Source organism: Paenibacillus sp. MSJ-34, from assembly GCF_018918005.1.
Taxonomy (GTDB): Bacteria; Bacillota; Bacilli; order Paenibacillales; family Paenibacillaceae; genus MSJ-34.
The window spans coordinates 1-43,273 of the sequence record NZ_JAHLPR010000051.1 but is presented as its reverse complement, the minus strand read 5'-3'; the positions used below and the strand labels follow the sequence as shown (position 1 = coordinate 43,273).

General features: G+C 46.4%; 20 protein-coding genes and 8 pseudogenes. 9 read left to right on the top strand and 19 right to left on the bottom strand.

Annotated features, from left to right (window positions below; translation table 11 throughout):
- Window positions 1-200 precede the first annotated feature (200 nt).
- Window positions 201-886 (top strand): annotated as a pseudogene (locus KQI79_RS28380) (acyl-CoA thioesterase/BAAT N-terminal domain-containing protein).
- Window positions 808-1,464, top strand: coding sequence for an acyl-CoA thioester hydrolase/BAAT C-terminal domain-containing protein (locus KQI79_RS22540; RefSeq protein WP_367398229.1), 657 nt, complete (start codon window positions 808-810; stop codon window positions 1,462-1,464). The pseudogene KQI79_RS28380 and the gene KQI79_RS22540 overlap by 79 nt, the downstream one beginning before the upstream one ends.
- 67 nt (window positions 1,465-1,531) lie before the next feature.
- On the opposite strand, the gene KQI79_RS22535 is transcribed toward KQI79_RS22540, so the two are convergent.
- From KQI79_RS22535 to KQI79_RS22520, 4 genes are read right to left on the bottom strand one after another with little or no spacing between them, the layout of a single operon-like run.
- Window positions 1,532-2,572 carry a hypothetical protein gene (locus tag KQI79_RS22535; RefSeq protein WP_216540561.1) on the bottom strand — a complete coding sequence of 347 codons (1,041 nt, stop codon included), beginning with the start codon at window positions 2,570-2,572 and terminating at the stop codon, window positions 1,532-1,534.
- Complete coding sequence (locus tag KQI79_RS22530; protein ID WP_216540560.1) at window positions 2,554-3,417, bottom strand: hypothetical protein; 864 nt, start codon at window positions 3,415-3,417, stop codon at window positions 2,554-2,556. Before KQI79_RS22530 ends, KQI79_RS22535 begins: the two co-directional genes overlap by 19 nt.
- A 37-nt stretch (window positions 3,418-3,454) precedes the next feature.
- Complete coding sequence (locus KQI79_RS22525; protein WP_216540559.1) at window positions 3,455-3,886, bottom strand: helix-turn-helix domain-containing protein; 432 nt, start codon at window positions 3,884-3,886, stop codon at window positions 3,455-3,457.
- Window positions 3,883-4,383, bottom strand: coding sequence for a hypothetical protein (locus KQI79_RS22520; RefSeq protein ID WP_216540558.1), 501 nt, complete (start codon window positions 4,381-4,383; stop codon window positions 3,883-3,885). The genes KQI79_RS22525 and KQI79_RS22520 overlap by 4 nt, the downstream gene beginning before the upstream one ends.
- A 252-nt stretch (window positions 4,384-4,635) precedes the next feature.
- Between KQI79_RS22520 and KQI79_RS22515 the strand changes: the two genes are divergently transcribed.
- Complete coding sequence (locus tag KQI79_RS22515; RefSeq protein WP_216540557.1) at window positions 4,636-5,532, top strand: restriction endonuclease; 897 nt, start codon at window positions 4,636-4,638, stop codon at window positions 5,530-5,532.
- Window positions 5,533-5,959: 427 nt separating this feature from the next.
- Here KQI79_RS22515 and KQI79_RS22510 read toward each other — a convergent pair whose 3' ends face one another.
- Window positions 5,960-13,612, bottom strand: a complete 7,653-nt coding sequence (locus KQI79_RS22510) for a fibronectin type III domain-containing protein (protein ID WP_216540556.1) — start codon at window positions 13,610-13,612, stop codon at window positions 5,960-5,962.
- 328 nt (window positions 13,613-13,940) lie between these two features.
- Between KQI79_RS22510 and KQI79_RS22505 the strand changes: the two genes are divergently transcribed.
- Genes KQI79_RS22505 through KQI79_RS27800 form a run of 3 tightly spaced genes read left to right on the top strand, consistent with a single transcriptional unit; the run spans window position 13,941 to window position 16,463 of the window.
- Window positions 13,941-14,849, top strand: coding sequence for a winged helix-turn-helix domain-containing protein (locus KQI79_RS22505; protein WP_216540555.1), 909 nt, complete (start codon window positions 13,941-13,943; stop codon window positions 14,847-14,849).
- 15 nt (window positions 14,850-14,864) lie between these two features.
- On the top strand, window positions 14,865-16,154 hold the full coding sequence (locus KQI79_RS22500) for a hypothetical protein (protein ID WP_216540554.1): 1,290 nt from the start codon (window positions 14,865-14,867) through the stop codon (window positions 16,152-16,154).
- 18 nt (window positions 16,155-16,172) lie between these two features.
- Entirely contained in the window at window positions 16,173-16,463 is a 291-nt protein-coding gene (locus KQI79_RS27800; protein ID WP_216540553.1) for a response regulator transcription factor, read from the top strand.
- A 227-nt stretch (window positions 16,464-16,690) separates the two neighbouring features.
- On the opposite strand, the pseudogene KQI79_RS22490 reads toward KQI79_RS27800, so the two are convergent.
- Window positions 16,691-17,173 (bottom strand): annotated as a pseudogene (locus tag KQI79_RS22490) (GyrI-like domain-containing protein); the annotation flags it as partial.
- A 389-nt stretch (window positions 17,174-17,562) separates the two neighbouring features.
- Between KQI79_RS22490 and KQI79_RS22485 the strand changes: the two are divergent.
- A pseudogene (locus tag KQI79_RS22485) lies at window positions 17,563-18,799 on the top strand (IS110 family RNA-guided transposase).
- A gap of 167 nt (window positions 18,800-18,966) precedes the next feature.
- Here the strand turns inward: KQI79_RS22485 and KQI79_RS22480 are convergent.
- From KQI79_RS22480 to KQI79_RS22450, 8 genes and pseudogenes are all read right to left on the bottom strand, one after another.
- Window positions 18,967-19,335: pseudogene (locus KQI79_RS22480) on the bottom strand (helix-turn-helix transcriptional regulator); the annotation flags it as partial.
- A gap of 1,484 nt (window positions 19,336-20,819) precedes the next feature.
- Window positions 20,820-21,077, bottom strand: a pseudogene (locus KQI79_RS28495) (IS110 family transposase); the annotation flags it as partial.
- 227 nt (window positions 21,078-21,304) lie between these two features.
- The gene (locus tag KQI79_RS22475; protein WP_216540552.1) at window positions 21,305-23,044 is read right to left on the bottom strand and encodes a methyl-accepting chemotaxis protein; all 1,740 of its coding nucleotides are present in this window, start codon (window positions 23,042-23,044) and stop codon (window positions 21,305-21,307) included.
- A gap of 297 nt (window positions 23,045-23,341) precedes the next feature.
- Window positions 23,342-24,274: pseudogene (locus KQI79_RS22470) on the bottom strand (ISLre2 family transposase); the annotation flags it as partial.
- Window positions 24,275-24,342: 68 nt separating this feature from the next.
- Window positions 24,343-24,935 (bottom strand): annotated as a pseudogene (locus tag KQI79_RS28490) (ATP-binding protein).
- Window positions 24,936-24,988: 53 nt separating this feature from the next.
- The gene (locus KQI79_RS22460; protein WP_216540551.1) at window positions 24,989-28,348 is read right to left on the bottom strand and encodes a leucine-rich repeat protein; all 3,360 of its coding nucleotides are present in this window, start codon (window positions 28,346-28,348) and stop codon (window positions 24,989-24,991) included.
- 53 nt (window positions 28,349-28,401) lie between these two features.
- Window positions 28,402-28,983, bottom strand: a complete 582-nt coding sequence (locus KQI79_RS22455; RefSeq protein ID WP_216540550.1) for a TetR/AcrR family transcriptional regulator — start codon at window positions 28,981-28,983, stop codon at window positions 28,402-28,404.
- Window positions 28,984-29,563: 580 nt separating this feature from the next.
- Complete coding sequence (locus tag KQI79_RS22450) at window positions 29,564-30,121, bottom strand: methyl-accepting chemotaxis protein (RefSeq protein WP_367398228.1); 558 nt, start codon at window positions 30,119-30,121, stop codon at window positions 29,564-29,566.
- 371 nt (window positions 30,122-30,492) lie between these two features.
- Between KQI79_RS22450 and KQI79_RS22445 the strand changes: the two genes are divergently transcribed.
- A complete protein-coding gene (locus KQI79_RS22445) occupies window positions 30,493-31,755 on the top strand; it encodes an IS4 family transposase (RefSeq protein ID WP_216540549.1) in 1,263 nt (420 codons plus the stop codon).
- A 550-nt stretch (window positions 31,756-32,305) separates the two neighbouring features.
- Here KQI79_RS22445 and KQI79_RS28070 read toward each other — a convergent pair.
- Window positions 32,306-36,637, bottom strand: a complete 4,332-nt coding sequence (locus KQI79_RS28070) for a fibronectin type III domain-containing protein (RefSeq protein ID WP_216540548.1) — start codon at window positions 36,635-36,637, stop codon at window positions 32,306-32,308.
- Window positions 36,638-37,105: 468 nt separating this feature from the next.
- Here KQI79_RS28070 and KQI79_RS28370 point away from each other — a divergent pair, with 468 nt between their 5' ends.
- On the top strand, window positions 37,106-39,643 hold the full coding sequence (locus KQI79_RS28370; protein WP_216540547.1) for a winged helix-turn-helix domain-containing protein: 2,538 nt from the start codon (window positions 37,106-37,108) through the stop codon (window positions 39,641-39,643).
- Window positions 39,644-39,973: 330 nt separating this feature from the next.
- Here the strand turns inward: KQI79_RS28370 and KQI79_RS22430 are convergent, their stop codons facing one another.
- From KQI79_RS22430 to KQI79_RS22420, 4 genes and pseudogenes are all read right to left on the bottom strand, one after another.
- Window positions 39,974-40,756, bottom strand: a complete 783-nt coding sequence (locus KQI79_RS22430; RefSeq protein ID WP_253298340.1) for a MalT transcriptional regulator family protein — start codon at window positions 40,754-40,756, stop codon at window positions 39,974-39,976.
- A 419-nt stretch (window positions 40,757-41,175) separates the two neighbouring features.
- Window positions 41,176-41,358 (bottom strand): annotated as a pseudogene (locus KQI79_RS28065) (transposase); the annotation flags it as partial.
- Window positions 41,359-41,466: 108 nt separating this feature from the next.
- Window positions 41,467-41,928 (bottom strand): hypothetical protein, encoded by a 462-nt coding sequence (locus tag KQI79_RS22425; RefSeq protein ID WP_216540546.1) that lies wholly within the window; start codon window positions 41,926-41,928, stop codon window positions 41,467-41,469.
- Window positions 41,929-42,017: 89 nt separating this feature from the next.
- Window positions 42,018-43,109, bottom strand: coding sequence for a C39 family peptidase (locus KQI79_RS22420; protein ID WP_216540545.1), 1,092 nt, complete (start codon window positions 43,107-43,109; stop codon window positions 42,018-42,020).
- Window positions 43,110-43,273 lie beyond the last annotated feature (164 nt).

Genomic DNA, 43,273 nt, shown 5'->3' with positions numbered 1-43,273 from the left:
TTCATGAAAATCACCCAATTCATTAGAAATAAAAAAAGCCTTCTCGGCGATTATTGGGGTGATTTTGAAAAGTCAAGAGGAATGTTTGTTCGCACCCCATGTTTGGGGGTGAAACAATAGAAGACCCTAGCTAGGAAGCTAGAGTCTGCAACGGAATGTGAATTCCGAGAAGCTTAATACTATATGAGGAGGTATCTTGGATGACAAATCAAATAGGAGTCAAGCCCCCCTTCTTCTCCGTTCCCGAAAGGGTAAGGATCGATCAATCCTTCCATATTCAATTGTCCGGGCTCCAACGAGAGCAAGGAGTAACCATTTGTGCTGCAACGGCGGATGGAGAGCTGAATAAGTTTGAATCGTATGCCGTATTTATGGCGGATTCGGAAGGAAGAGTAGATACTGGAACTCACAACCCCTCCGAGGTTCTTACAATGAGACGGATGCAATGGGATTGTTATGGTCGATGAAGGATGCGAGCAAACATAAGCAATCATTTTTCATCAAAACGAAATCAACACCGCTTATCGTCTCGCTCACTGCTGAAATCGAGGGTGAGACAGTCGCCGAAACGAAGGTCGTACGGTACTATGTATCGCCTGACGTCGTCAGAATGCAAGTGGAAGAGCATAATTGGATCGGTTCGTTATATTATCCGCAAGATTCATCTCCGGTTCCCGGCATTCTGATTTTATCCGGCTCGGATGGAAGTTCGCGCGAGGATGCGGTCGCTTTGCTAGCCGCACATGGATATGCCGCTTTGGCTTTGCCTTATTTCGGTACGGAGGATGTTCCCAAGGATCTCAAGCGATCGGCTGGCTGCAAAACCAGTCTTCGATTTGCAGCGGACAGATTGGTGTCATCGGGTTATCCCGAGGAGGGGAATTAGCCTTGCAATTAGGAGCAACCTATCTGAAAATATCGGCCGTTATTGCCGCCTCCCCGAGCGCATACCGTTACGCGGGCGTCCGCAATAATATGCCCCTCCCACTTCCTGCATGGACGTTGAACAATGAGGCTTTGCCTTATTTGAAACCAAAGTTTGACGCAAGCGGTACATTTCAATTCTTCTGGAACTGGATCACACGCCGACCAAACGGTAATAAGGCCGGCTTTATCAAGACGTTAAAAGACTCAGCCAAAACCGCGGCTGTCCGTATTCCTGTTGAGCGAATACAAGAACCGATCATGCTCGTTTCGGGTGGCGACGACCAGTTATTGCCTTCATTCAGGTTTGCTGAGATCGTGATGAAACGGTTAACCTGTCATCACCATCCCTATAACATCCATCTTCATTACAAGGATGCAGGCCACTTCCCCTGTTTCCCTTACACGCTGCCTTATATGCCGCCGAATGTGATGCTGTCTCCCGGCGGAGGCATGACAATTACATTCGGCGGCAACGATAAGGCCAATACCCGCGCCGCTCTCGACTCCTGGCCCAAAATGCTTGACTTTTTGAAATAAAATCTAGGTTGATAATGTTCGATAATATCGTTTACAGGAAATTCCGGTTGAACTTTTTGGGAATTTCCTACCATTTCAACTCATAACCGTTTCTGCATTTCGAATCCCAGCATACGAGAGAAAATTGCTCATTTCGGTATTGCAGCCTCAGCGAGCCTTTGCATTTCGGACACTTACACTTCGAAGCAGGCCATCCCATTAGCTGAAGGTATTCGAAAATCGCCTGCCCCAGTTTGGAATAAAATCCTTTCATCGCCTCTCTAGGCGACACATTTAGCTGATTGACACTAAAGTGATGGTCAATAACTCTCTCTTGAAGGGAATGATCTGCCGGAAGCCAAGCCTGATCATGTGCCGTGTAAAGTTGCATAATCGCTGTGATGATACCCTTGGATTCATCTTCAACGTTACAATGGAATCCGAGAAACAAATCCCATCGAGGGTGCCTTAGAGGAATACGGAAGAGAAATGGATCAAATGCAGCTAATGTTCTCTTGAGTTTTGTTTCTTTAACAGCTCCTCGATCTGCTCTCTCGATGTCTTGTTTTCGCTTATCCAATGACTGCTTCCATTTATCCCACTGAAGTTTCTTCTCGTTATTTAGTCGAAGTGTTCCTTCTTTTGCTTTTAGTCCCTGATCGATTTCCTGAATTTGTTGTTGGATGCGATCTCGTTCATCTTCAAGTGCTCCCAAAGTTTTTCTGTTAAAACCGAGTCTGGATGATAACTTCGCACCTTCACTCCGAAGCGCCGCGGCGGCTTGCTGCAGCTTCAATTGCAATTGTTCAACCTGTTTTTTATCGTTTGAAATTTGCGAATGCAACTTGTTCCAGCTCGTCATAAACTTATCAAAGCCGGGGTGCTTTGCTTCTTCTTTCGCCAAATTTGCCTTGTGTTGTGCCGCTATTGCTTGTCCATGTATGGTTAATAAATCTTTGATCGTTTGATCGGCGAGCCGCTCCGCTCCCCAGAATTTTGATGTGAAACCTGAGCATTCTTGTAGCGCGTAATCAATCGGGTCGTCAGGCTCTTCAATCGAGCCGACTCTTTTCCGATCCGGAGGATTTTCGAAAAAATAGATTTGATGCTCTATGGAATACAGCTCCATTTGATAAACCGTGCCATGTGCGAGTATTTTCTTTTCCGCAAAACCATAGCAAGCAATCTTCTGATTTTCCAGAAGCGCAACGTCGCCAACTTTCGTTGCATAATCATGATGCACATAGAGTCGAAAAGTTTTGAATTTCGTCTTTTTTCCTCTCGACTGGTGGAAAAATCAATTATAATGTAACCTTTATGAGTAACATTCCTTACGGTACCTACGACGACAGCCAAGCAACTCGAACCGAGTTTGTCGATTCTGTTGATGATATCGTCCTGCATTCCGAATATATCGGCAAATTTAACTTTTTCCCCGCTTTCTGTTAGGACACCAAACGCAGAAACGTTATTCTTGAAGGTATTAATCTCATAATCTTTCAGCAGACTGGATAAGAAAAAATAAAACTTCTGGTGAGCCGGCTGGGTAAAGAATTTGGCATACGCTCGTCTTGAATACCCCAATGGATCCCCAATTTTTCTGACCAACTTGGCGCTCGTTAATATTCTGATCACCTTTGCTCGTTCATCGACAGACATTCCGTTTGATTCTGCCAGCGAAATGACTTTTGAATCTGAACTCCGGAAACGGCACCCTTCGTAATGTTGCTGCAACTTGCCTTTTCGAAAAAAGGGATATTCATCGTCAGCGACATGTTCAAGAACCGTTGGTTCTTTGTCCTTTTCGTTCGCTGCTATGAGGTGTTTGGGAAGTTCGTTACATCCTAAACAGACATAACGATTTGGCTCTTTCAAGTGCTGTTGATTATGAACCTCCCTTGCCGATCTTATTTTATTTGTCTTCCGGTCAATCGCCCAGTTCATGCTTAAATCTGAAGATTTAGGATGAGACATGCTTCCATCATTCCTTTATCGTTTCCACTCGTTTTTGTTAGGGGGAACCACCGATATAAATCAAGTGCCCCCAAGCAACCTGGATGTCATGATAAGAGACACCCCTGATCTCAGATTGTTTAGCATAATCCATGATCACTTCAGGATGTTTCTGCATCATCAGGATCAATTTTAGTGCGAATCCAATCGGTGTTTTTTCGACGACATTGGTAGTTTTGACACAGTAAGCTCCTGCATGACCTATTCTCTCAACTGCACCGAATCTGATTAATGTTCTCAGTTTTTTTGATACATTACTTTGAGATACTTGTAGAATTTCGGCCATTTTTGTTTGTGGTATCCGACTTATTCCTTCCTTATCTCGATACTCCAGAAGAAGATCGATTACTTTCTGGGAAGACTCGATAGATACTTCAAATTTTCGAGCTCCTGTCTTTCTGTAAGCATATTTCTTCTGTCCTGTTATCAATGCCTTTTTGCATGTGCTATCTCTGCGCCAAAATCACGCTTTATCATTTGGGTGAAGCTCTGGAATTCTTCCGAACTGGTCAAAACCTCTGTCATGTACCGATTAAAAACCGTTTCAATATTGTCGGCCAGTTGCCGAGGATTAACAATCATAAATTGATTCTCAGCGGTAATCATTCCACCAAAAATATAGGAGAACTGCCCCCCATCTTTAATACCTCCTTCGTGTACCAAACCGTTTCTGAAATGTTTGTAAAATACATCGGCCAATATCTGTTTTTTACCTGGCAGACGCTGAGCGAACTCCGGGATTTCCGTGGCTAACCAATGAACATACCTTTTGCGTACTTCTTCGCTATTTGATTTCAGTCTTGATAGCACATCCATTGTTGTTATACAGAGCAAACCAGCCGCAAATGTGTCATTATCATTATTCAGTTTCTTTATTGGCCCTAGGTAGAAAACATTTATTCTATCTCTGAATGCTTGGATAAGCATTCCTGGATCATCCAAATCGACATCACGAATATTTTAGAGCGGGTGAAAAGTAAATCCCGTCTTCGATTCGCGCGTAATCAACTTCCTCAAAGGTTTTTGGAAATAAAACATTTCCTTGAACAATTCGACAAATGCCTATAATTCCCCTTTCAAATCAGTCATAGACCCTCACATCGTTGAAAATATCAATTTTGTACAGTAACATGAAAGTAGTATTTGGATTGAATCCAATCAAAGAAGGTGTAATCGACCGTGCCTACTCTACAATCCATGGATTTTCCCAAACCTCAGGACTGGCAAGAATTTGAGCGCATGGTACATGGCTTTAGCATGCTCAAATGGCCAGATCATTCGATATCTCCAAATGGCAATAACGGAGACGCTCAACATGGGGTAGATCTCTATATTAAAAATAAAAACGGAGAGTATATCGGTATTCAATGTAAACTTGCCCTTAAAGATTCCCCTCTCCCGTTTAAAATTATAGAAAAGGAACTTGAAAGAGCTGCTCATTTCAAGCCTTCTTTAAAACGATTTATCATTGCAACTACTGCAAAAAGAAATGCTCAACTTCAAGAAAAAGTCAACCTTTTAAGCCATCGCCGATCAACGAATGGATTGTTTGATATAGGTCTTTTATTTTGGGAAGATATTATTGATATGCTAAAAAGCGATCCAAAGGTCTTAAGAAAATATTATCCCGAACTTCCGATAGGACCGATTTGTGAAGACCGTGTTACCCTCAACGTGAGTCAGAACTCCCGAACGGTCGTTTGCCATTTGCATATTTACCAACAAGGCAGTAGAACCAGGAAGGGATCCGCAAAAAGAATCATTGAAGGTACAATCGGAAGCAATACATACCAGCTTAATTATATTCGCCACCTCATTGATCGTTACCTGGAATATAAAGCAAAAGACTTTCAGGATGACAAAAAGTCAATGAATTACGCTATTATATACAAATCAATTCAACGAGAGATGGGATTCAAATGGGATGAAATGCCCGTTGAGAAATTCGATGGTTTTTGTCTTTATCTTCAAAAGAAAATCGATCATACGAAATTTGGAAGGTTAAACAAAGCTAAAGGAACAAAAAACTATAGCAGTTATTCAGAATACATAAAAAAACATCTGAAAGAAGAATGAAAGTAATTACGATTAAACAGTTCTTCGTGGTCGATCATTCTATCGGAACACATTGAAAATAAAAAACGAATCATGTTTCCAAGGTGTTAGCATTGTATTTTGATTGAATACTGATTTCAACTGCAACAACAGTGAAAACAAGGATATCGATGCTCCTCGCCTCTAAGTAAACGTAAACAGTCCACAACATCCCGTTGAAATGATCCAAAACTAAATAAAATTGATGCGGCTACGACCCGAGAGGGAGAAGACCCACTTACAAGTTTCTGACAAAACCAAGTGTTTAAGTGGAACTGAGGTGATCTGTTTCCATCCCACATTTTATCCTAACTATCCTAACTAAAAAACTATCTCTCTACCTGTAAGATCCACAAAAATAACAAGTGCGATAGGCCCGGATGAACTGCCCTCGCACTTGTTGGATTGCTTATTTACCTCTTTCGATCATACGCAGTAATATCACCGCCGCTTCGGCACGAGTTGCCTTTTCGTTCGGCACGAAGCGATTCCCGCCACGACCATCGACGATGCCAATCCCACGAATCGCTTCCACAGCGCCTTTCGCCCACTGGGGGATCGCTTCGTCATCAGCAAAACCAGTTGCGGTTTCGGCCTTAAGCTGCAGTTTGAGTGCTCGGGCAATCATGACCGCTATTTCTACTCGGGTAATCTGCGCATTTGGACGGAAGCTTCCGTCTTCATATCCATTGATTAACCCCGCTTGTACCGCCTGGGCGACCGCTTGTTTCGCCCATGTGCCGATTTGATCTTGATCGATGAATGTTTGTGTTGCGCCTTCTTCCTCCAACTGCAAGGCACTAGTCAACATCACCGTAAACTCTGCCCGGGTGACGAAATGGTTCGGTTTGAACGTTCCATCCGGGTAACCACTTATCATGTCTTTCGCCGCGGCACGTTTGATGTTGGTCTCTGCCCAGTGCCCGGCAATGTCGATAAAATGGACTTCTGGTTCGTATGGCTTAGGTGTTTCTCGGTAAATGGTCAGCGTGTATTTCTTCTTCGTTCCATTCTCCGCCTGTACCGTTAACACAAAAGTATTGTCGCCTTCCTCCAGATGTTCTTTCGTTCTGTCCCTGATCTCTTTTTCTTTCAGCATCACCTTCGCCGCAAAGTGCGCCGGTTTTACCATAATTTCGACTTGTTCGGCTTGTGTTCGGGCTGTATAGCTTGTCGTACCGGCAGCAAACGATGGGCTTGGCTCCAATTTTTTATCCTTATCCCATACCTGCAATTCTTGCAAATCGGCGTTACTGGATAACACCCTGTCTCCTCTGGAACCGCTACCCCCGGTACCGCCGCCTCCACTCGAAGATCGGGCTGTCGTTGCTTGCTTGCTGAGCGACGCACTCTCGTTACCCACAGTGTCATAAGCAGTAACTTTGAACATATAACTCGTTTCTGCCATCAGACCAGTAAAGATGATTGCATTTTCGTTCCCGCCTACCGTTTTGTACTCTACTTCATCCACATAAATCCGGTAGCCCGTCACTCCTACGTTATCCGTCGCACTTGGCCATGTGAGTTTCAAGCTCGTCTGCATGACTTCCGACACAGTAAGTTCACTTCCATCCGGCCATCTCGGCGCTTCAGTGTCCGGCTCCGTTGGCTGTGGCAACGTCTTAGCCGATGCGGTCAGCGTCGGGCTTTCGTTCCCTGCTTCGTCGTAAGCTGTAACTTTGAACGCATAGCTCGTCCCTGCTGTCAGACCAGTGACGATGATTGCACTTTCGCTGACTCCTACCGTTTTGTACTCGACGTTATCCACATAAATCCGGTAGCCCGCCACTCCCACGTTATCTGTCGCTGACGACCAGGACAGCTTCACGCTCGTTTGCGTCACATCCGAAACCGTCAGTTCACTGTCATCCGGCCATTGCGGCGCTTCAGTATCTGTCCCGGACTGCTGCGGTAATGTCTTGGCCGATGCGGTCAGCGCTGGGCCTTCGTTCCCTGCTTCGTCGTAAGCCGTAACTTTGAACGCATAGCTCGTCCCTGCTGTCAGACCAGTGACGATGATTGCACTTTCGCTGACTCCTACCGTTTTGTACTCGACGTTATCCACATAAATCCGGTAGCCCGCCACTCCTACGTTATCTGTCGCTGACGACCAGGACAGCTTCACGCTCGTTTGCGTCACATCCGAAACCGTCAGTTCACTGTCATCCGGCCATTGCGGCGCTTCAGTATCTGTCCCGGACTGCTGCGGTAATGTCTTGGCCGATGCGGTCAGCGCTGGGCCTTCGTTCCCTGCTTCGTCGTAAGCCGTAACTTTGAACGCATAGCTCGTCCCTGCTGTCAGACCAGTGACGATGATTGCACTTTCGCTGACTCCTACCGTTTTGTACTCGACGTTATCCACATAAATCCGGTAGCCCGCCACTCCCACGTTATCCGTCGCGCTCGGCCAGGACAGCCTTACGCTCGTCTGCGTAATGTCCGAAACGATCATCTCGCTTTCATCCGGCCATTTCGGCACTTCGGTGTCCAGGTCAGGCGACTGCGGCGACGTCTTGGTCGATGCAATTAGTGCCGCGCTTTCGTTACCCTCTGCATCGAACGCTGTGACTTGGAACGTGTAATTCGTATCTGCCGTCAAACCGGCAATTGGGGCCGCATAGACGTTCCCGCTGACCGTTGTGCGTTCCCTTCCATCCACGTAAATCCGGTAGCCCGCCACTCCCACGTTATCCGTCGCGTTTGGCCAGGAGAGTTTCACACTCGTCTGCGTAATGTCCGATACAGTCAGCTCACTGCCATCCGGCCATTGCGGCGCTTCGGTGTCCGGGTCGGGTGGCTGCGCTAATGTCTTGGCCGATGCAGCCAATGCCTCGCTTTCGTTCCCTGCCTCGTCGAAAGCCGTAACTTTGAACGTGTATGTCGTATCTACCGCGAGTCCGCCGATGGTGGTTCCATTTACACCGCCGCCTACCGTTCCATGTTCGGTTCCGTTAACATAGATGCGGTAGCCGGTCACTCTCACATTATCCGTCGCGCTTGGCCATGACAGCTTCACGCTCGTCTGCGTGATGTCCGAAACCGCCAGCTCGCTTCCATCCGGCCATTGGGGCGCTTCGGTGTCCCGATGCTGATCGCTTATCGCATACAACTTCCCGTTATTGCCGCCAATATATACCGTTCCATCCTTCGCAATAGCCGGTGAGGATGAAGACCTTCCAACCGAAAAAGTCCATTTTACGGTCCCCTCCCGATTAAAGGCATACAGTTTGCCGCTATTGCTTCCGACGTAGATCGTGCCGTCTGCCGCGATGATTGGTGTAGATACGACTGGGAAATTATCCGTTGCATGCTCCCATATGATTGAGCCATCCGGATCAAAAGCATAAAATTTATTTTCTGACGATGTGTTTGAAAAGCTGCCAACATAGAGAGTCCCGTCCGACGCGATAGCCGGGGAGGCGAAAAAGGCAAAACCGCTGTCCGGGCTCGTATACTTCCAATTCAATGCCCCATCCGGTTTAATGGCGAAAAATGTTTTGCATATGTCGCACCCGACGTAAACCGTTCCATCTGCTCCAATAATCGGATTGCCTATTATCCATCCTTGAGTTGCATACTCCCACTTTTTCTCTCCATCCGGCTTTATTGCATAGAGATTTCCGTCGGTGCTTCCTACATAAATCGTACCGTCTTCGGCAATTGCCGGCGACGAGAAAATTTCTCCCCTGGTTGAGAAGATCCATTTGATTTTACCATCTGTCGGATCGATCGCATATAAGTTTTTGTTCGTGCTTCCAATATAAATTGTACCGTCGGCGGCAATTGCAGGTGAGGAGACAAGTGCTTCACCAATAGGGCTCGCCCATTTTAAAACTCCGTTCGGGGCAACCGCATACAGCTTGCCATCATCGCTTCCCGCGTATACCGTTCCATCCGCTGCGATGACAGGAGATGATTCTACCCAGTCATCCGTTTCCACAAACCATTTGGTTGTTCCGTCCGGACGAACGGCATATAATCTGTTGTCATTGCTTCCTACATATATTGTTCCATCCTCCGCTATTGCCGGAGAAGATACGATTTTACTTCCCGTAGTGAACTGCCATAGTTGGACGGGGGTTCTTATTCCGGGATAAGCGGATTGTCTGGTCCAGTTAAATGCTGTCGGCTGCTGGGCATTGACATCGTATAACCCTCGCTGATAACCGCCTTTGCCTTGGTTTTGATCGAAGCCTTGCTTTGTCGGCACCGCTGCCGTCGCTGCCGAAAAGTCGCTGGCGCCTCCTGCATTAATGGCTTTTACCGCAAACACATAACTCGTGCCGTTCGTCAAATCGCTGACGGTGTAGGCGGTTGCCGTGACATTCCCTTCTACGAGAATCCATTCGTCTGCATTCGTCGGAGCGGATGGCCCTTCGTATTTGTACACTGCGTAGCTATCCGCAGCAGCCACTTTGCTCCAGTTTAGCGTTACCTGTCTATTCCCCGCGGAGCTTGTCACGTTTTCCGGTGCGGAAGGTGCCGTCAACTGAACCGTATAATGCTCCTCCATCACGTCGCTTTCGATCATACCTGCCTTTACCGCAATCGCCCTAATGGTCATATTTTTCGTTACAAAAACCGGCTCGCCATACAGCGTGCCGCTGCTTGGTGTTGGCGTACTGCCATCCGACGTATAATAAATCGTCGCGCCTTCGGTCGCCGTACTTAATGTCACTTTTGTACCCGACGGAACGATTCCGCCAGAAGGATCGGCAACCGGCTTGACGACTTGCTCAGGCTGCTCTGCTTTCGGCGTTACCGGATTCGATGGTGCTGATGGAATCGAGTCTCCTTTCGCATTCGTCGCCACAATCGTAAACGTATATGTCGTATCGTTCGTCAAGCCGGTGATGATAATCGGACTAGAATCGCTGCTCTTTGTAATCCCGGTTGCTGTTCCGTTTACCCAGGCAGTGACAGTGTAGCTTAGGATAGGGCTGCCTCCGTCATTCTCCGGCGCGTGAAAGCTGACCTTCGCTTGACCGTCTCCCGCCTCCGCCACTACGTTGAGGGGGGCACCAGGCACTGAAGAAGCGGGTTCTGGAGCAGGACTTGCGAATACTGCATCTGAGAAATCACTTGCCCCTTTAGAATTGAAGGCTTTCACCGCTAAGGCATACCTCATGTAATTCATCAAACCTGTAACGGTGTATGTATTCCCTGTTATATTCTCTTGCACCAATACCCAATCACCCGAATTTGCCGGCGATAAACCTCCTTCGTATTTGTACACCGCATAGCTGTCAGCATTTGCTACGGCGCTCCAACTCAGGGTGATTTTCCGATCACCAGCGGTGCTCGTCAGCCTTTCCGGCACGGAAGGAACGGAAGGTGCTGCGGTCGGAATCGTATACGTTGCCATCATGACGTCACTATCCGCTATGCCTGCCTTTACGGCGATCGCTTTCACCGTCATATTTCGCGTTACAGGGATCGGTCCGTAATACAGCAAGCCGCTGCCTGGAGTTGGCATACTGCCATCCGTCGTGTAATAAATCGACGCTCCAGCCGTTGTCGTAGCCAACACAACTGTCGTTCCTGACTCCACCTCTCCGCTTGGCTTGCTGGCAGTCGGTGCGGCAGCTTGCGAAGAGACATAAAAAGAATATGCGCCTCCAACTCCCGATCCTATTTTCGTTTCTTGCCCATCTGTTGCCATTGCGAACAGCACATGCATGCCTGGAGTCAAACCATCAAGCGAGCCTTCCCAGTCCTCCCGGTCTCGAGGTGTCGCCTTCTTCCATGCGCCTTGCATAGAATCAAGCTGGTAGTAGACGTCTAGTATCTTTCCTTGAATTGGAGCGTAGTTGTTTTTCGGAGTGAAACGAACGGAAGCTGTCCAATCGGTTAATCTGTTGTTCGGGAAAGCATGAATCTGCACAGGCAACGGGTTGGCAGTCTGCCTTTGATGAATGGTCATCAATTGATCGGTCGTCGCCGTAGCGTAAACCTGATTGGTCGCAGGATTGACCGCTATATCCGTGGCATTGACGGCACTCGCCAGTTGTGTCAAGGTGTTCCTCACACCATCTATGACTATAATCGAATTCAATGTAGCAACATAAATTTTATTGTTCCCCTCGTCCACTGCCAACTTCAAAGGATAGTCATCATATGTTGTAGGCAAATGTGTGAGCGATAAGGATGCGCCGTCTATAACAGTAACGGACCTGCCCAAAAAGTTGGAGACATACACTTTATTCGTTTTTTTGTTTACGGCAATCGCATAGGGCTGGCCTTCGGCAGGAACGGTACTCGTGGCGTTCGACGCCCCATCAATAATCGTAACGTTATTGCTTCCGCTATTGGCTACATAGATTTGGTTCGTTTTCTCGTTAACAGCCGCCATTTTCGGGTTTTTCCCTACCTGTACGGTAGCGGTAACCTTTTTCGTCGCGCCATCGATCACTGAGACAGTGCCATCCTGGGAATTGGTAACATACACTTTGTTGGTCAACGGATGGACAGCCACATGAACCGGACCCGAGCCGACTGGCACGGTGCCTTTGTTGTTCGATGCCCCGTCAATCACAGTCACACTGCCGCTTTGATTGTTAGCGACATAAATTTGGTTCGTAATCGGATTGACAGCAATGGCGGAAGGGGAGCCACCCACAGGAACCGTTGCGACGATCGTATCGTTATCTCCATCGATCACCGTAACAAAGCTGGGAGCCGAATCATGCACGACATAAATTCGGTTCGTCAGCGGGTTTGCGGCTGCCGCGATTGGTCTTTCTCCCACAAGCAATGTCTTTACTACCTTTAATTCTTTCGATTTCAAATCGATAATGGTCATGTCACGACTACCCGCATTGGCCACATACGCCTTATGGGTAAAGGGATTGATCGCCACGGACCTAGGATTGTTCCCCGTCCCAATCCTGCTTATATCCGTACTCGTTCCGTCAATTACGAATACTTTCTCTTTACTCATAGATCCGGCGTAAATTTTGTTGGTGACCGGATTGACGACCAGTGGCACATCTCCTTCTCCAATATTTACTGCCAATGTACCCAACGAATTGTTCGTATCGCCGTCAATCACCGTGACGCCGTCAATGGAGGTTACATAAATTTTATTTGTGACAGGGTTTACGACTACGTTTTTTGGTTTTGACTGCACCGACACCGTATTTACAATTGCTTCCCTCTCGCCGTCTATAATCAATACAAGTCGGCTTGACAAACCGGTTGCATAAATTTTGTGTGTAATCGGATTCACCGCAATTCCCGCAAAGTAGTCATTATATGGGATCGTAGACTTGATAGCATCGGAATCGCCGTTGATTACCAAAACGCCTTCAGAAGTAGCGATATAAACCCGGTTCGCGGCATGATCGATGGCGATCGCTTCCGAATAATTCCCAACCGAAACCGACTTACGTAGATTTCCCGTTTCTCCATTTATAATCTTTACAACATTTCCCGAGCAGGTTACATAGACTTTGTTCGTCTGCAGGTTGACGGCGAGCGCACGAGGTATGCATCCCAAATCAACGGTACTCGTCACTTCATTCGTTTCACCGTCAATGACGGACAGACTATTGCCTTCTTTACTGGTTACGTAGATTTTATTCAAAACTGGATTTACGGCAACCGCTGCGGGGTATTTTTCCGTCCAAATGCTGCTCGTCTGTTGATTATTTCGATCAATGACCATGACGATGTCTTGATTTGAAATACTGCCAAGAGAACTGGTGACATAGATTTTATTCGTTTTCGGATTTACGGCGACATCCAAAGGCCAGCCGGATAGTTGCGTAATGAATGTAGCTTGATTCGTCACACCATCAATAATCTTGAAGGTTTCATTCCCCGTATTACTAATGACATAGATTTCGTTCGTAATTGGATTCACGGCTGCTGCGCGTGGCTCACGCTTGTCTATTTCCGCCACCACGGAATCTGCTGACACTATCTGCGGCGCATGAACAAGCCCAGCGACAAGCATAACCGCAATTAACCCGATCTTGGCTAATGCAGCAAACCATTGTCTGTCGAACATATTTTTTCGCGTTACTTTCAACCATACTAGTTTAAGCGATCCTTTTCCCATTCCTATTATCCTCTCCAACTTTTCATTCTTTAGCTTCGCAATTCCGCTACGCTATATAGGTCCTTCGATAGAACTCACTGCAATATAAGACATTCATCTCTATTGTATTTTTAAAAGCGGTGCACATCTATTCCCCTCGGGGGCAGATAGGGGGTATTCGGGAGGGTAAAATTTTGGATTGATGGATTGACAGCGTTTTACTGCAATCAATTTAAGAATAATTCGAAAAAGGAAAAGGACTTACTCCATGTACCCATGATCCGAATTTCCGCCGCTTTCACACCTTCTGCAAACCAAACTGCATCCCCCTGGCACCGGGTCGCTAATTGTGGAACGACCATCTTTACGACGTCTTCTCGATCAGGGACTTACCGCCAAGTTGACGTTGGTTATGGCTCCGGCAGGCTTCGGCAAATCGACGCTGATTGCGGAGTGGATTCATAAGCAGCCGCATTCATACGGATGGATTTCGTTAGACGAGCGGGATAACGATCTGGTCCGCTTTATGGAATATTTGATCGCCGCCTTACGTACGATACAGCCCGGTCTCTGTGATTCCGTTTTGCAGTACATTCAAGAAACGAGGGACTTCTCCGCCGAGACCGCTATGACCCTCTTAATGAACGAGGTTCAGGCGCAGAGCCGAGAAATCGTTGTCGTTCTTGACGATTATCATGCGATTTGTGAACCGTCCATTCATCATGGGCTGGCTTTTTTATTGGCGTACCTGCCTCGGAATATGCATGTGGTCATTGCGAGCCGTTCTGAACCTCCGCTGCCTTTGTCGGCAATGCTTGCCAGACGGCAGCTTATTCGCATCTCAGCGAATGATTTGCGGTTTACGATTCAAGAAATTCGTGAGCTATTTAGGTTAACGATTGACGAACCTTTAACGGAGGAAGAACTGAGCCGTTTAGGGCACAGAACGGAAGGCTGGATTGCGGGGTTTTCATGCAGAAAGAAAAACGTTCGTGCGAAGGAAAACGATATCGTAGCCTATCCGTTTACACAGCAAAGGCCGGAGCAGTTGGAAGGCGATATCGTCGATTATTTAACCGAAGAAGTGCTGTCCCGACCAACGCCCGACGTGCAACAATTTTTACTCAAGACAGCTGTGCTAGAACGGATGAACGAATCTTTATGCAACCATATCATTCAAAAGGAAAGTGGCAAAACGCTTCATGAAGCAGTACAGTCTGGTTTGTTCCTGATCCCGTTGGACCGGGACCGCATGTGATATAGATATCACCATATGTTTGGGCGTTTGCTGTACCATCGGTTAATCCATCAATATGCCGAACTCGTTCCTGAACTGCACAGACGAGCAAGCGAATGGTTCCGGATCAATGGCTATACCGTAGAAGCGGTCGAACATGCGTTGGCCGCAGCCGATTTTGACGCAGCTTCCGCGCTGATTCAGCAAGATGCTTCGGAATTGTTGCGCAGTGAAATGCATATGCTGTTGCACTGGTTCGGAAAATTTCCCGAAAGCCTGCTCACACATACCCCCGCACTCGCCGTTCTGCATGCTTGGACGCTAGCCACGTTCGAGCGTCTTGAGGAAGCGGAGGACGTTCTCGATCGCACGGAACCGTATCTCGATACGGAGCAAGATACGCGGCAATCGCTTAACGGCGAGGACATGCGTGGATATTTCTCGGGCATGCGTTGCCTGATTTGTCTAATCCGTGGAGAGACGGAAAAAGGGCTGATTTATTCCAAAGAACATGCAGAAAGGCTTGGAGGAGTCGGCAAAATTTCCGCTAGATATATTGTCAACTATAACCATAACGGAGAATCGCTCTTAAGAGGACGGTTTGGATTTTTCGGAGGACTGAAACAAACGTTAGCGATCTATCCCCCCCTTACCGCGGGTTGGCAATCGCCACTTGATCATTTTTACGGCTACTTGCTTACGGCTGTTGGAGAGTGCTATTGCGAACGGGATGACTTGGAACAAGCGGAGAAATACATAAACATTGGTGCTTCTGTCGGATTGCAATGCGAGAATGCCGGTATCTTTGTACCCGCCCTGCTCACAAAGGCTCGCATTAGTCTGGCCCAGGGCGAACAGGAAGCAGCCTTTGCCCTTGTGCAGGAGGCACGCAACCTGGCATTGCAGACCAAGGCTCTTTCGTTTATTCCGGTTATCGAAGCTTTTGAGGCCAGAGTTTTCATCCGAATGGGTCAATACGAGTATGCCGCAAAATGGGCCGAAAACTGTCGTCTTCAAACAGACGGATGGATCGATCCTTCCCGCGAGTTTGAGCAAATTACATGGTTGCGTGTGCAAGTCGCCTTGGACGATATAGAAAGTGCATACCGTTATGCGGAACGTCTCGCGCAAGGATACGCGCTGAAAAACCGAAAAGCGGCTGTAACCGAGATTCGAATTATTCAGGCACTCTTGTTGGATCGGCAAAAAAATATGTCCGCCGCGGTTAAAAAGCTGGATCAAGCCTTAAAAATTGCTTACTCCGAAGGCTTTATCCGATTGTTTGCGGATGAGGGAGCAAAGCTTTATCGTCTCTTAATCATATGAGTAAGGCAAAGAAACAGTGTGTTAAAAAGAGCGAAAGACCCATCTTTTCAACGTTACACCAATACGCTGTTTTCCGCTTTTCAAAATGAGGATGATGCCTCTCCGCAGCATCTGCTTTCCAGGCTTACGAGACAGGAAATGAACGTATTGAAGTTGTTGTCACAAGGACTCGCAAACAAAGAGATCGCCGAAACACTAAACACATCTACGGAAACAGTGAAACGTCACTGTAAAAATATCTACAAGAAGCTTGCCGTGTCAGGTCGCAATGAAGCTGTTTCATTAATGAGCGATCACCTAACCATCTAAAACATTGTCACCAAAAACAGATACAACCTAGCAACCATCGTTTCTATCGTTGTATCTGTTCAATTTCAGATTACTCGCACCTGAAGCTACATGACCGCCCGGCTACTGGCAATGCCCAACATGCTACCAGCACTACCGTTTCTGCATTCTGGGCAAACCTTCATTATATAGAGAAATTGGACTTTTCGTTACTCTATAAACAATCCTTCTATTATTGAATATGTAAGTTACTTTGGGATAACAGGGACCCAGAGTTCGTGTCTTGGGTTATGCTTCGGACCGTAATAACATTCTATACACGGTAAATTTGCAAGTTCATACTCGGAGGTAGGGACCCACTCGGAATATAAACGTTTCCACGCATCTACTATGTTCGGAAAAACTGCCCATGTACTTGCGGGAATAATAAGCGTCTCCATATTTGCCGGGGATTCCCCATCGTATCTTACGCCCATGAAATAGGAAAACTCTTCATCTGTTATGGCAGCTTCTTTTCCACAAACCCCCAGAAGACCTTCTAACGTGCATTTTGGATTTTCCCATGACATCTCTTTTAGTTTTTGCATAAATCCATCTTTTTTGGCGGTGTTCCAAAGTGTAGGAATTATTTTAAATGCTCTACTTGTTTTTACTGGCTTACTTTTTCCTACAATTCTTAATTTAAAATCAAGGTTTTCAATTCTGTAATCCATCACGGTATCTCCTCGTATAGTATTTCTTGAAAGCAGTTTTGAGTTAATTTCCAGCCCCGGTGGGGCTGGAGGCCCGCCTTCGGAAATTCCAGCTTGTTCTTTGAAAATTGAATTTGGGACTGGACTTTCCGGCATGTCTCTGGACAATGGATCTTAGGGTCCATTCGGGGAAATTCTTTCATCTCCTGTAGTCCGTCTACATTTAAAGTCTGTTTCTCCGGTACTCGTCTGAGCTTCTTACCCGCTGGCTGTTCCCTTCGGCACCCCATGCCCGACTGTAGCAGTGTCGGGGCAGCTCATGGCCCGAAGTGTGTCCTCATATGCGAGGGTGATTGATCTGCGAGTGCGCCGGAGGCATCCCGGAGAGTCTTATTCCCTGAATCCCTTATAGAAAGGAGGAATCTCAATTGAAGCTTTTTGTCGGTATTGACGTCAGTTCACAAGAACTGGAAGCGTGTTTCATGAATTCGGACGGCGACAAGGTTGAGGCGCTGAAGGTGAAGAACGATTTGCATGGCGCTTCCCACCTGCGCGACCGCATTGTTGCCGTGGCGGACAAGCTATCATCTTCCGAAATCCATATCGGGCTTGAAGCGACCTCGGTCTACAGCTGGCATCCTGCGATGTATATGCACGAGGACGCGGCGCTCAAGGGCCAAAGTGTTTACCATCAACGCGAAGCTGGTCAGCAAGTTCAGAGAAGCATATCCGGATATGGACAAGACCGATCGCCTCGACGCCTGGATCATTGCAGACCGTCTGCGCTTCGGCAGACTGACGACGACCATCGTGATGCAGGAACAATACGTTGCCTTGCAGCGACTTACCCGTATGCGATTTCATATGGTCCACAGCCTGACACGTGAGAAGCAGTACTTCCTGCAGAACCTGTTCTACAAGTGCAATGCCTTTACGTCCGAAGTCGAAAGTTCCGTATTCGGGCATGCCATTCTGGAGATGCTCTCAGACCAATATAGCCTGGACGACATTGCGACCATGGATGTCGCGGAGTTGGCTGACTATCTCAGAGACAAGGGGCGCAATCGCTTCCCTGACGCTGAGAACGTCGCTCGCTGCATTCAGAAGGCCGCCAGAGCCTCTTATCGGCTGTCCAAGGTTGTTGAGGATTCCATTGACCTTGTGCTGGGCACATCCATTCAGACCATTCGAAGCATTCAGTCTCAGCTCAAGGATCTGGACAAGGCAATCGCGCGGATTCTGGAAGGTATTCCAGGTGCTCAATGCCTGAAATCCATACCCGGCATCGGCAAGGTCTACGCCGCCGGCATTCTCGCTGAACTAGGCGACATTGAACGCTTCAGCGACCAAGCCGCCGTGGCCAAGTACGCTGGCCTGGTGTGGCGCAAGCATCAGTCCGGCCCATTCGAAGCCGAGGATACCAAACGCATTCGATCCGGCAACTGATTCCTTCGCTACTACCTAGTTGAAGCTGCCAACTCGGTGAAAAACCGCGATGAAGAATTCGGCGATTACTACCGGAAGAAATATAAGGAAGTTCCCAAGCACCAACACAAACGCGCCCTCGTCTTAACGGCAAGAAAACTTGTGCGTCTGGTCGATGTGCTGCTACGCAACGGCCAACTCTACACGCCTCGAAGAAAGGTGATGACTGCGAAGGATTAACGCCTCCTTTGCCAAAGTCCTTCACGGATTCCCAGTAATAATCTGGTAATTACCTGGATTTTTCACTGGGCTTGGTTTGATGTGCCCATTTTTCCTGGCACATGTGCTTACCGCCAAGAAAATTTCCAATTCTTACGAATTAGGGGCTTGACATCATACCGCTGGACTTTAATAGAAATTTGGAAGGAAATCCTAGGAAAGGCTTTTAACTGTACCCCTCTATTACGAGCATTGGATGGGGATACTCCATGCATTTTTTGAAAAGCACGCGAGAAAGTATCAGAAGAAACATAACCATATTTGATTGCCAGATCTATGATCCGAATATCGCTCTTTTGAATTTCAAATGCTGCAAGCGTTAATCGTCTTCGTCTAATATATTCTGATAGCGATACACCTGAGATTGAAGAGAACATTCTTGAAAAATGAAACTCAGAACAGTTAGCTGCTTTTGCAATCTCTTTGTAGTCTATTTCTTCATCCAGACTATTTTCAATGTAGTTTAACGCATTGTTCATTCTTTCTAGCCAATCCATAGGTTTACTCCCTTTCAATACTTACTTTAAAACAAAATAGATAATAATTGCCGACATTCCATGCCTAAAAATGTTGGTACAAAAACTATACCTTTTGATTGAATATGGAAAAACTTCATAATAACCTCCATTCTTCATTTACTTTTCATCGCACGAAGCAATTGGCTTACACGACCTTGTGTAATGCCGAGTGTTCGCACACACTCGCTTTGAGACGCCTTCGGGTTGGTGCACATCACCTCGACCAACCTATTTAACGACTCTCCGTGCTGTCTTTTTTTGTTTTGGGGGATAATTCGAAGAAGCTTCCCTTGCATCCCTATTTCCTCCTTATATGCCGCGACGCTTTCCAAATCTCCGATTTGCCGGTCGGGAACCAGTTCTCCCAAACAGGAAGGACAAATAAACCACTCTCGGAAGTAGGACAACCTCTCCGTTGAATTACAAAATAAGCACTCCTGCGTTCGATACTTGCGTAGGATAATCTGCTGGGCCACATCGTCTACAAAAACCTCAACCGGGTCTTTTTTCTTCCAACCCCATCAAGCGCCTCAACTCTATAGGCAATACGATTCGACCAAGTTCATCGACCTGCCGGACGATACCGGTATTTTTCATAGGCTTTTCTTCCCCTTTGTTGCGACTTGAAAAACCGAACAGTTGATATTCCAGAGTCTAAAAACGTTCAGCTTTTTATTCTAAATCCTCCTACAGCCGCGGCGATAAAAGGTCGTTCTGGTCATTCCGACGGATTTCATGGCTGCTGTTGCCGTCAAATGCCATTCCTTCCAAGCATGATAGGCGCTCACGAACTTTTCATCGATTTCGCGCTTCGGCCAGCCGAAGGAAACACCTTCAGCCTATGGTAACTCAAAGAAAAGCGAGGTGATTAGTATGGCCCGCTTAAGAACAGATGTAGTAAGATTCGAGTTTAGACGCAGAACAGGAACTAGAATCAGAATTATCACAGCCGTCCGTATAACGGGTAGTGCTAGACCGTGTAACCGATTCTTTTTGATTGGTAGACGCGTGTTGCCTGCTGAACGCTGTCTTCTTGCCAATGGTTTCCGTCTTGTTCCTTCCAGACGAAATGTTCTCATTTTTGAACGTAGGGTCTAATGGCACGGCTCTAATGTTTAATCCCCTCCGCGCCGCACTTCCACGCTCGTCCCCAAGGAAATTATGTATTTATTCAGGTATCAAGTATGAGGATGAGTACCGGTATCCAGATTCTACGGTAGTGCCTTTCTTTGCCCAATGATAGGATTTGGTCCGGTAGTAGTAACCGGACCAAACCGATATATCTCGAATCGAAGAATACGCATAGGCCGTATTGCTATCTTCGACGCTCGCTCCAAAATAGACATTGATCCATTCCGAGCCTGTCCAACGCTGCAAGGTGAGCTGAACGCCAATTTTATCCACACGGAAAGTTCCATAATTCTCGCCCCATATGTTGATTTTTTGTTTCCCTTGATCAGTTGCAGAAATTCGGCCAGTGGAAACCAGTGGTGTCCGGTTTGCTCGATGCCCAAGATAAAGTCTGTCTTGGCGTATTGCCGCTGAAGCTCCTTCATCCACGAAACGAGTTTCGTCAGACCAGAATGGTCATTGCTGAACACGCAGTCCTTGCCAAGCTCGATTCCGCGGAAATCGACAGCTCTGACAACATGCGATTTTTCTCAATATGCGGTTATTTGTTGAATCCGTTGATTCTGTTTTTTCGATTGCTTATACTTCATAGTGGAGAACCTCCTGTACGGGTAATTGTTCTTTGGGTGGAACGTTTCCCAGAATACTAGAGGCGCTTTTTTCATTCAAAGTTTAAATTACTTCATTACAGTAATGGCTCCTTTTTGTTCTCAAATAAAAATCCCACAGTTCGTGGGAATGAATCAAGATTCAATATTGAGGGGTAATGAAATTCTCCCTCACATAAATATTTGGAATCGTCAACTTATTATCCGCTTCATTTTTTGGAGAGGTCGACTTCTATTTTTGATAAAAGATGAATCACCTTATCTGAAGCTTGTTCAAGTAGTTCTAATGATTGTTCTGCACCAAGCAGATTTCCTTTCTCATAGTGTTCTACTGCTATTTTTGCGTAGTAGTGTACTTCCTTGTGAGGCTCCTCTAGTTCTTTATAAGCATCGCTATTCTTTACAAAGAGAGGCAAATCACCATAATACCATTTGCCTAATCTGCAAGACTCATGGGATGTTACTTGATTCGAATCTATTTTTGATATTCCTAATACCATGTTATAAATCTTCCATTTCCAAAGAAGATGATCCGTTTTGGCTACTCGAACTAAATCATTGGAATTGAGCTTCACATTAATTCCAAAGAATGAATTTCGATATTCGTCCATTTTAATACTTAAATCATAGATAATTCTTGCAGTTTCTTCCGCAACCTTTTGAGTAGATGAACTATGATCATGGATAATGGAATTGCGTTCCGTAATTTCTGTAACCACAGCGGACTGTTCTTCGGTCATTGCGGCAATATGCGAAGTGGAATTGCTTGTATCTTTCATCATCGACACGATTTGTGTAATCACTTCCCGGGCATATTGCGCCCCGGTCACAGTCTTTTCAACAAGATCACCTGTTTGCTTAATCTGTCGAATAACCTGGGCTGACACTTTGCTCAAAGAGTCCATATTTGATGTAATCCGTGCGATTTCTTCTTTTGTATGTTCAGCTAATTTCCGTACCTCCGAGGCAACAACAGAAAAACCTTTTCCCTGTTCACCGGCACGAGCCGCTTCGATGCTTGCATTCAAAGCAAGCAAATTGGTTTGATCTGCGATTTCTCGTATGATCTTGACAACTGCTTGGGTTTGTCCAATTTCGCGGTCGAGCTGATTGACTTGTTCGATGACCTGATGATAGACATGGCCAATCTTACTAATATCATCCAATGCATCATTGATCACTACTTTACTTTGATCTGCCGATTGCACTGCTTGATCGGTTCCTTCAGCCACTCTTACTGCATGGTTGGCAACTTCATGAATGGATGCGCTCATCTCTTCCGTTGCCGCCGTTACACTATAACTTTCCTCTATCTGCCTATCCATCGATACAATCAATTGTTTTGTTGTGTCTAATTGTGTTGTGTGATTGAGTAAATCCGAAACACCAAACAAAAAAGACTTGAATGTTTCTTCCATATACACTTCAACAATAAGTTGTTGATCATAGGCGGCTAACTTTTGTACGGCAAGAACCATCTGTATCATTTGATGTGGCTTATCATGAACCTTTTCCATCAAAATTGATGTCATTAATTGGGTTAACAAATGATGAGCCGAGATAAAGTGTTCTGCTGTCAAGTGTATGCGGCTATGGACTTGACCAATGAGAATTCTTGACATAATATAATCATTATTAATTTCTCCATGAAGAAACTGGTCTAAGTACCGCTCCATCGTTTGTCGCAGTCGATCTATTGTGGAATGTTCAAGGATAATTTTCTTTAAATGATCGATGGATTGAAGATTTTCATAAAAATGATTAACGAGTTTAGCTTTATATGGTAACAGAATATGGGCAGCTTCTCTTACATGATTTAGTGTATCTTGATTAATACCTAGAAACACCAGTCTTTCTTTGGCTCGGTCACCTACCTGAGATATATCTGTCGAACGTGAAAAATTAATATAGTCATTCCAGGATTTTGTTTTTTGCGTGAAGATCCTCATGTGATCCCCCTATGTTCATGCCGTGTTTGATTTAGTATTTTTTTATTTTCTGTGTATTTTTCGGTGGATAAAAACTTACTTTTGAAATTGTAAAGTCGAAGTAGGCAATATTGCCCAAAATTATATAGACTTTACTTGTTAAGTCAATATACTAAAATTCTTTTTCAGTGTCAAGCTAGCGGGGGCAGTAGTCAGTGTCAAGTCTGTGTGGGCAATTCATTAAGGGAACAAAACGAACTTTATAAAGAATCTTTGCCCCTGTAAGCGCTTTTCCTTGATCGTTCTCCAAAGAGATATTTACCTAAATTTGCAAGCTTGCCATTGAAGCCCTTTAAGAGCCATTCCCGTTGTGCTGCTTTGCTTCGGTCCTTGCAATATGCGAATCATTCCAGCGATACAACCCTTGACCAGTTGCGTCACGTTCTTGAGCAATTGCCGCATGTTTATCGGCTGCTGCGACGTTGCCTGCTTACTCGCTTGTCCTACAAACGTTCTTACCACCCTGCCGTCTTCTTGAATCCTCATCATCGTCCTCAGCATCGCCCTGACGCCTTGATCACTCCAACTGTACCCGCCACTCTTCGTACGCTTGGCGAATATACGCATTTGCGATTCTGCGCTTCCCATCGGGCGCATACCGCTTGTGTCGGTCCCCTTCGCCTGGATTGATTTTCGGTAGTCGTCCAAATGCTTCCATGCCGCTTTAGAAAGCTTTTATAAGGTTTCCAATCCTTCCGGTTCTCTTCCCGCTATCTCTTGCTCCGACACGCCTTCCAGAACCGCCATAAGCGTGGCTGCATCCTTTTTGGCCAAAACTGTCTCACGGCCTCCTACACCTGCGGCAAATGACCGACAAAGCGTTTCAAATCACGCGCCACATGAAAGCGGTCCAGCATATACAGACATTGTTGAAAGCAGGATGTACATTCCCCGATCCACGCCGCCCCGTCTCCGGTCACCACAAGCCACGTGTTCGCGTCAATTTCGTAACGCTCCGCCAGAAAGTCCCCGAATCCTTCCCAGAAGTCGCCGCCGCTCTTATGCAGGTATTGCTGTTTGTTCTTCAGCTGTACCCGCTTGCCGCTCTCCCAGCCTTCGTGTACGACTGCGATTGCGTTCTCCATCCCGCGCTTTTTGCTTCGCTGCAGCTTCGTGTTATAGCCCATCCACTTCCACGAACAGTACACGGGCAGCGCGTCGTTTCACCGCTGGCATCGGCTGTTGCGCACGACTTTTGAACAGTTATAACTTGCATAAATGGTCTGTTGGTGCTTCAAACGGTAGCTATCACCACTTAATTAAATGACCTCACTCTTATGCAGAATACGATTCAGGATGGCAGCCGTTCGCCTGATCACTCAGTAATTCACCCAAATCCCCTGGTCCTTTATTCGAAGTAAGTATGATTGAGGTTTGGCCATTTACAGCTTATTCACACCGAAAGTATAAATTTGCTTCATTACGGTCCATAGCCATAAACATCAGATCATCCAGAATCACTAGGATCAGAGGTATAAATCCGCCGGAGTTTGTACTGTGAGAATCGAGAAATCTCTTTTGTCTTCAATAGCTGGATTAAATTATCCATAGCCACAAAGCTCACTTTGTAGCCGTTTTTTAACGCCTCCGTGCCTAATCCGATGGCTATGTGCGTTTTTCCAACTCCGGGAGCCCGAGCATTGTAATTCTGCTCAAGCCATAAGAGCTCCCGAAGCTGTTGAAATTGGCGTTAGCATAAGGACGGCAGTTCCTCAAGCCGAAACTCATCATGCGTCTTAATCTCAGGGAACGACGCCCATTTATACCGCCTAGCAAGTTGTTTCTCTTCTCGGCGAACCAAAATGAGGCTACGACCCGAGAGGGAGAAGACCCACTTACAAGTTTCTGACAAAACCAAGTGTTTAAGTGGAACTGGATGAACTGCCCTCGCACTTGTTGGATTGCTTATTTACCTCTTTCGATCATACGCAGTAATATCACCGCCGCTTCGGCACGAGTTGCCTTTTCGTTCGGCACGAAGCGATTCCCGCCACGACCATCGACGATGCCAATCCCACGAATCGCTTCCACAGCGCCTTTCGCCCACTGGGGGATCGCTTCGTCATCAGCAAAACCAGTTGCGGTTTCGGCCTTAAGCTGCAGTTTGAGCGCTCGGGCAATCATGACCGCCATTTCTGCTCGGGTGATCTGCGCATTCGGTCGGAAGCTACCATCTCCATATCCGCTAACAATGCCCGTTTTTTCTGCTTTGGCGACCGATTGCTTCGCCCATATTCCGATTTGATCTTGATCAATGAACGTTAGTGTTGCGCCTTCTTCCTCCAACTGCAAGGCACTAGTCAACATCACCGTAAACTCTGCCCGGGTGACGAAATGGTTCGGTTTGAACGTTCCATCCGGGTAACCACTTACCATGCCTTTCGCCGCGGCACGTTTGATGTTGGTCTCTGCCCAGTGCCCGGCAATGTCGATAAAATGGACTTCCGGTTCGGATGGCTTTGGCGTTTTGCGGTGAATGTGCAGCGTGTATTCCTTCTTAATTCCATTCTCCGCCTGTACCGTCAACACAAACGTATTGTCGCCTTCATCCAGATTTACCTTGGTTCCATCAGTAATGACTTTACCCTTCAGTATCACTTTGGCTGAAGAGTGCGCCTCTTTTGCTACAATCTCGACTTGCTCAGCTTCTGTACGGGCTTTATAATCTGTCGTTCCCGAAGCAAATGATGGACTGAGCTTTAGCTTCTTGCCACCCACCCATACTTGCAGATCAACAAGATCAGCATTGCCCGATAACGTGTGGCCGCCTCCGAACCCCCCACCTGAACCGCCTCCTCCGCCACTCGATGATCGGGCGGTTGTTTCTTGCTTGCTGAGCGGCGCACTCTCATTACCCGCCGCATCATAAGCCGTGACTTTGAACGTGTAGGATGAATTAGCAGTCAAACCATTGATCATGGTTCCATTTACATTACCGCCTACCGTACCATGCTCGGTTCCGTTGACATAGATTCGGTAGCCCGCTACTCCTACGTAATCTGTTGCACTTGGCCATGTGAGTTTCAAGCTCGTCTGTGTAATATCCGACACGGTCAGTTCGCTACCATCTGGCCATCTCGGAGCTTCGGTGTCCGGGTCGTGCTGCTCTGTTTTTGGTGTTACTGGGTTTGATGGCACCGACGGAACCGAGTTTCCTTTCGCATTTGTCGCCACTATCGTAAACGTATATGTCGTACCGTTCGTCAAGCCAGTGACGATAATCGGGCTTGAGTCGCCGCTCTGTGTGATTGGCGTTGCTGTTCCGTTCACCCAGGCAGTGACGCTGTAACTTAGGATAGGGCTGCCTCCATCATTCTCTGGCCCATGGAAGCTGACCTTCGCTTGACCGTCTCCCGCCTCCGCAGTTACATTTAGGGGTGCGCTGGGTACTGAAACAATAGGTACGGCAACAATAAAACTCGTACTTGTTGCATCAAGCGTGTTATTTCTTGCGTTCATTACCTTGTTTCCAGCCACATTAATCTTATATTCGCCATCAGTTAACGTACTGTGAAACTTGAATGTATATGTAAAACTGGCTTCATCATAGCTGGCTGCATAGTCTGAAAAAATCACACCGTCTTTTTCCATGCTCAGGAGTGCAAGCGCATTGGAAGACGTCAAAGGGGATCCATCCGTTACCCAATACACAGCTTCACTCACTGACATATGAACAGTGGTTGGAGGCGCAGAGAAGATCTGATGATCCATAAAGTCGAAGATTACGACGGGCTTAGTTGTGTCGTACATAACGCTTAATACAGAGGAAGTTACGTTTCCGTTTCCTGCTGCATCAATTGCCGCATTCGCTACAATACGCGCGGTCACCTCCTGGCCGCTTGTAAAAGGTACGATAGTGGCCATATAGGTGGCCTCATTAACTTTTACAAGATTGGAAACCATGCCGTTCGTAACTTCAATACCGTTCTCTGAGAAACCGATTACGGGTTCACTAAAAGTGATCGTAATAGAAAAAGCAGCGTTAACCGTTCCACTTGCTGTAGTAGACAAAACAACTGTCGGCAATGCGTCCCACTTCGCATGTAATGTGATATCCGATGTCACTCTATCCACCGCAAAGTTCCACTTGGTCATGAAGTCTTCGTCCAAATACCATCCCTCAAATGCATAACCTGGCTTGGTTGGCGCGTTTGGTTCACTTGCTAGCGTATTGTGAGCAAGCACTTGTGACGGTATTACACTGCCTTCTTTCGTGTCAAAAGTGACAGTATGACAAGCTTGCTCCCATTTGGCATATAAGATAACATCTTCTTCTTCGATTCTGACTCTACTATTTACGGCATAATCTGCGCCGCTGCCATCAGGAGCCGTATTCCATCCATCAAAACGATAACCCGGTCGTTCCAGCAATCCTGTATTACCTAACACCGTTGCCTCGTCCCATCTTACATACGATTTGTCGTCAACAGGAACGTCTCCGCCCGTGTGGCCATTTCCGTCATAAGCTACCTTCATCTTTAACGGCTCAAAAAGATAACCATTGGTTAAAGCAAATTTTTGCGCCGGCGACTCGCTGTGCCCATAAACCGTTAATTGGGATCCAACTTCTAAAATAGAATCTCGCCTCAACTGGGTTGCAGCTGAAAGAATCGTTACCTCTGTTAGCGGATTCGCTGAAAATGCGTGAGACCCTATTTCGGTTATATGTTTCGGAATCGTTATCGAAGTCAATTTATTGTCAACAAAAGTATGATTAGGGATTTTAGTCATACTTTCCGGAAAGGACACCGAAGTAATTTCGTTATGCCAGAAGGCAAACTGATCCATGGTCTTAATTCCGCTTGGAAATGACACACTTGTCAGTTTATTATAGCTGAATGCCGAAAAACCAATATGTTCCAGGCTGTCAGGCAGAGTAATATGGCTAATCTGATTGTAATTAAAAGCATGATTGCCAATTGAAACTAATCCGCTTGGCAATTTTACATTTTTAAGAACACGACACAGTTCAAATGCTTCAGTTCCAATACTCGTGACCGTGTCTGGAAGCGTTACTCCAACAATATAAGCGTAACGAAAAGCTCTATCCCCAATAGCGGTTACAGTTTTACCGCCTAGCCGCTCTGGAACTACCACATGATTATCAGGTTTAACTGGGTCATGATAATAGGTAATCGTGACCGTGCCATCCGCATTTTCAATCCATTCAAAATCACTTTCTGCCGCATGGACATGAAGTCCAGCTAAAAGGAGAACACAAAAAAGTAACGCACTAAAAAAAACGAATCGAATAAGCCTCATCATACAAAGTTCAGCCCACCTATTCATAAAATATTTAAAATTGAAATGAGGTTCACTCACTCCTTAATCATTCCTTTTAATAATAGATCGACGACTTGGGTTGCTAAACGTTCCGCACTGCTTAAACCAGGCAATAAACGTGTTTCCGTTAGCTGTTCGATCATACTTACTAAACATTCAGCCACAAATTCCATATCCAAGTTGCTGCGAAAATAACCTGCCTGCTGTTCCTTGACCAAATTCTCCTGGACCATGCGAACCATTTCCGCTCGAACTTGCGCTCTATTCGGATCGACGAATAGTCCAATTCTTGTTAAATCGGGTTCTGCCGACAAAAACTCAAAAAACATTTCCAACTTTGTTTTGATGTGTTCGTAAACATTCTGCTTTTCCGTTGCGGAATCTAGTAAGCTGTTTTCAATTAACGTCCTCACCCGGTTATGAAAAGCTTGGACCAATTCTTCAAATATCGCTTCTTTACTAGGGTAATAAATATAAAATGCAGGTTGGGTTAACCCCGCAGCGGCCACAATATCGCTGATTTTGGCATTATAGCCTCTTTTAGCAAATTCAGAAGCAGCTATTGTAAGCAACCGAGTTTTGCTGGCTTTTCCTTTCTCCCTACTTGGTTTAGCCATCCAATCCTTCCTTTCCTGGATAAGTCACCATTACTACAGAGTAACGTTACTACAGAATAATATTACTATAAAGTAATATCATTGAAAAGCATCTTTTTATTGCTTCGTGATGAATCACAAACACCACGAGAAATCCGTTCGTCATCGTCTCATTATCCAGTGGAACCTAAATAAAATGGCGCGGAAAAGACAATCGTCAATTGGAGTATAGATTTCCCGTATATCGAAAAGTTCCCCTACAGTTGAGGAGTTCGCGACTCTTTCATCCATAAGGGAAAACATTTTTTATTTACGATGATTTTGCCCTTGTAGTTTCAAAGAAACTCTTTTTGAAGGTACCGAAGCTCACACCGTCATTTTCAATTTCTCTTTCCTCAACACGTTTGTTGAATAAATTATTGCCGATTCGAAGGTGAAAAGAAATTTATATCTCAACCGGTCATCCACCTTTGTGGCCGGCACAAGGAGAATTGTCAACGTAAATAGGCTGTAGTCGGCTTGACATGGAGCCTGCTGGCATGATTTCTTGTGATTGTGCCATGCCAGTAAATCACATGGCATGCCCGTTTACAGGAATATTTCAAGGCTCAACTTTGAACTTGTGAATAGAGTTATTCAATTCCTGGGCCATGCGGCTTAATGTTTGCACGGATACAGAAATCCCTTCTATCGAGGCCAACTGTTCTTTTGAAAGCGAATCCGCATTTTTACTCCTTTGATATGAAGCTTTGGCAATGTTGTTCAGTTCAACAATGGAAGCGCTAATTTGTTCCGAACCGGCTGGCATTTGTTCCGTCGCAGCCGAAACTTCCTCGGCTTGCACTGCAATCTTACCAGAATCCGCAACAATATCTTGGAAGACTTCCCCTGCCCATTGTATAATTTGGTTCCCTTCATTCGCCTCTTTTGTACCAATTTCGATAGAACGGATTACTTTGATAATATCATCCTGAACTTTTTCGATCATATCGGAGATCATGTCCGCCGACTGTTTGGATTGTTCCGCAAGTTTCCTGACTTCCCCTGCGACAACCGCGAATCCTTTTCCTTGTTCTCCGGCTCTCGAAGCTTCGATAGCGGCGTTTAAGGCCAACAATTCCGCCTGGCTGATAATTCCCGCAAGAACCTCGGGTTCGATCGTTCCCCGAGTTCTTTTACAAGGGCGGCTGATTCATGAACCGTTTTGCTAACCGTCACCATTTTCCGTATCGCTTCTTGAATCGATTCATTACCCGTGTTAGCCGCTTTTGCCGTTACATGGGAGAGTTCCGCCACGTCTCCCGAAATTTCAGCAATGCGCTGTACACCAATCGCCATTGGATCGCCTGGAATAACGGGGGTAGCCCCCAATGTCATTAAGTTAATAAGGCGTAGTGCCAAAATCGAGCACAAGAGCAGGTTATCGAAAAGATAGCCCGCTCTTTTTTTGCGCAAAAAAGTGAAAAAAGGACTTGACAAGCAGTTGGAAATGTGTGGCGAAGCCCCTTGAAAAACGAGGAGGTTACGCCAATGAATGAGTACGCGAATTCGCTAAAACAAACGCTGACATCTCTCATACGAGAAATGTCAGCCGCACCAGCATCTTATGTCAAAAACCCTGAAAAGGATTTTACCCGAAAGAAAAAGCTGCCCTTTGAAACGGTGATGCAACTCCTGATCTCTATGGGCGGCTACAGCATTTATAAGGAACTCTTAGAATCGCAGGGCTATGACGTAAACACAGCAACCACGTCTGCTTTCGTCCAGCAGAGGAATAAAATCCTGCCGTCTGCTGTGGAATTCTTATTTCACGAATTTACACAATCGTATACGGATATCAAGGATTACCGAGGGTATCGATTACTTGCCATTGACGGTTCGGATTTGCATATCGCCACTGAGTCTGCGGATACGGATACCTATTTTCAAAGTCAACCGAACACGAAAGGCTATAATCTTCTGCATTTGAACGCAGCCTATGACTTGTGCAACAGAATTTACGTTGACGCCATCGTTCAACCTCGAAGGCTGTGGAACGAGGGAAGGGCGCTGGCAGATATGGTTGACCGTTCCTCCATCACAGGTAAAACTATTGTGATCAGCGATCGAGGTTACGAAAGTTACAACAATTTCGCGCATATTGAACGCAAAGGATGGAATTACGTCATACGGGTAAAGGATTTGGATTCCAATGGTATTCTTTCGGGTTTGCGTTTGCCCTCTAGCGGAGCGTTCGATCTTGACTTTCATCTGACACTCACAAAAAAACAAACCAAAGAGGTCAAGGCGCATCCCGAGATGTACAAGTTCGTTCCTTCCAATTCTACCTTTGATTTTTTGGACTTGCATGAGAACTTGTTTTACCCGATTTCCTTTCGGGTTGTTCGTTTCGTCCTGCCGAGTGGCGATTATGAAAGCGTCATTACGAATCTTTCCGCCGCTGGTTTCCCGCCCGATGAAATCAAGTCCATTTATAACATGAGATGGGGTATTGAAACTTCTTTCAGAGCATTAAAATACACCGTCGGTCTGACGAATTTTCACGCAAAGAGACAAGAGTCCATCACCCAGGAGATTTTCGCAAGAATGATCATGTACAATTTCGCCGAAATGATTACCTCGCACGTAGTCATTTCTCAAATGGATAAACGGCACCAATACCAAGTCAATTTCACGGTCGCCGTTCACGTTTGTAGACATTTCCTGCCGATTCGACCCATTCGCCAAGGGCAAAAGAATACGCGCAAAATCCGCAATAAATCAGCTGTTAACTTCGTATACAGAGTAGCATAATTTCTTTCATATGAACATTTTTTAAGCGGGTATTCCATCCGTTTTGTTTGCTGTGCGCTTTTTTCCTTGATTGCAATAAAAAAAACAAACGACACAGGGCTTTTCCTATGCCGTTTGGATTCCATTTTTATGACTGATTTTGTCTGTGAGCTTAACTTAATGACATTGGGGTAGCCCCCTCATTTTTTCTTACTTAGTTTACTTTAGAATAACAGAGAAACCCTGATCCTTTAAAAAGAACAGGGTTTCTCGACAATCTGGAAATGAAACTTTTCATTTTGATACTCATAATCTATTGGTTCTCCCCCTTTGTTTTTTCTCTTTAGAATAATTATAATTAAAAGATGAAATTAAACAATGAACACGGGCACTGATCATATACAATAGATGTCAAGTTGACATTTATACAATACCGGTAATATAACCCCTGAATATCATTCGATCTAGTTTGACAAGGATATCGAATGTGCAATCAATTTTTTATTGTTTCCCTTGCAAAAAAATTACGCGAAGAATCCCTTTTTCAGGACGCTTCGCGTTGTTTAAAGATTTATTTTAGAATGTCTACCATCCGGAGCAAAATAGTAGCCGCTTCCGCTCTCGTCATCGTATCATTTGGCGCGAACTTGTTCTCTACGCGGCCGTTGACGATGCTAAGCCCATGAATCGCTTCTACAGAGCCTTTCGCCCACTGAGGAATCGCATGATCATCAACAAAACCTGTTGTGGTACTGGCCCCGAGCGGCAGTTTGATCGCTCGTGCGAGCATGACCGCCATTTCTGCGCGGGTAACCGACGCATTCGGACGGAAGCTGCCGTCTTCATATCCGTCGATAATTCCCGCCTGTACCGCTTGGGCAACCGCTTGCTTCGCCCATGCCACGATTTGATCGTTATCATTAAATGTAAGAGCAACGCCCTTCTCTTCCAACCGCAAGGCACCTGTCAACATCACAGCAAATTCCGCTCGAGTAATGGGATGGTTCGGTTGGAACGTTCCGTCAGGATAACCTCTGACGATTCCTTTGGCCGCGGCATGCTTAATGTGATTTTCTGCCCAGTGTCCGGCAATGTCGGTAAATTCAATAACTGGTTCGTATGGCTTAGGTGTTTCTCGGTAAATGGTCAGCGTGTATTTCTTCTTCGTGCCATTCTCCGCCTGTACCGTTAACACAAAAGTATTGTCGCCTTCTTTCAGATCGACTTTGATTCTGCCCGAAATGACTTTATCGTTTAGAATCACCTTAGCTGCGGAATGCACCTCTTTTACTACAATCTCGATCTGCACGGCTTCTGTACGGGCCGTATACTCGGTCGTTCCCGAAGCAAATAATGGGCTAAGCCTCAGCTTTTTGTCTTTTGCCCGTATTTGCAAGTCCGCAAGATCGGCATTGTTAGATAACTCGTAGCTGCCTCCGCCGCCACCCGAACCGCCTGATCCACCGCCTCCTCCAGATGAACGGGCTGTGGTCGCTTGCTTGCTAAGCGACGCACTCTCGTTACCCACAGCGTCATAAGCGGTAACTTTGAACACGTACGTCGTATTGGCCGTCAGTCTGTCAACAGTGGCTACGTATACGTTTCCGCTTACCGTCGTATGCTCTTTGTTATCGATGTAAATCCGGTAGCCTGTTACTCCTATGTTATCCGTCGCGCTCGGCCAAGTCAGTTTCACGCTCGTTTGTATCACATCCGAAACCGTCAGTTTACTGTCATCCGGCCATTGCGGCGCTTCGTTATCCGGGTCGGACGGCCGCGGCAATGTCTTGGCCGATGCGGTCAGTCCTGCGCTTTCATTCCCTGCTTCGTCGTAAACCTTAACTTTGAACGCATAGCTCATCCCTGCTGTCAGACCAGTGACGATGATTGTATTTTCGCTGCTGCCTGCCGTTTTGTGCCCGATATCATCCACGTAGATCCGGTAGCCCGCCACTCCCACGTTATCCGTCGCGCTTGGCCATGAAAGTTTCACGCTCGTCTGCGTGACATCCGAAACCGTCAGTTCACTGTCATCCGGCCATTGCGGCGCTTCGGTGTCCGGCTCCGTTGGCTGCGGCAGCGTCTTGGCCGATACCGTCAGTGCCTCGCTTTTATTCTCCGCCGCATCATAAGCCGTGACTTTGAACATGTAGGATGTATTAGCAGTCAAACCGTTGATCATGGTTCTATTTACATTACCGCCTACCGTTCCATGTTCGGTTCCGTTGACATAGATTCGGTAGCCCGTCACTCCTACGTTATCCGTCGCACTTGGCCATGTGAGTTTCACACTCGTTTGAGTGACATCCGAAACCGTCAGTTCACTGTCATCCGGCCATTGCGGCGCTTCGGTGTCCGGGTCGGACGACCGCGGCAATGTCTTGGCCGATGCGGTCAGTCCTGCGCTTACATTCCCTGCCTCGTCGTGAGCCGTAACTTTGAACATATAATTCGTTTCTGCCATCAGACCATTTACGGTGATTGTATTCTCGCTGCCGCCTGCCATTTTATACTCTACTTCATCCACGTAGATCCGGTAGCCGGTCACCCCCACATTATCCGTTGCGCTCGGCCATGAAAGTTTCACGCTCGTCTGTGTCACATCCGAAACCGTCAGTTCACTGTCATCCGGCCATTGCGGCGCTTCGGTGTCCGGCTCTGACGGTTCCGGCAATGTCTTGGCCGAAGTAGTCAATGCCGCACTTTCGTTCCCCGCCGCATCATAAGCTATCACTTTAAACATATAGGTCGTATCTGCTGCCAGACTGGTCACAGTGGTTCCATTGACGCCGCCTACCGTTTCGTGCTCGGTTCCGTTGACATAGATTCGGTAGCCGGTCACCCCCACATTATCCGTCGCACTTGGCCATGACAGTTTTACGCTCGTTTGCTTGATATCCGACACGGTCACCCCGCTGCCAATCGGCCATTTCGGGGCTTCGGTATCCGACCCAGGCTGCTGATCTGTCGGCGTTACTGGATTCGATTGTGCCGACGGAATCGAGTCTCCCACCCCATTTGTCGCCACTACCGTGAACGTATACGTCATTCCGTTCGTCAATCCTGTCATAATGATCGGGCTTGAATCACCGCTCTTTGTATCCGGGGTTGCGATTCCATTCACCCAGGCCGTGACCGTATACTGCAGGATATTGCTTCCTCCGTCATCACCCGGGGCTTCGAAGCTAACCTTCGCTTGACTGTCTCCCGCTTCCGCTAGGACATTGACAGGTTGCCCAGGTACGGTAGGAGTTGAAGATCCAACAGGTGTCGCGATCACCGCGTTTGAAAAGTCGCTTGCTCCATTTGGATTAAGAGCTTTCACCGCGAATGCATAGTTCGTGCCGTTCGCCAAATCGGTGACAGTGTATGTGGTCGCAGTTACATCCTGTTGTATGAGAATCCAGTCGTTTGCATTCGCTGGCGCTGATGCTCCCTCGTATTTATACACGTTGTAGCTTTGTGCATTTGCTACAGTGCTCCAGTTCAGGGTGACCTGTTTGTCCCCCGCAACACCTGTCACGTTTTCCGGCGCAGACGGTGCAGGTAGCTGAACCGTATACTGTTCCATTATTGCTTCGCTATCGATCATGCCGTCCTTTATGGCAATGGCCTTGATCGTCATCGCTGCGGTGACTTTGATCGGTTCCGTATATTTGGTGCTGCTGTTTGATGGGGTACTGCCATCCAGCGTATAATAGATCACTGCGCCATCCGTCGTTGTCGTCAATGTCACCAACGTACCCGGCTCCACTTCCCCGCCCGGCGGACTCGCCACCGGCGGGGCTGTACGCCCGGCGCCGTCAATGACCGTCACGTTGTGGCTGCCATTATTGGCGACATAGATTTTGTTTGTCACCGGATTCACCGCGATGGCCAAAGGATATGATCCTACCTCCACCGTTGTCGTCGTGTTGCTCGCGCCGTCAATGACCGTCACGTTGTTGCTGTTAAGATTGGCGACATAGATTTTGTTCGTCACCGGATTCACCACGACGGCCGAAGGAGCGGTTCCCGCCTCTACCGTTGTCGGTGTGTTGCTCGTGCCGTCAATAACCGTCACGTTGTTGCTGCCATTATTGGCGACATAGATTTTGTTCGTTACCGGATTCACCGCGATGGCTCGAGGAAGGATTCCCGCCTCTACCGTTGTCGTGGTATTGCTCGCGCCGTCAATGACCGTCACGTCGTTGCTGCCACTATTGGCGACATAGATTTTGTCCGTTACTGGATTCACCGCGATGGCCTGAGGAGAGGTACCCACCCCTACCGTCTTCCTTGTGTCGTTCGCGCCGTCAATGACCATCACGTTGTGGCTGTTAAGATTGGCGACATAGATTTTGTTCGTCACCGGATTCACCGCGATGCTCTGAGGACCGGAAAATCCGGTGAACCAATCCGTCGTGTCGTTCGCACCGTCAATGACCGTCACGGCGTTGCTGCTAGAATTGACGACATAGATTTTGTTCGTCACCGGATTCACTGCGATGGCTCGAGAAGAACTACGAACATCTACCACCTTCGTGGTGTCGTTCGTGCCGTCAATAACCGTCACGTTGTTGCTGTAAGAATTGGTGACATAGATTTTGTTCGTTACCGGATTCACCGCGATGTCCGAAGGAAAGGTACCCACTCCTACAGTCTTCGTTGTGCCGTTCGCGCCGTCAATGACCGTCACATTGTGGCTGCGAAAATTGACGACATAGATTTTGTTCGTCACCGGATTCACCGCGACGGCCTGAGGATTGGTTCCCGCCTCTATGGGATTCAAACTCGTATCTGCAAAAGACGATTGCTGCGCCGAAAAAAACGCTGAAATCAGCAGAACGAATACGAAAATCTTTTGAAGCACTTCAACAGACCTGCTTCTGCGTGACTTCTCCATTAATCTGCTCCGTTTCATTTTTGTTTCCCCCTGTTCCTTGTCGCGACTTTTCCCCATTCCAGCCATTCATCCTGGTAACGCTTACCGTCGCTTCTTTGTCTTCGGCTACCGTCACGGGATCGGTAGAGAGGACCGACCCGCCGACACATAGGCTGTGGCACGATGGCCATAGTCCGGCAAACCGCGCCAGATTCATCTATTCGCAGTTCTGCTTCCGAACAGGGAAAACGCTGCCGTAATGATTATGGCGCATAAAACTATTTTATTTTTAATATAAGTGCATATCTATTCCCCCTGGGGGCAATTCAAGGGGTATTTTCGGGAGTAATATTCCATTGATGCACCGTCAGTGTTTTACTATAATCAATTTATGGAAAACTTTGAAAATGAAAAAAGGACTCTACCATGTACCCACAATCTGAATCTCGACCGCTTTCTCATCTTCTGCAAACCAAATTGCATATCCCCGGCACCGGGTCAACGCTTGTGAAACGGCCTTCTTTACGACGTCTTCTCGATCAGGGACTTGGCACCAAGCTGACGTTGGTGACCGCACCGGCGGGCTTCGGCAAATCGACGCTGATCGCGAAGTGGATTCATCAGCAGCCATATTCATACGGATGGATTTCTCTCGACGAGCGCGACAATGATCTGGTCCGCTTCATAGAATATCTGATCGCCGCCTTACGTACGATACAGCCCGGTCTCTGTGATTCCGTTTTGCAGTACATTCAAGAAACGAGGGACTTCTCCGCTGAAACGGCCATGACCCTCTTGATGAACGAGATCCAGGAACTGAATCAGGAAATCATCATCATTCTTGACGACTATCATGCGATTTGCGAGCCGTCCATCCATCAGGGGCTGACTTTTTTACTCACGTATCTTCCTCGAAATATGCATATGGTCATAGCAAGCCGTTCCGAACCTCCGCTACCTTTGTCGGCAATGCTTGCCAGACGGCAGCTTGTCCGCATTACAGCGAACGATCTGCGTTTTACAGCTAACGAAATTCGCGAGCTGTTCGAGCTAACAGTTGAGAAACATTTGACGAAGGAAGAACTGGCCTGCCTGGAGCGTAGAACGGAAGGATGGATAGCGGGGTTGCAAATGATCCTTCTTTCGGGTGTGGAGTACGGTGTAAGCACGATGGAAACTGACCTCTTCATAGACTTATTCAAACAGCATCCGCCGGAAGAGGTGGAAGGAGATATTGCCGATTATTTGACGGAAGAAGTGTTGGCCCGACAGTCGCCTGACGTGCAGCAATTTTTAATCAAGACGGCTGTGCTTGAACGGATGAACGAGTCTTTATGCCGACACATCATCCAGAAGGAAAGCGGCCAGTCGTTGTATGAAGCGGTTCAAGCCGGATTGTTCCTGATCCCGCTGGACCGGGACCGCGTATGGTACAGATATCACCATATGTTTGGCCGTTTGCTATATAATCGCTTAACCCGTCAGTATGCCGAAATCGTTCCCGAACTGCACCGGCGTGCAAGTGAATGGTTCAGGATCAACGGCTATACTGTGGAGGCGGTCGAACATGCCGTAGCCGCGGCCGATTTCAATACGGCTTGCGAGCTAATTGTGCAAGAAGCTTCGGAATTGCTCCGTAATGAAATGCATATGCTGTTGCGCTGGTTCGAACAATTTCCCGAGAACTTGCTAACACATAACCCCGCACTCGCTGTTCTGTATGCCTGGACGCTGGCCACGTTCGATCGACTTGACGAAGCGGAGGACGTCCTTGTTCGAGCGGAACCGTATCTCAATTCGGGGCAAACTGAACTCCAATCACTTAACGGCGAAGATATACTCGGCTATTTCTCGGCTATGCGATGCTTGATTTGCTTGGGCCGGAACGAGACAGAGAAAGCGGTTGTTTACAACGAAGAAATCATGAAAAGGCTCGGAGGAGTCGGCAACATTTCCGCTGCGTATATCGTGGGCTATAACCATAACGGAGAATCGCTCCTAAGAGGAAGATTCGGATTTTTCGGGGGACTGAAACAAACGTTAGCGATCTATCCTCCCCTGATCGCAGGTTGGCAATCGGCACATGACCATTTTTACGGCTACTTGCATACGGCTATTGGAGAGTGTTACTACGAACGAGATGACTTGGCTCAAGCGGAGAAATACGTCAACATAGGAGCATCGATCGGTTTGAAATGCGAAAATGCCGGTATTTTCGTACCGGCCCTGCTCACAAAAGCCCGTATCTGCCTTGCCCGAGGTGAGCAAGAAGCGGCCCATGCCCTTGTACAAGAGGTTCGCAATCAGGCGTTGAGGATACATGCTCTTTCGTTTATGCCGGTTATCGACGCTTTTGAGGCCAGACTGTTCATTCGGGCGGGTCAACCCCAGCATGCCGCAAGATGGGCCGAAAACTGCCGTCTGCAAGCGGATGGATGGATCGATCCTTCCCGTGAGTTTGAGCAAATTACATGGCTGCGCTTACTCGTCGCTTTGGATGATGGAGAAACGGCATACCGTTATGCGGAGCGTTTGGCGCAAGTATACGAGCTGAAAAACCGTAAAGCGGCGGTAGTTGAGATCAGAATCGTTCAGGCTCTCCTTTTGGATAGGCAAAAAAATCTTTCCGCTGCGGTTAAAAAGCTTGATCAATCCTTGGTCCTAGCTTTCTCCGAAGGCTATATTCGTTTATTTGCAGATGAGGGAGCAAAACTTTATCGTCTCTTGACCTTATGGGGAAGGCAACGTTGCAGTGTGTCAAAAAGAGCGCAAGACCCTTTATTTCAAGATTACACCGATACGCTTTTTTCTGTGTTTCAAAATGAAGATAACTCTTTTCCGCAACATCTGCTTTCCAAGCTCACGAGACAGGAAATGAACGTTTTGAAGCTGTTGTCGCAAGGATTCGCAAACAGAGACATCGCCGAAACGCTAAGCACCTCTACGGAAACGGTGAAACGTCACTGCAAAAATATTTACAAGAAACTTGCCGTGTCAGGTCGCCATGAAGCTGTTTCCTTAATGAGCGATCACCTAATCGTATAATGCAATTTTATACGATTAGCCTTGAACCAATCTCGATTTAGGGTTTTCGACATACTCAATAAGGTCGGGAATGTAAATTTTTTTGTATAAATGGTTTTTTAACAGTTGGATCATTGGAACAGGCTTTACTTGGAGAGGCGGGCATGATAGGCTCGTTTGCCATGCGATACAGGCCTTATCAGCATCGCCCCATCGCAAGAAATCATGCCCACTCCATGTCAAACACTGGCCCGAAATATCCTCGGACTTCGAAACAACATCACTCGTTTGAATCGTTACTGCAGGCGCATCCTTTGTCAAGGCAAATGCGTTCATGGGCAACACGGCAAGCTATAAGACAGCCGTTATTAAAAACCGTTTCATTCTCATCACCTCATTTTTTCTTATCCCCGACTGCTGTCCTTCGGCCATTGCGGCGCTTATATTCATCGCCGTCAACATAGACCCGATCGCCACTGCCCATCCCTCCGTCTTTTTTTGTACGGCAGCCACGTCTTCGATGGATAATTCCATACCGCCGCAATTCGCAAAAAATTCAGTTGTTTCGTCTGGAGCAAAACGGAGATGGCTTGCATCCAACCGGTTCAGCCAATTTTCTGCTCGTAGTCTGGAAAGGGGAAGCGATGGAGCATTTCGGCCTGCAAGATAGAGATGGACATGTGACGGCAAGCGTTCCAGCAGATAATTGACGCCCTTCAAGATTGACGCTTCTTCGATATGGTGAAAGTCATCCCATACGAGCACCATCGTTTGCGATATACGATGAAGCCCGTTGACGAGCGCAGCAATCAGTGAGACTCCCGATGGATCTTCCGTGGCATGACGAAGCACGACCTGTTCGTCAAAAGACGGATAAGCTTGTTTTAACGCCGCAATGGTATGTACCCAGAAGCGCATGCGATCGTTATCCCCTTGATCAAGCGAGACCCAGGCAACGGGATTTTCCAGCGTCATCACCCACTCGCCGAGCAATGTGGTTTTGCCATACCCGGCTGGCGCTGTGATCAAGGTAAGCGTGAGATCCAACCCTTCATGCAAACGACGGGTGAGGCGGGAACGCGCAACAAGCACGCTTCGTGATCGGGGAATATGAAGTTTCGTGGCTATGATCACGGTTTGACCCCCTCCCTTTGACAATAATCATTAGCAATGAACATTTTCTCTACCATTTTACCAAAAATCTTTCATTCAGGTGGGCCTATCGGAGCATGTCTTTCTTATTTATTTGGCAATGGCCGTGTTTTCCAAGAGCATTTGTTCGTAGACTGTTGTTACGTGGTGAAAACATCACCAAAATCAAAGTATTGGAGGAATGACATGAATACGTATACCTATTACGCTATGCCAACTTACACCCCCAATCATGATGATTCGGCAGATGTATGAGTGGCATATGAAAATGCAACATTATCGCGGGCAGCAAAGGGCTTACCAGAACAAGCGAAGCATTTTTAGGCACTTATGGGCCAAAAAGCAACCGTATCCAATGACAATGTTGCCTACATGGAATAGTATCCCCTACACCAGAACTAGCGATTTCCATATCGGCACTTCAAAAATTTGTGACTTATCGAAGATCATTGTGAACTTTTTCCCTTTAAGTAACCATAAATTCCGAAACACTCCTGTTGGATGCTTACCAGCATCTGTATATGATCTACACAAGCTTCTGCCTCCACTATCTCTACTTCTTATCGTTCACATAATTCACGAATAGTCAGGCGGACAGTTCCCCTTGCAAACGATCTCTTATATCCTATCTTAGCAGTGACATCCTATAATAGTAATTGTCAGGTAAATTAATATCTTTTACTCGTTGGCTGTTATCCCTGTGAGTCTTCCACTCCCGGAAGAAGGCCTGGTATTTTATCCTTTCCCATTTTTATAATAAAGTCATTCAATTCCTTTACACTATCATCAATTGCTTCGTAGGTCTTCCCGTCAAACGTTAAACTGCTATCGAATCGATACGTTTTGTCCCCTTCTTTCAAATCTAAAAAATACAAGTATCCGACGCCTTTGCTATTTGTTTCTCGCAACCTAATACTCTTTATCCGTAAGATAATATCTTGAATTGTTTTGGAATCAGTAATTGACATCTTGTTACCATCAGCAAACTGTACATCGATCCCATCCACATGTAACAGATCACTTTTTATCACTTCGATTAAAGGCATAATATACTCCTCTCCCTCATCATTTTTTGCACTGTCACAAGCGGCAGTAATTGAAGTGAATAGTACAAACAATAGCATATAAATAGGCATAATTTTAATTTTAAACATTCCTTCTCCCCCCTAACCTTTAGACGGTACTTTTCACCAAATGGTTCCATATCAAAATAAAGGAAGTAGCCTTTCGGCTACTCCGCTTTTTATTTGGGTACGACCTTAACAGTTTCATTCCAAGAAAGCTGTGGCAAGTAAATGTAAACGTCTTTAGGAGTATTGTCCCATGTGTCATGTACAATCACCCATCTAAACCATTTAAGATTTTGCTCTGTATCTTGATATTCTTCGTAACCAACACCTGTCATATCATGATTACCATATGTTGCGTCATCTACAACATTGATAATATCCGGTCTATCATTATTCATTTCTGTTTTATGTGTACTAAAGCTTGCGCTTACCCTTGATACACTTACTTTATAGTTTTTATCACTCCAATAATTCACCATTCCTGTCACTCTATCATCCCAACCAGTCGTACCATCACGATTAGTATTCATAAAATCCGCCATTTCTTCGATTAATTCATTTGTCGTAGTACCGCGCTGAACCAAGTTAGGATACCCGTTATTGGCCCAATATTTTACAATGTTTGAGAAGGAAGTCGGGCTACAACCAAGGTGCCAGCTAAAATCTGGAACGCCAGAAATTATTTTTTTCGAATAACTAATAATTGTTTGAGGTTCTATAGATAACGGTGAAAATTCTAGATCTGAATGCTTACTTAGATCCATATTTTCATTGAAAGATTTACCTTGCAACGTTCCTTTGCTTTTGAAATCGCTGCTCGTTACTATTTTACCTTGTCGAATGTCAATATATTCCGACGTATTTTGCTTAATATAATACATGGTTGCGCCAACGTAAATTGGTTGACCTTCGTTTGAAAACTTAAAATACGGATGGCTCCCTTCTCTTGCTGATTCTAAAACAACAGGATCATTTTCCGCACTAACGATCAAGTAGCCGCTATCTGTACCTCCAACTGTAACCGAGAATAAGTAAGCAGTAACGTTACCGTCAAAATCAAAAAGGGGAAATTCAAAGTTCACCTTGGAATCATGCCAATCATCCGTGTTGGCTTCTACAATACCAACGTAGTGGGCAGCCACATACCTGGCTTTATCGTATTGACTTGCTTGAGTTTCTGAGTCCGATTTTCCATTTGCAAAAACTGATGCCGGCATAAGAGCAAGAATCACCGCTAAAAGCAATGACAAGCAAATTCTTCTCATAATAACGTTCCTCCTTGTAATTTTTTACATAGTGGCAATTGTAAATGTTAATGCTAACGCATAATGCCCTGAGATTGACGGTGTAAGTTGTCCTGCTATTGACGGTCAATCTGACCAGTTTCGGATATACGAGAGGGAGAATTATGATAATTCTCCCTGAATCA

Bases quoted from the DNA above. Each gene is read 5' to 3' on its own strand.
- KQI79_RS22535 (WP_216540561.1), bottom strand. From the start codon at position 2,572: ATGGAGCTGTATTCCATAGAGCATCAAATCTATTTTTTCGAAAATCCT.
- KQI79_RS22530 (WP_216540560.1), bottom strand. From the start codon at position 3,417: ATGTCTCATCCTAAATCTTCAGATTTAAGCATGAACTGGGCGATTGAC.
- KQI79_RS22520 (WP_216540558.1), bottom strand. From the start codon at position 4,383: ATGCTTATCCAAGCATTCAGAGATAGAATAAATGTTTTCTACCTAGGG.
- KQI79_RS22510 (WP_216540556.1), bottom strand. From the start codon at position 13,612: ATGGGAAAAGGATCGCTTAAACTAGTATGGTTGAAAGTAACGCGAAAA.
- KQI79_RS22500 (WP_216540554.1), top strand. From the start codon at position 14,865: ATGTTTGGGCGTTTGCTGTACCATCGGTTAATCCATCAATATGCCGAA.
- KQI79_RS22475 (WP_216540552.1), bottom strand. From the start codon at position 23,044: ATGAGGATCTTCACGCAAAAAACAAAATCCTGGAATGACTATATTAAT.
- KQI79_RS22460 (WP_216540551.1), bottom strand. From the start codon at position 28,348: ATGATGAGGCTTATTCGATTCGTTTTTTTTAGTGCGTTACTTTTTTGT.
- KQI79_RS22455 (WP_216540550.1), bottom strand. From the start codon at position 28,983: ATGGCTAAACCAAGTAGGGAGAAAGGAAAAGCCAGCAAAACTCGGTTG.
- KQI79_RS22445 (WP_216540549.1), top strand. From the start codon at position 30,493: ATGAATGAGTACGCGAATTCGCTAAAACAAACGCTGACATCTCTCATA.
- KQI79_RS28070 (WP_216540548.1), bottom strand. From the start codon at position 36,637: ATGAAACGGAGCAGATTAATGGAGAAGTCACGCAGAAGCAGGTCTGTT.
- KQI79_RS22425 (WP_216540546.1), bottom strand. From the start codon at position 41,928: ATGTTTAAAATTAAAATTATGCCTATTTATATGCTATTGTTTGTACTA.
- KQI79_RS22420 (WP_216540545.1), bottom strand. From the start codon at position 43,109: ATGAGAAGAATTTGCTTGTCATTGCTTTTAGCGGTGATTCTTGCTCTT.